A 54,993-nucleotide genomic window follows, 5' to 3' on the forward strand; every position below is an offset into this window, starting at 1 on the left:
TCCAAGCGGCTGACGTTGGCGCGGTGATCAGCATCCGTCACACCGAGACCAACAGCGCGGGCAGCGACGTCGAAACCAGCGCCGGAACGGCAGAGGTTGGGCCCTTGGCCGTCACGCCAACGATTGAGATCGGATCGGGCGGGCACAATACCGAGACGAACTCCATCGATCTCGACATCAACATGCAGGTCGGCGGAAACGGTCTGATCGTGGTTGCGCTTTGGGACGACACCAAGTCGTCAGGCACGCCCCCGACCGTCAATTCCGCAGGTGAAGTCGCTGGGAATTTCGAACAGCAACCGGAAAATATCGCATCGCCGGGCGGAAACATTCAGGTGCGCGTGCAATATGCAACGCCAACCACCGCAAACCGGATGCGGATCTGGGCGATCAACGCCAATGACGTGGTGTCCTCGGTTCCTTTGGATGTTCCATTCAGCCCGGCAGCACTTGCAACTCCGGTGACGCTTGCGGCTGTCACGTCCTGGCCCAAAGGTCAGATCAATTCCGGCGCACCGGGAACCGAGACCGGAAAGATCACCCAGGCAGGCACCTACTTGCTCTCGATCGGTCATATCGTGAACGGCAGCGATATCGTCACGGCTATCAGTGGGGCAGGTCTTACGGTCACAAACCATGTCCGCGTGGCTCACGCGCAGGGCGGAATTTTGAATGAGGTCTTTGAAATTGTCGCGACTGGTGCGGCGACCATCAACTACGAAAAGTCAGGGTCGAGTATAACCTACGCGAGCGGATGGACCTTGCAGCGCGTCACGGGCGGCGAAATCGCTTCGGTTGTCGCGGACCATGCCAGTGTCAGTTCAGCGCTTGATGCCTCGGTCACCCTACCGGATCTTCTGGCGAGCGATGCCACGCTGGCCGTGGCAACGGTGCGCGCTGGCAACGCGGGTACCGGTTTTCAGTGGGGTGTGGGCGCATCGGATTACACCAACGATGATCAGCTTGCAAACCAGCTTATCGGCACCAGTCACCGCATCGGCGTCGCTGGGAAAACGCAGACGCTTGAGGAAGACTTCACGGTGCGCGTCACCTCAGATGCAACAACATCCTCACCCAAAATGCTCGTGACAGCGCTCAGATTGGTGCCCGCGTAATGCCGACATTTCAGCTAGAAGCAGATGTAATCCCGGATACCTCCGCGTTTCACCAGGCGTTTCAGCACGATGGCGAGACCCTGCTCGACTATCCCAACGGGTTCGGCAAGGCAGAGCACTGGGCCTTTGAGCAAGATGCCGCAGAGCCGTGGAGATACATTCCGCTTGCTGGGCCGACAACAGAGGTCTGGTATGTGACCGACGCGGCCCGAGGCCACAGCACAGCCTCGATTGCCGCTGCCGAAGGGATAGCGGAGAGCGTGGTTACGACCGCTTGGATATTGGGCCAGGACAAGTACGGCAGGAGATCGACGCACCCGTTGGCCTGGGACGATGGCGCGGGTGGCGCCGGGTTAGGGCGGACTGTCTACACGAACCAGATGGTCCAGAGCCAGCGCACGACCGTGTTTCGTGCGCTTTGGTGGCTGTTTGAGGCGGGGGCGCCGGCACCATATCCGTTCTCCCTGCGGATTACTTCTGGCGAAAGTGCGATGCACCCTGTCATGCACGGCGCGTTCGGTTCCGGCGCAAGGCCAGATTTCGCAGAGGCTCCGTTCACGTCTGGTGGAGACGGCACCCCAAAGTGGAACCTGTACGCGGGCGTCAAGATGCCCGGATACGCCAACACTGGCGGGCCGGTTGGAACCATGTGGTCCGACTGCGAGTTGCATCAGAGCAAGACGTCGATCAGCGCAACGCCATCAATGTATACGACCTGGCACGGCACGACCGTCTGGGACGTCCACCTTGAACAGCCGAAGAACGCTACTTGGGCCGATGGGGACCGCACCTCTGGCCTGTTCTTTGGCTCAGGTGCGCGCCATGTCCTCATCTCAATGTCGTGGCTGGATCTTTGCGGGTGGGAACGTGGCTACAGCCTGACCGGAGATGCCGCTTTCCCGCACCCACCAAGCGACAAGAACCATAACATCTACTGCACCGAGAACGTGGAGGACGTCACGTTCGTTGAGAGCCTGAGCACTCGGGGCTCTCACAACTCCGTTCAGTTGCGGGGTGGCGGGTTCCTGGGTCCGTCTATTCATGGAGAAAGCCAGACAGGCTGTTTCCACGGGGATGCAGGGCGGTCCTACGAAACAGATACGGAGGTCAATTTTACCAAAGATGATGTGGTCAGTGGCCTGACCAGCGGCGCTGTATCGCCACCCTTGCTGGGTGGAACGACATACAAGACCGCGTTCCGTGTGCGCCCGCCCCTGCTTGAAAGCGAGACGCAGTTCATTGTGCCGAAAGACGGCCAGCCCGGCGAGCATGTGGACGCCAGTGTATCTGGCGCGAACGGTGAAATCCTAAGCGTGGCTGACAACGGCAACTACGGTCAGACCATCGATGTTCTGACGATCAGTTGCGCGAACAGGCAGGGCCACCTGACAAGGAACCGGGTCAAGGCTTTCAGCGGGATCGAGGAACATCTCGCGGTCCATGATGGCATCTACATCTTCAACGGCGTGGACCCGCACAATCCTGCCGAACTTGCCGCGAAGTCAGGCCACCTTACCGGGGGAGACCCGGGCATCAACTTCGATGAAAACGGCAAGATCCACGAAAGTTTCTACACGGGAGACGTCGTGATCTACGGCTGGGGGCCGGAGGGCAACAACCGCGGCATCGAGGGTCTTGATCCCGCTGATCTGGAAAAGATCACTTTCGGCGGGTTCGTTGACGACCTCTTGAGCCAGCCTATCGGCACCACGAGCACTGATGCCGCGCTTGACTACATGCGGACGCTGACCGGCCCGCAGGCGTTGTTCAAGCAGGTATGGAACTATGCCGCGCCCCACTTTGGCCGTCCGACCTATGGGCACGCTGCTTCAACGATCATCTTCGACCCGGCGACCTATGCCCCGTACAGTGACGGCTATCGCGGTGACAACCCGAAAAACTGGCGTGTCAATGGCAAACGCGACTGGCCCGTGGATGGCGACAACCTTGTCCTGAAGGCGCTCTGCGGCTGGTATCGCACGGTGCGCGCCGACGACATCAACTTCAATGGCGCGGCTGCGGGCGTTGAATCGTCGGGCGGCTATATGTCCTGCGTCACTGCGCAGGGCGCGGGCACCATCAGATTGTTTCTGTCCGGCCAGTTCGAGTTCAAGGGCACATGCGCAGCCGATCTGACCTGTGATGTATCCGGGGGCCGTCTGGGCGTCTCTGGGGCGATTACAGGTGGTGTGACGGTCGATCTTACAGAGGAAGGCTCGTTTGTCGTTTATCAGGGGGCTGCGGCAACCTTTGATAGCGCGGATCGCCTTTCCATCACGGGCGGCAAGGCGCGCGTCGGGTTCGACGGACAGGGTGGCGTCGGGCTCATGCGGTTCTTGAGTGGGTCGAACCTTGTGTTCGCGGCTGATGACGACGGCATGGCCACTATTCAGGAGTTCCGCACTGGCAAATATGGCCTTGAGGATCTGGGCAGTGGTGAAACAGGCCAGCCGCTAGATCCGAACCTGACATCACAGGTCGTTCTGGAAGCGGGCGCGAACGTCACGGCTGACACGACCGGCCTGCCGTCTGGAGCGTATGTGCTGATCGACGTGGACACGCTGACGGACAACGGCGCGAACCTGTCTTCGGGTTTGTCGGTCCAAGGCAATCGATTGTTGGTCGAGGTCAGCTAACGCAGATCGAAGTAGCAGGCTGCGCGCAGCGCAGCGTCTGCCTGTGCCAGAAGGGCACATTTCTGAAACCGGGTCACCTTTGGTTGATTCATCGGGAGTGTGTCTTTGGATTGGATCGAGATCCGTTGCAGTGGGTGCAACCGACTGTTATTGAAGGTCAGAGCGGGTTGTTCATCGGTCGAGCTGGCCATTAAGTGCCCTCGTTGCCGAGCCCTTTGCCATCTGAGACCCCTAGAGGTCCCTTCATCCGAACGCCCTGAGCGTGAATGAAAGGACTTCTCGTGTGGCTCTTTTCTCCACCGAAAGACATGAAGACATTCGCGGCCTCAGCTTATGCTCCGGCGTCGGAGGACTTGACCTTGGACTGCATATTGCGATGCCCGGATATCGAACTGTGTGCTTTGTCGAGCGAAACAGTTTCGCCGCGGCCACTCTCGTGGCGCGGATGGCGGACAAGGCCCTGGCTCCGGCTCCTGTGTGGGACGATCTGCGATCCTTCGACGGCCGAGCGTGGCGTGGCAAAGTTCATATCATCTCTGCCGGCTATCCATGCCAGCCCTTCACCCTTTCCGGTCTTCGAGCTGGGGACAGCGATCCTCGCCACCTTTGGCCGGATGTCAGGCGGATCGTCGAGGAGGCCCAGCCCCCAATCTGCTTCTTCGAGAACGTTCCCGGACATCTCACCCTTGGTCTTTCAGACGTCGTCGGAGACCTTCAGCGCTTGGGCTACAGAGTTGCAGCGCGCGTCGTATCTGCGGCGGAAGTCGGCGGGTCGCATACCCGCGAAAGGCTCTTCATACTGGCCTACTCCGACCTTCAAGGGGTCGGGCAACAGAGCGTGCATTCGCATGAGCCCCGCCGGCCTGCAGTTTTGCACGGATCAGAACCAGACTGGCTCACAGGTCGGGATCAAGAACGCAGCTTCTGCTTGGACGCTGATGTGGGATTTGATGGTTGCAGCGGGCTGGAAGCCGGGACGACGGACCTTTTCCCAGCGCTGCCGGGTGATCTTGTTGAATGGGGAGAAGCACTCAGAAGGAGCCCTGAGCTTAAACCCTGCGTTCAGCGACCACCTCATGGGGTGGCTACCTGGTTGGAGCGAACCGCTGCAGCCGGTAACGGGGTGGTCCCGGTGGCTGCAGCTCGCGCGTTCCTCGATTTGACCGAGGCTTTAATTGCCCGGTAAACTCCACCAAAGAGGTCAAAGCTAAATGGGCACGACAGCGTCGCTGCCGTGCCCAATCGTCACATGCCGGTGCCCGGCATAGTGTTCTTAGCCCACGCCTTGGAGATTTGCAGGAGGACGCATGCCACGACGCAGATCGTTTTCGACACTCAAGCGTTCTTGCTCACTTGCTGCCACCCGCACTCCGATATGCGTCATTCCGAGGTCCCTGGCTCGGGCATAGCCCTTGTGCGAGCTGACCCCTGTATTCAAACGCTGTTGAAGCGATTGAGCTTCACCGACGTAGAGCGCTTGCATTACGCCGGGTGACTGTTTCGAGCACAGGATGTAGACGGCTGAAACGGGGTTGAACTGCTGCCCATCGGGGTAGCACTTGAACGTATATGCACGGCCACTCTCGCCGTACCATGTGATGTCTTCGGCCATTATCGGCTCCTATAGGTAGGGTGCCGCAGACTGCCTTGACTTGCCGATTTAGATAGGAGACAAATCGGATGCAAATTTGCAATAAGTCCGCCAGCCTACGGCGGGTTTGCTTCAGAAACACCGGCGCGGGAACGCCGGTGTTTCGCATTTTACATATGTGCAGACACCGAGTCTAGCAGTGTTCGTCAAGTGTTCTCACAAGGCTTAGGCTGCCATCGATCGGGGCAGCATTCTTGTTGTGTGTCGATCGCCACTCTAGCCGGTCTCGCCCTCATTCTGGAGCTAAGGTCGGCCGATAAAGAGTAAGGCCTGACGCGAAAATTGCTTGCTGCAGAAATGTCTGTCATTCACTGCAGAAATAAGTGTCACGCTACACGGGACACGAGGTCGCGGGGCGCGTACCAGGGTCTGGTGTGCGGGTCAGAACGGCGTGTGTGACCACCGGCCTTGCAGGGTGCCGTGTTGAGTTGCGCTGGGCAAAACTGTTTGAAAGCAGCGACGTACGGACATCGGATGGTCGATGAAGTCATGGATATTTGCTGATTTGCTTTCTGCAGAAATGCAGTAGCATAAAATTTGCAAATTTTCCCAAAGGTTCTTCTCCTGCGCCCCTTGCCTGCGCTAAGTCCCGCGCAAACGAGGACGGAGAGTCGGTCATGAAAGACATTCTGGGACAATTGGGCGACCGGCGCGAGGATGCGCGTCTGGGCGGTGGACAAAAACGCATCGACAGCCAGCATGCCAAGGGCAAGCTGACCGCGCGGGAACGCGTGGAGCTTTTGCTGGATGAGGGCTCTTTCGAAGAGTTCGACATGTTCGTCAGTCACCGCTGCACCGATTTCGGGATGGAGGAGCAGAAACCGGCGGGTGACGGGGTTGTCACCGGCTGGGGCACGATCAACGGGCGCATGGTCTACGTCTTCAGCCAAGATTTCACGGTGCTGGGCGGATCGGTTTCGGCCACCCATGCGCAGAAGATCTGCAAGATCATGGACATGGCATTGCAGAACGGCGCACCGGTGATCGGGCTGAACGACAGCGGCGGCGCGCGGATTCAGGAAGGCGTGGACAGTCTTGCCGGCTACGGCGACGTGTTCCTGCGCAACATTCGCGGCTCTGGCGTGATCCCGCAGATCAGCGTGATCATGGGGCCGTGCGCCGGTGGTGCGGTCTATTCGCCTGCGATGACCGACTTCATCTTCATGGTCAAAGACAGCTCCTACATGTTCGTCACCGGCCCGGACGTGGTGAAGACCGTCACCAACGAGCATGTCACCGCCGAGGAACTGGGGGGTGCGGGCACGCATACCAAGAAATCATCTGTCGCTGATGGCGCGTTCGAGAACGACGTGGAGGCGCTGACCGAAGTGCGCCGCCTGTTCGACTTCCTGCCGCTCAACAACCGAGAGAAGGCGCCCGTGCGCCCGTTCTTCGACGATCCGGAGCGGGTCGAGGAAAGCCTCGACACGCTGATCCCGGACAACCCGAACCAGCCCTACGACATGAAGGAGCTGATCACGAAGGTCGCGGATGAGGGCGATTTCTACGAAATTCAGGCAGAGTTCGCCAAGAACATGATCACCGGTTTCATCCGGATCGAAGGGCAGACAGTGGGCGTTGTGGCCAACCAGCCGATGGTGCTGGCCGGTTGTCTGGATATCGACAGCTCGCGCAAGGCGGCCCGCTTCGTGCGCTTCTGCGACAGTTTCGAGATCCCGATCCTGACGCTGGTCGATGTGCCCGGGTTCCTGCCGGGGACGGGTCAGGAATATGCGGGCGTGATCAAGCACGGCGCCAAGCTGCTCTATGCCTATGGCGAGGCGACGGTGCCGAAGGTCACGGTGATCACGCGCAAGTCCTATGGCGGGGCGTATGTGGTGATGGCCTCCAAGCACCTGAAGGCGGATATCAACTACGCGTGGCCCACGGCGGAGATCGCGGTGATGGGCGCCAAGGGCGCGACGGAGATCATCTATCGCTCGGAACTGGACGACCCCGAGAAAATCGCGGAGCGGACCGCGTATTACGAGGACAACTTCGCAAGCCCGTTCAAGGCGGCCGAGCGCGGCTTCATCGACGAGGTGATCCAGCCACGCTCCACCCGTCGCCGTGTCGCCCGGGCCTTTGCCAGCCTGCGTAACAAGCAGGTGCAACTGCCTTGGAAGAAACACGACAACCTGCCGCTGTGACGCGGGAGGCCTGAGGATGGATCGGCACGCAACGACCAATAGACCGGGAGGAGCGCGGGGATCGCATATGCGGCCTGCGTCGGTGGGGTGGTTGTGCCGGGTCCCGGGGTTGGTGGCCTTGGCCGCCAACCCCGCAGAAATAACCGTGTCGGCACGCAGGGCCGACGCCGCTGGATCAAGAGGGTCGCAATGAAGGGCTGGCATGTGAGGCGAGACGAGCACGGCGTGACCGTGTCGCGCACCCCCGCACCGCGCTGGGATGTGTCCGTCGTGGCGCGTCTGCCGCAGGTCCGCTCGCGCACGCGCCTCGCGCAGCAGGTCCGGCAGGACATGTGGCGGCGGTTGCAGTCCCTGCGTGGCTTTGCCCCGGCGGTGCGTGTCACGTGCGACGCACAGGGGTGCGAGGTTCGGGCCGGAGGCGCGATCACCGCGCCGTTTCCACGCGCGGCGACCGAAGCGGCTCTGGCCGAACTTCTGGAATGCCCCGCCCATCGGGCACGGTGGGTGGCCCATGCCTGAGTATCACCTGGTTCAGACAGGTACCACGCCCGTTGGACCGTTTTGCCATGCGACAGAAGCCGATGGCTGGGTGTTTCTGACCGGACAGATGCCCACCGATCCAGTGGCCCCCGATGCGCCTTTGCCCCAAGGCATCGCCGCGCAGTCCGAGCGTGTGTTGGAGAACCTGCGTATCGTGCTCGAAGGCATCGGCCTCAGCCTGTCGGATGTCGTGCAGTGCCGCTGTTACCTGACGGAATTCGAACGGGATTTCGACGCGTTCAACACCGTCTACATGCGCTACTTCCCCGAGGGCGCGCGCCCGGCACGCACCACGATCGGGGTCACGGCGCTGGCCGTCGGCGCCTTGGTGGAGGTTGACATGATGGCCCGCCGGGGGGCTGGATGATGGAAAAGCACCGCGGCTTTCCCGGTCGGCTGACCGGCACGGATTACCAGTTCACGATCCGGCGGGCCTCCAAGGACGGGGCGACACCGATCAAGGCGCGCGAGCGCTATGCTGATCGCAAACCGGCGGACAGGCGCGCGGATGCCGCGTTCATGGCGGCCCTCTGGGCGCAATTCGGGGCCGCACCGTTCGTACGCGGCAATCTGGATGCCGGCCGGCTTGGCTGGCTGTTCGGCCGGGAGGTCATCGCGGCAGAAGATCCCTTTGATCCGGCGAGTTACGACGCGCTGATGCAGATCAACGAGCCTGTTGCGCGCGCCAGTTTCCCCGAGGCTTTCGACGAAAGGGATTGGGCATGACCCCGCGCGACGCTTTGGTGAACCGGCGGGAATTCGCCTGTTTGGAGCCTCATGCAAGGTTTCCGTTGGGATTGGGCGAGTCGTTGTGCATCAATACAACCCTGACAGCATCTGCGCGGTCCCCCGCGCCTGTCTTGTTTGACGACCGTTACCCTAACCCAACTCCGGGGTTCGCCTTAGCAGCAGGCGAACCCCGTTTTTCCACTCATCTGAAATTTGCGCAGAATGTCGCCCGAAGCCGCGTCGTGATCGGGTTTGCTATCGCATATCCGCGGGACATGCGTCAGGCTCCGCGTCAGGTAACCAAACGAGGCATTTCATGGGCAAGTTCCGTATACTTTTCGTCGTTTTCGCAGCCCTCTCACTTGCGGCCTGCAACATGTCCAATGACGGGCGCAACGCTGCGATCGGCGCGGGCGTCGGGGCGGCGGGGTCCCTCCTTACGGATGGCAACCCGCTTGCCGGAGCGGCTGTCGGCGCGGCGGCAGGCGCGTTGTGCGACGACGTGGGCGTCTGCAACTGAGCTGACACGCCCGGGCCGCATCGCGGCCATTGCACACCCATCACATGATCCGGCCACCGGGGCATCGCGCCCCGGTGGCCTTTGTTTTGCCGACCGTGCCCGATCCGGCGCGGTCCGGGACTGAGAAGAAGGAAAGAAGGACCGATGTTCAAAAAGATCCTGATCGCGAACCGGGGCGAAATCGCCTGCCGTGTCATCAAGACCGCGCGCAAGATGGGCATCCAGACGGTTGCGATCTATTCGGATGCAGATCGCAACGCGCTGCACGTCAAGATGGCCGATGAGGCCGTGCATATCGGCCCGCCGCCCGCGAACCAGTCCTATATCGTCATTGACAAGGTGCTGGACGCGATCCGCCAGACGGGTGCCGAGGCCGTGCACCCGGGCTACGGGTTCCTGTCGGAGAACAAGCTGTTTGCCGAGGCCCTGGCCAAGGAAGGCGTGGCCTTCATCGGCCCGCCTGCGGGAGCCATCGAGTCCATGGGGGACAAGATCACCTCCAAGAAGATCGCGCAGGAGGCCAAGGTCAGCACCGTGCCCGGCTATATGGGCCTGATCGAGGATGCCGAGGACGCGGTGAAGATCTCCAACGAGGTTGGCTACCCGGTGATGATCAAGGCCTCTGCCGGCGGCGGCGGCAAGGGCATGCGGATCGCGTGGAATGATGACGAGGCGCGCGAGGGGTTCCAGTCCTCCAAGAACGAGGCGGCGAACTCCTTTGGCGATGACCGGATCTTCATCGAGAAGTTCGTCACCCAGCCGCGCCACATCGAAATTCAGGTTCTGGCCGATAGCCATGGCAACTGCATCTATCTGGGTGAGCGCGAGTGTTCGATCCAGCGGCGCAACCAGAAGGTCGTCGAAGAGGCTCCGAGCCCGTTTCTGGACGAAGCCACCCGCAAGGCCATGGGCGAGCAATCCTGCGCGTTGGCCAAGGCGGTGGGATATGCCAGCGCGGGCACGGTCGAGTTCATCGTGGATGGCGAGCGCAACTTCTATTTCCTTGAAATGAACACGCGCCTTCAGGTGGAACACCCTGTCACGGAGCTGATCACCGGCGTCGATCTGGTCGAGCAGATGATCCGCGTCGCCTATGGCGAGAAGCTGGCGATGACCCAGGACGATGTCACGCTGACCGGCTGGGCGATCGAAAACCGACTTTATGCCGAAGACCCCTATCGCAATTTCCTGCCCTCCATCGGGCGCCTGACGCGGTATCGCCCGCCAGCGGAGGTTGCGGCGGGGCCCTTGCAGGTCAACAACAACTGGCACAGCGACGCGCCGACCGGCCCGACAGCGGTCCGCAACGATACCGGCGTCTACGAGGGCGGCGAGATCAGCATGTATTACGATCCGATGATCGCAAAGCTGTGCACGTGGGGCCCGGACCGGCCTACCGCCATCGAGGCGATGCGCAACGCGCTGGACGGGTTCGAGGTGGAAGGGATCGGGCACAACCTGCCGTTTGTCGCCGCCGTGATGGACCATCAGATTTTCATCGACGGCAACATGACCACCGCGTTCATCGAGGAACAATACCCCGACGGGTTCGAGGGGGTGACACTCGCCGAGGCGGATTTGCGGCGGCTCGCGGCCTCGGCGGCGGCGATGTACCGGGTGGCGGAAATCCGGCGCACGCGCATCTCGGGCACGATGGACAATCATGAGCGCAAGGTGGGCGATGACTGGATCGTTGCACTGGAGGGGCAGGAGTTTCCGGTCACGACCGCAGCCGACAGGGACGGATCGACTGTCACGTTCGAAGATGGCACCACGGTGCGGGTTGCGAGCGACTGGACCCCGGGCGACAGCCTGGCTGAGTTGAGCCTCAATGACGCGCCGATGGTGGTAAAGGTGGACAAGATCACCTCCGGGTTCCGGCTGCGGTTCCGAGGCGCGGACCTGAAGGTGCATGTGCGCAGCCCGCGGCAGGCGGAACTGGCCCGCCTGATGCCCGAGAAGCTGCCGCCCGATACCTCCAAGATGCTGCTGTGCCCGATGCCCGGCCTGATCGTGAAGGTGGACGTAGAGGTCGGAGACGAGGTTCAGGAAGGTCAGGCGCTATGCACAGTGGAGGCGATGAAGATGGAGAATATCCTGCGCGCCGAGAAATCCGCCAAGATCAGCAAGATCAACGCTGGCGCAGGCGACAGCCTGGCCGTTGACGACGTGATCATGGAGTTCGAGTGAGCGACACGCCGTTCATAACCGCGTTCCCGGGTGACCGGGGGCGCGCTGCCCGTCAGCTTTCGGGAAGCGGGGCTTTGCGCAGGCGGATCTCCTCCTGCCGGAGGGGCATCTTGTCGATCGACCGGGTGATCTCGCGCACGTCCCAGGGGGCGGGCTTGCGCAGCTTGTTGCCATCCTTGCCGATGATGACGAGCATGAACCCACGCGGGCGCAGTTCCCGCCGCAGTTCCGAGCGTCCGGCGGGGTCGGTGTCGGTGATGATCACCACATCCCGGGCTGCGAGCTCTTCCGGGCGGGCCGACAGGAGCTCCATCTGTTCGATGAAACGCGGGTCGGCCGGGGTGTCTGCAAACACCACCACTGGTCGTGCGACCCAAAGAAAATCATTCAAATTGATATCAACCCCGTCGACTGGGGTCAGGTTCGTGGACGTGTCGTCATTGGCAAATGCCGCGTTTCCGAGGCCCAGAAAGCCAGCAATTACAAGGGGTATCAGTCTTTTCATGGTCCCTCCGGTCGGGCAACATATATGCCGCTCGCGTCCGATTTCGAAGGGTTTCGTGCAGATTTTCTGGCCCGTTCACCTTAATGCGAACAAAACGAGCACTGGCCTAGGCTGGAGGCGCGCAGAAATGCGGGGCAGGGGGCCCGGCGCTGCGCGGAGCCGGAGGCCAACCATGGACCTGTTTCTTCATCTTGGCGCGCATCGGACGGGCAGCACGACCCTGCAGATGTACGCTGCTGCGCGGCACGCGGCGCTGCGGGCATCCGATGTCACCGTCTGGGGGCCGAAGCAGACCCGCGACGGCCGGTTCGACGGACTGATCAAGGCTGCGGACAGGGTGACCCCCGCCCTTGCGCGCGATGGGCGCGCGGCTTGTGCGGCGCTTGGTCCGATGATGGACCGTGTCGGGACGCAGGCGTTGGTCATTTCCGAGGAAAACATGCTCGGCTCGATGTTTGCCAATGTCCGCGAGCGGTCGCTTTATGCCGATGCCGCGCGGCGGCTGGCGCGGTTTCGCCCCGCGATGGCGGGCAAGTGCCGCCGGATCGGGCTGGCCATTCGCAGCTATGACCGGCACTGGACCTCCAGCCTGGCCTTCGTGCTGCGCAAGGATCAGCGCGGCACCTCGCCATGCGAACTTGCGGAGCTTGCCGCGCAACCGCGCCGCTGGCGGGACGTGATTGCCGACGTCGCCACGGTCTACCCGGAGGCCGAGGTTCTGGTCTGGCCATTCGAGGCGCTGGTGGATGCGCCCGATGCGGTCCTGCGGGCGCTGGTCGGCGGGCGGCTGGATGCGGCCACCCCTGCGCGGTTCACCCAGTGTCACCACCCCAGCCCGCGCTGCGCCGATTTACGGGCCGCGCTGCCCGAAGGGGCCGCCCGCGCGAGCGTGGCGGGCGATGGCGCCGCGTGGGAACCGTTCGACGCCGAGACCCGCGCCGCCCTGCGCGCGGCCTATGCCGCGGATATCGCGTGGCTGCGGGCCGGGGCCGATGGCCTTGCCCGCTACATTGAAACACCCAAAGACACGAGCCCCGAGATCATCGCGGGCCGCCCCGGACAGCAAAGAGGAACCGACCATGACCAAAGGCAAAGACGCGTGGGCTGAACTGGCTGCGAAAGAGCTTCGCGGCCGCCCGCTGGACGACCTGACCTGGAAGACCCTCGAAGGGATCGAGGTGCAACCGCTGTATACGGCCGAAGACCTGGAAGGGATGGAGCATCTGAACTCGATCCCTGGGCAGGCGCCGTTCACCCGTGGGGTCAAGGCAACGATGTACGCGGGACGCCCGTGGACGATCCGGCAATATGCAGGCTTTTCCACGGCCGAGGAATCCAATGCGTTTTATCGCAAGGCGCTCGATGCCGGGCAGCAGGGGGTGTCGGTGGCGTTCGACCTGGCCACGCACCGCGGTTACGACAGCGACCACCCGCGAGTCGAAGGCGATGTCGGCAAGGCGGGGGTGGCCATCGACAGCGTCGAGGACATGAAGATCCTGTTTGACGGGATTCCGCTGGACAAGGTGTCTGTGTCCATGACGATGAACGGTGCGGTGATCCCGATCCTTGCCAACTTCATCGTCACCGGGGAGGAGCAGGGCCATGACAGGTCTGTTCTGTCGGGCACGATTCAGAACGACATCCTGAAGGAGTTCATGGTGCGGAACACCTATGTGTATCCGCCCGAGCCGTCGATGCGGATCATCGCTGACATCATCGAGTACACCTCGAACGAGATGCCGAAGTTCAACTCGATCTCGATTTCCGGCTACCACATGCAGGAGGCCGGTGCGAACCTCGTGCAGGAACTGGCGTTCACGCTGGCCGACGGGCGCGAATATGTGCGCGCCGCGATCGCGCGCGGCATGGATGTGGACAAGTTCGCCGGGCGATTGTCCTTCTTCTTCGCCATCGGCATGAACTTCTTCATGGAGGCGGCCAAGCTGCGCGCGGCGCGCTTGCTGTGGCACCGGATCATGTCCGAGTTCGAGCCGAAGAACCCCCGGTCGATGATGCTGCGGACCCATTGCCAGACCTCTGGCGTGAGCCTGCAGGAACAGGACCCGTACAACAACGTGATCCGCACCGCCTACGAGGCGATGTCGGCGGTGCTGGGCGGCACGCAATCGCTGCACACCAATGCGCTGGACGAAGCCATCGCGCTGCCCACCGAATTCAGCGCGCGGATTGCGCGGAACACGCAGTTGATCCTGCAGGAAGAGACCGGTGTCACCAATGTCGTCGATCCGCTGGCCGGATCCTATTACGTGGAAAGCCTGACCAGCGAACTTGTGGACCAGGCCTGGGCTCTGATCGAAGAGGTCGAGGCGATGGGCGGCATGACGAAGGCGGTCGGTTCGGGCATGCCGAAGCTGCGGATCGAGGAGTCCGCCGCCCGGCGGCAGGCGATGATCGACAAGGGCGACGAGGTGATCGTCGGGGTCAACAAGTACCGCAAGGACAAGGAAGACCCGATCGACATCCTGGAGATCGACAACGACAAGGTGCGCGCCGGGCAGGTGGCCCGGTTGGAACGCATTCGCAGCACCCGCGACGAAGCGGCCTGTGCCAAGGCGCTGGCGGAACTTGAGCGGCGGGCCAGCGAAGGCGGAAATCTGTTGGAAGGTGCCGTAGAGGCCGCGCGGGCGCGCGCCAGCGTGGGAGAGATCAGCATGGCGATGGAAAAAGTGTTCGGACGTCACCGGGCGGAGGTCAAGACGCTCGCCGGGGTGTATGGCGCGGCATATGAGGGCGATGACGGGTTTGCAGCCATCCAGAAAGCCGTCGAAGGGTTCGCCGAGGAAGAGGGCCGCCGCCCCCGGATGCTGGTCGTGAAGATGGGGCAGGACGGGCATGATCGCGGCGCCAAGGTCATCGCCACGGCGTTCGCCGATATCGGGTTTGATGTGGATGTCGGCCCTCTGTTCCAGACCCCGGCGGAGGCCGCGCAGGACGCCATCGACAATGACGTGCATGTGGTCGGGATCTCGTCACAGGCGGCGGGCCACAAGACATTGGCACCGAAACTGGTGGCCGAGTTGAAGGCGCAAGGTGCTGGCGACATCATCGTCATCTGTGGCGGGGTGATCCCGCAGCAGGATTACCAGTTCCTCTATGACAGCGGGGTCAAGGCGATCTTCGGACCGGGGACGAATATCCCCGAGGCGGCCAAGGATATCCTGAGCCTGATCCGGTCGGCGCGGGCTGAAGCCGCCTGACCGATGCCTTGCGCCGGGCTACCGTGAACGACGCTCGGCCGACAGGTCCTCTGGACGGCGCTCGGCGCCGTGGACACTTGCGGGATTGAACAGAGGGCGGCGCACCGGTGCCGCCCTTTTTTGCAATCGGGGCCCGTCAGCTTTCGATCAGCAGTTCCGGCCAGCTTTTGCGGGCGACACTGCGGATGACCTCCGCGATTTCGCGAAACCCGCGCGCGCGGGCGCTTTGTCGGCGCCAGACGAGCCCTGCGGTGCGCGACAGCTTGCGGCCCGCGATCGTGCGGACCACGACTTCGGCCCCGCGGCCTTCGATTTCCGAGCGGACATACAGCGCAGGGAGCAGGGTCAGGCCCATCCCCATGCCCACCATCTGTCGCAGCGCGTCGAGGCTCGTGCCCTCGTAATCGCGCGCGAGCTTTGCGCCGGTGTCGCGACAAACGTCGGTAATCTGGTCGTGCAGGTGGTAGGCCGGGCTGAGGGTCAGCATGGATTCGCCGCGCAGATCGTCCGGGGTGATCCTGTCGGCCCGGGTCAGTTTGTGATCGGCAGGCAACGCCAGCATCAGGGGCTCGCGGAACAGGCGGGCGGTGGCGTAATCGTCGCCGACCACCGGCAGCTGTGTCAGGATCGCATCGTGGGTCCCGCGCGCAAGATCCGCCTCAAGCACACGCGGGGCTTCTTCGCGAATATAGAGCCGCAGATCGGGGTGGGCGGCATGCAGCGCGCCCACCACGTGGGGCAACAGGTAGGGTCCGAGCGTGGCCTTCGCCCCGAGCCGGATCGTGCCGGCAAGCCCGTCGCGGGCGGTGGCGGCAAACTCCACAAGGTCGCGGACCCCGTCGATGACGCCCCGCGCCCGTGCGCAAACCTCGCGCCCGGCCGGGGTCATGCGGACCCCGCCGCGTCCGCGTTCGACCAGCCGCAGGCCCAGCCGTTCCTCCAGCACCTGGATCTGTGCGCTCAGCGAGGGTTGCGTGACCCCGACCTGATCGGCGGCCCGGCGAAAGTGGGCGGTTTCCTCCAGCGCGATGAGGAATTTCAGTTGTTTGACTGTGGGGTCGGGCATGGGTGATTTTGATTGGAAAAAACTATGGAAACTTTTTGAATGATTGGCTTTTCATTTGCAAGGGAAATGCCAAATAGTCGAACACGAAGGCATTACGCCGTACGGCACCGAGCGCGCCCACACCTTCATGTTTCCTCATGTCGGGCCTCTCGGAGCTAGCAAACGGGCCAATACGGAAAGACGGGGTCCCTCATCTTTCTGGCCTGTGCCGCCCTTGGGCGGTAGGGTCGCGCCGCATCCGGGGCCGCGGCGCGACCCATACCTCGCCCCAGATATCTTGCCAGCAGGTCTTGGACCGCTAGAACTATGCTGTGGTGCCGCTTCTGCGCCCCTAATCGAGTAGACGCTGCCTATGCCCCGGCCTCTGACTATGCTCCCCGCCCTCTTGAGTGCGCTCGCCGCCCTTTGGTTCGCTGGGTTCATCCCCCAAATCGCCGCCGGAGAGGTGCTGACATGGTCGCGCCCCTGGATTCCTGGCGCAGGCATCGAGTTTGCGTTCCTGCTGGACGGCTTGTCGTTGCTGTTCGCGTTGATGGTGACGGGCATCGGCGCGATTATTTTCCTGTATGCAGCCGCCTATTTCAAAGGGCATCCCAAGCTGACGATGTTGCTGGTTCTGCTGAGCCTGTTTGCCATTTCCATGCTGGGGCTGGTGCTGGCGGATGACGCGATCACGCTGTTCGTGTTCTGGGAAGGCACGACGATCACCTCCTTCCTTTTGGTGGGGTTCGACCATGAAAAGGAAAAGGCCCGGGACAACGCTTTGCAGGCGCTGCTCGTCACAGGTCTTGGTGGTCTTGCACTGCTGGCGGGGTTGATCCTGCTTGGGGCGGAGGCGGGCACGTTCCGCCTGTCGGAGATGAATGCCATGGGCGATGTGATCAAGGCGTCGGCGATGTACCTGCCGATCCTGATCCTCGTGTTTCTGGGCGCGTTCACCAAATCCGCGCAGTTTCCGTTTCATTTCTGGTTGCCGGGTGCGATGGCGGCCCCCACGCCGGTCAGCGCCTATCTGCACTCTGCCACGATGGTGAAGGCGGGCATCTACCTGCTGGCGCGCCTGACCCCGGCGCTGGGCGGTACGGAGGTGTGGTTCTGGACACTGACGATCGTCGGCGCCGTGACGATGGTCTGGACGTCCATCCTGGCGCTGAAGCAGACCGACCTGAAACTGATGCTGGCCTATACGACCGTCATGGCGCTGGGCGCGCTGACGATGTTCCTGGGCGGTGGGACGCGCTATGCGGCAATGTCGGTGGCGGTTTTTCTGGTTGTGCACGCGCTCTACAAGGCCGCACTGTTCCTGACGGTCGGGCTGATCGACAAGGGCACGGGTACGCGCGAGGTGACGCAGTTGGGTGGCTTGGCGCGCGCCATGCCGATCACGCTGACCATCGCGCTGCTGGCGGGATTGTCCATGGCCGGGTTCGCGCCCTTCATAGGGTTTATCGGCAAGGAGTTGATCTACGAGGCCAGCCTTGGCGTCGTGACAGAGCCGCTGTTCGTGGCCACGGCCGCCCTGCTGGCCAATGCGAACATGGTGGCGGCGGCCGGGCTCGTGGCCATCGCGCCGTTCTTTGGCAAGCTCTGCCAGACGCCGAAATCCCCGCACGACCCGACGGTCTGGCTATGGATCGGACCTGCATTCCTGGCTGTGCTGGGGCTGCTGTTCGGGGTTGTGCCGTCGTTGATAGACGGCGCCATCATCACGCCGGTCGTGCAGTCGATCCTGCCGGGAGAGAAACCGGTTGAGTTGAAGATCTGGCATGGGGTGAACCTGCCGCTGATGCTGTCGCTGCTGACCTTCGCGCTGGGTTTTGCCCTGTTCTACGGGCGGCGGGAGATCCGCAATTCCCTGCGATCGCAGAACTTCACCGGGGGGCTTGACGCGAACGCTACCTATTTCCTGCTGCTGAAATCGTTCAAGGCGTTTGCATCCTGGTCCGCGCGCACCGTGCAGGGCGGCCAGATGACCGTATACCTGCGGACCGCGTTCGTAGTGCTCGCGCTTCTGATCTGGGCGGCGCACCTGTCGTCTCGGGACGCGTTCGCGCCGCCGGTGTCGCTGCCCGGTCTGATCCCGTTGACGATCTGTCTGTTGATCGCGGTGTCGGCGGCGGTTGTCCTGCGCACCGGGTCGCGGCTTTACGGGTTGACCGCGCTGGGGATCGTCGGGGCCGGGATCGCGATCCTGTTCGTGTTCTACTCGGCCATCGACGTCGCGATCACGCAGCTGTTGGTCGAGATGCTGGTGGTTCTGATCCTTGCGGTGGCGCTCGTGAAACTTCCCAAGATGCCGCGTGAGGTAAATTTCCGGGCGGGGGATGCTGTCATTGCCTCAGCCCTCGGGCTGGGGGTCGCGTTCGTGCTGGCGGCGGTCCTGATGACGCCGTTTGATCCGCGGATCACCGAGTTCTTCAATGCCGCAAGTTACCCCGAGGCGTTTGGCCGGAACGTCGTCAACGTGATCCTCGTGGATTTCCGCGCGCTCGACACGCTGGGCGAGGTTGCGGTGGTGCTGGTTGCGGCCGTCTCGGCCGTTGCGGCGCTGACGGCGGGCAAGCGGGCTTTGGCCAAGAAAGACGATAAGTCATGAATTCCACGATCCTGAAAACCGCAACCCGCGTGTTGCTTCCGATCTTTCTGATCGCGTCGCTTCTGATCCTGTGGCGCGGACACAATGCGCCCGGTGGGGGGTTCATCGGCGGGCTGATGGCGGTGATCGGCGTTGCGCTGTATGCGGTTGCAGCCTCCATCGCAGAAGCGCGTCGTATGTTGCGCATTGATCCGCTGACGCTGGCCGGCATCGGCTTGGCCTGCGCCGTTGCGGGTGGGCTTTGGGGCGCGGCCAATGGCGGGGCGTTCCTGCAAGGGGTCTGGCCGTTTTACAGCTATGACCCGGAGCTGGGCACGGTCGGCGTGCCTGTGGGGTCCGTCCTGCTGTTCGACACGGGCGTTTACCTGACCGTCCTGGGGGCGGTCTGCGCGATCATCTTCGCGCTGGAAGAGGCGGTCTATACCGAGAAAGAGAGCGCGCGCTGATGGAACTGGTGTTTGCAGGCCTTGTCGGCTTTCTGGTCGCGGGTGGTGCCTATCTGATGATGAGTGGGCAGTTGATCCGGTTTCTGTTCGGGCTGGTTTTGTTGTCCAACGCGGCCAACCTGGCGATTTTTGCGGCCGGGCGGCTGACCTATGCGACACCGCCTTTCGTGGTGTCGGGCGAAAAGGTGCCGGCGGCGGGCGTGGCGAATGCGCTGCCGCAAGCGCTGATCCTGACCGCCATCGTGATCGGGTTCGGCCTGCTGGCTTTTGCGTTGGCTCTGGCCTTTCGGGCCTGGCAATCGCTCGGCACAACCGAGATGGACGCGATGCGGGCCTGCGAGCCGGTCAGCCTGACCGCGGCCGCCGTGCAGCCCCCTGTCGAAGACGACCCCGCACTTGCCTATGACCGGACCCGGATGGAGGTGGCGGAATGAGCGGCGAGATGCTTCTGGTCTGGCCTATCGCCATCCCGATGATCACGTCCATCGTGACGCTGATCCTGCGCCGGAGCACGGCGGGGGACACGGCGTCGCTGCTTGGGGCGGTGGCGCTGTTGGTCTCAGGCCTCGTGCTGCTTGCGCAGGTGCTGGGCAATGGCCCCGTCGCCGCCCAAATGGGCAGTTGGGACGCGCCGTTCGGCATCACCCTGTTTGCCGATATCCTGTCGGCGGCGATGGTTGTGATCGCCGGGATCGTCGCGGTCGCGGTGGTTATCTACAGCCGGCTGGACGTGACCGAGAACGAACGCCACGTCGGGTTCCATTCGCTGAGCCATGCCTTGCTGGTAGGGGTGTGCGGCGCGTTTCTGACCGGTGATGTCTTCAACCTGTATGTCTGGTTCGAGGTGATGCTGATCGCGTCCTTCGGGCTTCTGGTCATCGGGGGGCGGCGTGACCAGGTCGATGCGGCGGTCAAATACGTCGGGTTGAACCTGATCGCGACCCTCGCCTTCTTGTCGGGCGTCGGCATCCTGTACGGGGCAGCAGGCACGCTGAACATGGCGGACCTGCACCTGGTTCTGGCGGACCGGCAATCGGAAACGGCGGTCCTCGCGGCCGCCGCGATGCTGCTGTTCGCGTTCGGGGCCAAGGCCGCGATGTTCCCGGTCTTTGCGTGGTTGCCGGCGTCCTATCACACGCCCGCCTTTGCCACCTCCGCGCTGTTTGCAGCCCTGCTGACAAAGGTCGGCGTCTACGCGCTGCTGCGGGTGTTCACGACCGTGTTTGACGGCTCCGGCCCGTTCCTGCAACCGGTGCTGTTGGTGGGGGCAGTGCTGACCATGGTGGTGGGCGTTCTGGGGGCCGCGGCCCAGAACGACGTGCGGCGCATCCTGTCGTTCCATATCATCAGCCAGATCGGCTACATGGTCTTGGGGCTGGCGCTGTTCACGCCGCTGGCGATCATCGGTGCGATTTTCTACCTGTTCCACCATATCATCGTCAAAGCCAACCTGTTCTTTGTCGCCGGTGTGATCCGCTGGAAGGCCGGGTCGGAGGAGTTGGACAAGATCGGCGGGCTGCTGAAAGCCTCCCCCCTGCTGGCGCTTTTGTTCCTGATCCCGGCGCTTAGTCTTGCAGGTATTCCGCCGCTCAGCGGGTTCTGGGCGAAGTTCATCATCGTGCAGGCCAGTCTTGAGGCCCGCGATTGGTGGGTGGCCGTGGCCGCACTGGCGGTCGGGCTGATCACGTTATTCTCGATGACCAAGATCTGGCTCGCGGCCTTCTGGAAGGATCATCCCACGGCGGCCACTGCAGACATGCCTGTAGCCCCGCGGTCGATGGTCCTGCCCATCGCGGTTCTGGCGATCATGACGGTGATTATCGGGATCGGGGCCGGGCCGCTCTATGCCGTGGCGGAAGAGGCGGCGGTTACGCTGCTTGATCCGCTGGCCTATGTGGAAGTGGTCCTGGGACCGGATGCCGTGGCCGAGGCGCGCGCGGCAGAGGCGGACCTGATCGTGGCGGAGGTGGCGCAATGAGAGTTCTGACCCAAGTCTACGGGATCATTAATCTGGCGGTCTATTTCGTGTATGAACTGTTCGTCTCCAGCCTGCGGGTCGCATGGGATGTGCTGACACCGGACATGAAGGCGCGCCCGACGTTCATCGTGATGCCGCTGGATGCCAAGACGGACATGGAGCTGATGCTGACGGCAAACATCATCTCGCTGACGCCCGGGACCCTGTCGATCGACCTGAACGCGGACCGGACCGAATTGCTGATCCATTCGATGTTCGGCGCGGAGGACCCGGAAGGGGAGATTGCCGCGCTGAAACATGGGATCGAGCGGCGCGTGTTGCGCGCGACACGGGGGGTGAACCCATGATCGGGATGCTGTCTGATCTGCTGCTGGAGACACGGCAGGAAGGGCCGCTGGCCTTTGCCGTGCTGTTTGCCTTCGTGATGGTGACAGCGGCCCTCGTGCTGACCACCTACCGGTTGCTCAAGGGGCCGACCCTGCCGGACCGCGTGGTGGCGCTGGACCTGATCTCGATCCTGCTGGTGGCGCTGCTGACATTGTTTGCGTTGTCCAGCCAGGTGGAGACATATCTTGATGCCGCGCTGGTTCTGGCGCTGGTGGCGTTTCTGGGCACCGTTGCGCTAGCGCGGTTCATCTTGCGCTCTGGCCGAGATTACACGGGCATGAGCTCCACGCGGTCGGAGGAAGACACATGAGCCCAACGGATTGGATTGCCGCGGTTCTGCTGATCGTCGGCGGTATCTTCGCCTTTGTCGCGGCGCTTGGCGTGGTGCGGATGCAGGATGTGTATATCCGGATGCATGCCTCCACCAAGGCGGGCACGCTGGGGGTTGGCATGATCGCGGCGGCCGTGGCTGTGGGGGCCTCCGGCGAGGGCATGGTCAAGGAAATCGCGGTGATCCTGTTTCTGCTGTTCACCGCCCCGATTGGCGCGCATCTGATCGCGCGGGCGGCGTTCCAGTCGCGCGTGCCGGTGTTCACGCCCGGTGTCGCGGAGAAATCGCGCGACGCGTTCATCTGCGAGAACGAGGTCGCACCGACGGACAGGTCGCCCGCCGAATGACGCCCCGGATCGCGTCCGCCTCTGCCGCCGATGCGGCGGGGATCGCGGCGTTGTGGTCCGGTGCAATCCGGGACACCGACATCACCTTCAACAGTGTCGAGAAAACCGAAGCTGACATTCTGGCCTTGATGGCGCAGCGGGCAGAGGCCGGCCACGCATTTCTGGCTGTTCGGGACGGGGCAGGGGTGATCGGGTTCGCAGGCTACGGCCCGTTCCGCCCCGGGGTCGGCTATGCCCGCACGGTAGAGCATACGATTTTTCTGTCTGACCGGGCGCGCGGGCATGGGCTCGGGCGTCGCGTCATGGCGCAGATCGAGGCCCATGCGCGCGCAGGTGGGGCGCACTCGATCTGGGGCGGAATCTCGGGCACCAACACCGACAGCATCGCGTTTCACGAAGCGCTCGGGTTCAGCCAGATGGCGCTTTTGCCGGAGGTTGGCTTCAAGTTCGGCAGGCTCATGGATCTGGTGCTGGTGCGAAAGCTGCTGTGATCTGAGGCTTTCATCCTGACAGCCCCCCGGCAATGCGGTATGACACGCCCATGTCGATCTGGACCCGCATTGCCGATGCCGTTGCGGCTTTCACCTCGGGCGAAAGCCTGTCGGATGTCTTCGAAAAGCTGCGCGCGCCGCCAGAGCGGTCCGTGGCCTTCACCATCGCGACAATTGCCCTGAGCGCCAAAATGGCCAAGGCCGACGGCCTTGTGACCCGGGACGAGGTCACGGCGTTTCGCGAAGTGTTCACGATTGCACCCCGTGACGAGCCCGCCGCCGCGAAGGTGTTCAACCTCGCCCGGCAGGATGTCACCGGGTTCGAGGATTATGCCCACAAGATCCGCAGCATGTTTGGCGAGGATGATGCAGCCCTGACCGACCTTATGGAGGGGCTGTTCCACATCGCGATGGCGGACGGCGAGTATCACCCGGCGGAGGATGAGTTCCTGCATAGTGTCGGCGCGATTTTCGGTCTGTCGGAGACCTGTTTTCGCCGCTTGCGGGCGCAATACGTCCCCGATGCGGACCCGGACCCGTATGACATTCTGGGCGTGTCGCCCGACGCCAGCCCCGAAGAGGCGCGGGCGGCGTGGCGCGCGCTGGTGCGCGAGAACCACCCCGACCGGATGATGGCACGCGGCGTTCCCGAAGAGGCGGTCAAGCTGGCTGAACGACGGCTGATCGCCATCAACCGCGCCTGGGAAGAGATCGCGGGCCGGGAAACGGTCTGAGTCGCGATGCGTATCGCCACCTACAACGTGGAATGGTTCACCGAGCTTTTCGATGACAGTGACCAGCTGATCGCCGATGGCGGCTGGTCACGGCGCCATAACGTCACCCGCGCCCAGCAGACGGAGGCTCTGGGCACGGTGTTTCAGGCGATGGACGCAGATGCCGTGATGGTGATCGAGGCTCCGGATCACAGCCCGCACCGTAGCACCGTGCGCGCGCTGGAAGGCTTTGCCGCACGGTTTGGCCTGCGCATCCGCGATGCGGTTCTGGGGTTTTCAAACGACACCCAGCAGGAGATTGCGCTGCTTTATGATCGCGATACGCTCAGCGTGCGGCATGCGCCGTCCAACCTGGGTGCGGTGCGGTTTGATCAGGCGTTCGAGCTGGACGTGGATGTCGATGCCCGCCCCGATCCGATCCGCTGGTCCAAGCCGCCGCTGGAACTGGAGGTGACGACGCGGGCAGGGCGGATGCTGCGGATGATCGGCGTGCACGCGAAATCCAAGGCCCCGCACGGAGCGCGGTCCGACGCGCAGGCAAAGCGCATCTCGATCGAGAACCGGCGCAAGCAACTGGCGCAATGCATCTGGTTGCGCCGTCGGGTGGAGGCGCATTTGCAAGCGGGCGACGATTTGATCGTGCTGGGCGACTTCAACGATGGTCCGGGGCTGGACGAGTATGAAAAGTTGTTCGGGCGCTCGGGCGTGGAGATCGTGCTGGGCGAAGGCAACGGGCCGAAGCTTTACGATCCGCATGCCAGTCAGGCGCTGCAGCGGCGTCTGGGGGCAGTGCCCACAACCGCACGGTTCTACAACCGCGAGACCAAGCGCTACCTGTCGACCCTGCTGGATTACATCATGATTTCGGACGGTCTGCGCGCAGAGGAGGGCACGTGGCGGATTTTTCACCCGTTTGACGATCCGGCTTGTTACACTGACATGCAGTTGCGTGAAGCTTTGCTGACCGCGTCGGATCATTTTCCCGTGGTCTACGAAGCGGCGCTATAGATTTTGGGCCGATGAGGGGAGGATGAGATGCTGAAAAACTCTGTCGGGGCCATTGCAGTGATCGCGGCGCTGACCCAGCCGGTTTCAGCGCAGGAGCCGGACGGGATCGAAGAAGGGCTGGACTTGTTTTCCGAAGGCGCGCGGCGCCTGATGCAGGAGTTCGCCGGGGAGCTTGCGCCACTTTTCCTGCAACTTGAAGCGTTGGTGGACGAGATCACGGCCTATCAGGCGCCGGAGGTTCTGGACAACGGCGATATCATCATCCGGCGCAGGCCGGATGCGCCTCCATGGGCACCCGCCGACCCCGAGGCGGAAGATCCCATCGAGTTGTGAGCGGATGCGCGGGGCGTTGCCCATGTGGGTCACGTCCCCGTGACTTCGGTTTATCAGCGCGGCTGGCGTTCCCACCTCAACGGCAGGGGAAAACGGACTATGTTCCCTGTAAATCGATCTGATCTGACCCATTCGAACGCCGACAGGAGAGATCCACATGACTGACGTTCTGTTCACCCGCCGTACCCTTCTGGCCGCCAGTGGCGCAGCCGTGGCCACAGGGGCCGCTGGCCTGTCCGTGCCCGCCCGCGCGCAGGGCCTCGCCCCGACCCCGTCCATGCGGGGCGGGTCCAACAACTACCGTCCCGGCGCGCCCATCGTGGACCGCATCGGCGGTGGCGGGTTCTGGATGACCGGCACCGTGCGCCGCGCCGGAGACGGCGCGCCGTTGCCCGGTCAGCGCATCCAGATCTGGGCCCATACCACCGAAGGCCATGAGCGCGACCCCCAAAGCCATGGCGCGACGCTGACGGACGCGAACGGCGAGTTCCGTCTGGAGATGCCGCAGATCGTCCCGGCCTTCGGGCAACCGCACGGACATCTGGCCTATGACGACGATGCGTTCGAGACGGTGTTCCTGCGCCCGATCATGGCGCGCCGGTCGGACAAGACGCTCAGCGCTCATTTCGTCTTGCAACCGGCCTGATTTCCGGGCTGACGCCGGATGCGGTGGGCGCGTTTCCTTCTGATCTGGGCGGCGCTTGCCGCGGCCATCGCGGTGCCTCTGGCGGTTGCCGCCAGCAGCCCGCTGCTGGCGTGGCGTGAGCCGGTCTACATTGCTGCGGGGTTTGCCGGGATCGTCGCATTGGCGTTGATGCTGGTGCAGCCCTTGCTCGCAGGCGGGTACCTGCCGGGGGTGCCGGTGCTGCCGGGGCGGCGCGTGCACCGTGTGACGGGGTCGCTTTTGATCTTGGCGGTCGTGGTGCATGTGCTGGGCCTGTGGATAACCAGCCCGCCGGATGTGATTGACGCCTTGCTCTTCGTTTCGCCCACGCCGTTTGCCGTTTGGGGTGTGATCGCGATGTGGGCGGTGTTTGCAGCCGGGCTGTTGGCAGCGTTTCGGCGCAGGTTGCGACTGCGCCCGCGGGTCTGGCGCGTGGGACACACCGTTCTGGTGTCTGTGACTATCGCAGGCAGCGTCGTCCATGCCCTGCGGGTGGAGGGCGCGATGGGCACCGTGTCCAAGACCGTTTTATGCGCGCTGATCCTCGTTGCCACCGCCAAGGTCATCGCTGACCTGAGGGTCTGGGCGACGGCCCGGCGCAAAAGCGCCCCCTGACCTTGGGTGCTGCATCAGGCGCCCAGAACCACCGGGTCTGCGTTCAGGGCACGGGCAAGGGACTTGAAGCGTGCATCGGCGACCTCCCCGAACAGGGCGCTGGTCTCGGGGAGCAGCCTGAGCTCCAGCCGTGCCGCGTCCTTGTCGTAACGCAGCGCGCCCATTTTCGCTGAATCCTGCGCAGCGAGCATCGCTCCGAAGCGCATGGCCTTGCCGAGGGTTTCGGCGCGGTTCTGTTCGTCTTCGCTCAAAAGGCCCAAATAGGGCTCGAACCGGGATCCGCTGCGGCTGTTCTTGTACCGGTGCAGCAGGGCCAGTCCCAGAAAAACGCGTTCGGAATGGTCCAGCCCCCCCAGATTGGCGCGCGTGGCCGTGTCGAAGCAGACTTCCGCGCGGTAGTCGGGATGGGCGCGCCAACTGATGTCGTGCAGAAGGCAGGCTGCCTTCACAAGGCGCAGGCGCGACCAGTCTTCGCCCTCGAACAGCGGAGAGATGAAGGAAAACAGGGAGCGGCCGAACCCGGGGATGCGGGCGGACTGGGCCTCCGCATGGCGGCACGCCTCGATCAGCGGGTCGCGCTTGCGCAGTTTCTCGGGCATCTGTTCATAGAGCAGCCCTTCACGGATGCCGTAGCTTGAGACGATGATTTCTGCGGGGGCGTAGGCGTCCACAAGATGGCGCAGAACATGGGCCGCCATGGGCACGAGGCTCATCCGGGCCTCGCCGATGCCAGAGAGCGTGCGCAGGTCTTCGACCTCGTGGGCGTTGATGAAGTCCAGCGTGTCCGAAAGGCTGTTGGGTGCGATGCGGTATTCGTGCAGGACGGTCAGCGGGTAATCACGCCGGATCATGTCCAGTCGTGCAATGGCCCGCCAGGAGCCGCCCACAAGAAACAGCCGGTCCGCGCCCGGTGGCACGGCGTCTTTCAACGCCTCCAACTGATCCGCGATATGAGACTTGAGGGCTTTCTTGCCGCCTTCGATATCCCTGAGTTTCAGCGGCCCGAGGGCAGAGGTCGCGCGGCGGCCAACCCGGCCCTTGCCGACCTCGGCCAGTTCCATCGACGCGCCGCCGATATCGCAGATCAGCCCTTCTGCCTCCGGACGGCCCAGCAAAACGCCTTGCGCGCTGAGCCGGGCTTCTTCGGTGCCGTCGATAACCCAGAGGCGGAGGCCGGTCTCCTGCGTTACCTCCTCCCGAAACGCAGGACCGTCCTCCGCCTCCCGCATTGCAGCTGTTGCGACAGCTACCAGCGGGGTGACTTCCATGGACTTGGCGATCAGCACGAAGCGCTTGATCGCCGCCATGGCCCGGACGCGTCCCTCTGGATTGAGGTGTCCGGTTTGAGACAGACCGGCGCCGAGGCCGGCCATGACCTTTTCGTTGTAGAAGTAGGCGGGCGAGCGGGCCGCGCCGTCAAATACAACCATGCGGACTGAGTTGGACCCGACATCAATGACCCCGACCCGACGCAAGGCGCGCGCGGACGGATCCTCGAATAACGGCCTGCCGAACGGTCCCCAGTCTTCGTCTTTCACGGGAACTCCGTTCGCTTCCCCCTCGGTCGCAGGGCGACGTTAATAACTCGGGGGCTGCAACGTCAACGGAAAAAATTCGCGTCTCGGGCCGGGTTACGCGGCGCGCTTAGTCCGTTGTATGGGCCAGTTCCGGCACATCAGCCGCCCCCGCCGATCCGCGCCCCGAGAGCGAGGGGTTCTCCATGAAAAACCGGTGGCAATTGAACATGGAACCGTCCGCGGGAACCGGTTCGCGGGTGTAGCTGCCATCGGGCATGAGCACCCATGTCTGCGCGGTATCGGCCATGTTGGCCGCCATGATCTGGCTGACGATCTGGGCCTTGACGGTCTTGTTGTTGATCTCGACCAGGGTTTCCACCCGGCGGTTCAGGTTGCGTCCCATCCAGTCGGCAGACGATATGAACACGCGCGCCTTGTTGGCGGGCAGACCATGCCCGTTGCCAAAGCAGACGATACGGGAGTGTTCGAGGAACCGGCCGACGATGGATTTGACGCGGATGTTCTCCGACAGTCCGATGATGCCCGGGCGCAACCCGCAGATGCCGCGCACGACAAGGCTGATCTTCACGCCGCGCCGCGAGGCGTCGTAGAGCGCGTCAAGCACGTCGGGTTCGATGACGGAGTTCATCTTTGCCCAGATCTCCGCCGGTTTGCCCGCCTCGGCATGTTTGGCTTCGGCCTCGATCATCTTGATCAGGTTGGACTTCATGTCGATGGGCGAGATCGACAGGTTCTCCAGCGTTTCCGGCTCGGCATACCCGCCCACATAGTTGAACACCTTGGTTGCGTCGCGCCCCAGCGCGGCGTCGCAGGTAAACAGGCTCAGGTCGGTATAGATGCGCGCGGTGATCGGGTGGTAGTTTCCGGTCCCGTAATGGGTGTAGGTGACAAGTTTGTCGCCTTCGCGGCGCACCACCGTGCTGATCTTGGCATGGGTCTTGTAGTTCAGAAACCCGTAGACCACGTGGGCACCCGCGCGTTCCAGCTTGCGCGACTGGCGAATATTGGCGGCCTCGTCAAAGCGGGCTTTCAGTTCGACGAGGGCCGTGACGGATTTGCCATTCTCGGCCGCTTCGCACAGCGCGTCGACAATGGGGGACTCGTTCGAGGTGCGATACAGCGTTTGCTTGATCGCCACGACGTCGGGGTCATGGGCGGCCTGGGCCAGAAACCGGATGACCATATCGAAGGTCTCGTAAGGGTGGTGCAGCAGCATGTCCTTCTGGCGGATCGCGGCGAACATGTCGCCGTCATGGTCCTGCACGCGTTCCGGCACGCGGGGGGTGAAGGTCGGCCATTGCAGGTCGGGCCGGCTGTCGAGCACCAGTTCCTTCAGATCCGACAGGCCGATTAGGCCTTCGATCTCGATGATCTCTTCTTCCGTGACGCGCAATTCCTCGACCACGACCGAGCGCAACCGAGCCGGGGCATCGGCCGACAGTTTCAAGCGCACGACCTCGCCGCGGCGACGGCGTTTCAGGGCGACTTCGAACTCGCGCACGAGGTCTTCGGCCTCGTCCTCGACCTCCAGGTCGCTATCGCGCAACACGCGGAAGGCGCAGTGGCCCGCCAGCTTGTACCCGGGAAAGAGGTCGGGGATCTTGTGCAGCAGCAGGTCCTCCAGCGGCAGGAACCGCTTGGTGCCGTTATCCTCCGGCAGGCTCAGGAAGCGGTTGATCTGCGCGGGAATCGGCAGAAGCGCCTTGAGCTCCCGCCCGTCCTTGGTGCGTTTCAGCGTGAGGGCCAGCGAGAAGCCCTCGTTCGGGATGAACGGGAACGGGTGGGCGGGGTCGACGGCCAGCGGCGACAGAACCGGGAAGACCTGCGACATGAACACAGCGTCGATGTGGTCGCGGTCCTCCTTGGTCAGCTGCTCGCGGTCCAGCACCTGTATGCCTTCGTCTTCCAGCAGCTTGAGAAGCGCCTCCAGCGTGGTTTGCTGCACTTCCATCAGCTTGCGGGCTTCGGCATTGATCAACACCAGCTGGTCGGCCGGGCTCAGGCCATCGGCGGCGGGCGTCGTGTTGCCCTCGCGGGCCAGTTCGCGCAGGCCCGCGACGCGCACGGAATAGAACTCGTCGAGGTTCGTCGCCGAGATCGACAGGAACCGCACTCGTTCCAGCAGGGGCACGCGGGTGTTCATCGCCTCTTCGAGGACGCGGAAATTGAACGCGAGCCAGCTCAGTTCCCGGTTGAAAAACCGTTTCGGGCCGGTGCGTTGGTCCTCCGGCATTTCGATTGGGGTGGGAAACGGGTCCGATAGGAAGTTCGCGTGGGTCATGGTCCAGCTAGTGCTAAAAAGCTATGAAGGTTTGATGACGGTTAGAGGTCTGCGTTTGCCATACTTTCCAGAACTTCGCCAGCCAGCGCCGTGTTGAGTGCGCGCCCCTCGCTGAGGGTGCGGTGGTCAAGTTCGGCCACCAGTTGATGCGCAGCGGCAAAGGATCGCTCCATCCGGGCCAGAAGATACGGCAGCAGTTTCTCGGGCGGACGAATTTGCCGGTCGTGGAAAAGTTTGGCGAGAAGTGCGCCGAGAAGATCGTCATCGGGCGGGCCGAGCCTGGCCAGGGGCATGGATTGCACGCGGCTGGCCAGATCGGGCAGGACGATGGGCCACTGACTGGGTGTGCCAAGTCCGGTGATCAGCAATCGGCCGCCGCGCGCGCCGAGATCGTTATACAGGTGAAACAGCGCCTCCTGCTGGGCGATCTTGCCGAACAGGCGGTCGGCATCCTCGATCGCGACGCGCAGGGGCAGGTCGGGAACCATCTCTGCCTCCAGCGCTTCGGCTGGCAGGATCGCGGCGCCGCTTTCCAGTGCGAAGATCTGGGCCAGATGGCTCTTGCCGCTGCGGGCCGGGCCGCACAATGCCAGACGCCCACCGTTCCAGCGCCCCCAGTCCGACAGGGCCAGAAGGGCGGATTTGTTGCAGGGGGCCTTGATGAAGTCGTTTCGGCCCATCGCGGGCTGCGGCGGCAGATCGAAGGTGAGTTGCTCGGTCGTCATTCCTCTGGCCGGGTGTCCTGCGCCATGAGGCCTTTGTAAAGGCGTCCGTCGGTATAGTGCGCGATGGCAAAGCGGACCAAAACGCCGATCATGGCAGACACCGGCACAGCCACCAGCATGCCGACAAAGCCGAACACGGTCCCGAATGCCGACAGTGCGAACAAAAGCCAGACCGGATGCAACCCTACGGACCCGCCGACCAGCTTGGGCGTCAGGTAGTTGCCCTCGATCATCTGGCCGAGGATGAAGATCAACGCCACGGCGACGATCCAGCCCGGATCCCCCCAGAACTGGAAGACTGCGAGGCCGATGGACAGCACGCCACCTACGAGGGAGCCGACGTAGGGTATGAAGGTCAGCAATCCGGCCACGGCGCCCACCACGAGGCCGAATTTCAGACCCACGGCCATCAGCGCGATGGAATAGAACGTGCCGAGGATCATGCAGACGGTCAGTTGCCCGCGCACGAACCCGGCCATGACCTTGTCGACCTCTGAGGCAAGGCGCCGGATCGTGATCTGGTGGTCGCGGGGCAGAAGCTCGTCGATGCGTTCGATCATGTTGTCCCAGTCGAGCAACAGGTAGAAGGCAACAACCGGCACGACGACGATGAAGACGACAACGCCGATCACGCCGAGAGCGGAGGCAAAAATCTGCTGGACCAGTTCGCCGGCGTTGTCCTGTATGCTTTGGCCGAGCGCGCTGAGCGACTGGCGTATGGTGCTGTCGGGGTCTTCGAGAACCGGGAAGCGCTGGCTCAGATAGGCGTTGAGTTCGTTGAAAATCGCGGGGATTTCCTCCCCAAGTGCGATGGTCTGGCTGATCAGCGTCGGGATGACCAGCAGCGCAAGGATCGTGAAGATCACCAGTGCCACGATGGCGATGACGGTTGTCGCCAGTGTCCGGCTGAGGCCCGAGGCTTCGAGCCGGTCGGCAACAGGGTCCAGAAAATACGCGATCGCCCCGCCAACCAAGAAGGGCAGGATGACGTCGCCTAGAAACCAGAGCGCCAGAAAGAAAACGAGCGCCGCGAGGCTCCAATAGATGATTTGCTGGCGAACGGGCAGGGCCATGCGAGGCTCCGATTTGTGGAGGGTCCCTGATACATGGCGCAGTTGCGCGGGCTTGCCAAGGCCGCGCGTGGGACGGGGGCTGCCACCGGCGGGTTGTGCGCTTGGCAAGGCACGGACGATGGCATAGACCGGGGCGAGTTTGCACCCCTAGACAAGAGGCCCCGCCGATGCGCCTGACCCGTTATTTCCTGCCTGTGCTGAGGGAAACCCCGTCGGAAGCGCAGATCGTCAGCCACCGCTACATGCTGCGCGCGGGCATGATCAAACAGGCCAGCGCGGGTATCTATTCGTGGCTGCCGTTGGGCTACAAGGTGCTGCGCCGCATTGAGCAGATCGTCCACGAGGAACAAGTGCGGGCGGGGCACATTCCGATGCTGATGCCGACGCTGCAATCGGCGGACCTGTGGCGCGAAAGCGGCCGGTATGACGACTACGGTCAAGAGATGCTGCGCGTGTCCGACAGGCACGGGCGTGACATGCTGTATGGTCCCACCAACGAAGAACTGATCACGGACATCTTCCGGTCGCATGTCTCAAGCTACAAGGATCTGCCCCTGACGCTGTACCACATTCAGTGGAAGTTCCGGGATGAGATCCGCCCCCGCTTCGGTGTGATGCGCGGGCGCGAATTCCTGATGAAGGACGGCTACAATTTCGACCTGACGAAGGACGACGCGCTGCATGCCTACAACCGCCATCTGGTCAGCTATCTGCGCACTTACGAGCGGATGGGGCTGCAGGCCATTCCGATGCGCGCCGATGGCGGACCGATTGGCGGGGATTACACGCATGAATTCCTCGTGCTGGCGGATACCGGCGAGTCAGAGGTGTTCTATGATGCGGAAATCACCGATCTGAAGTTTGGCGACCGGGCGATTGACTATGACAGTGTCGAAGCCTGTCAGGCTGTGCTGGAAGAGTTCACCTCGCGCTATGCGCGCACCGACGAGACGCATGATGAGGCTGTGTTCGCCGAGGTGCCCGAAGCGCGCCGCCGCGTGGCGCGCGGCATCGAGGTCGGTCAGATCTTCTATTTCGGAACAAAGTATTCCGAGGCGATGGGGGCCACGGTGCAAGGGCCAGATGGCGCACAGGTGCCCGTACACATGGGGTCGCACGGGATCGGCGTGAGCCGGTTACTCGGCGCGATCATCGAGGCCAATCATGACGAGAACGGGATTATCTGGCCCGAAGGCGTGACGCCGTTCCATTGCGGGATCGTCAACCTCAAGCAGGGCGACGATGACGCCGATGCCGCCTGCGAGAGCCTCTATCAGGCATTGGTCGGCAAGGGGCTGGAGCCCCTCTATGATGATCGGAACGAGCGGGCGGGGGGCAAGTTCGCGACGATGGACCTGATCGGGCTGCCGTGGCGGATCACGGTCGGCCCGCGCGGGTTGAAAAACGGCGTGGTCGAACTGACGAGCCGCCGCACGGGCGAGAGCGAGGAACTGCCACCCGAGGCAGCGGTGGCCAAGGTCGCAGCGATCTACGAAGGGCGCTAGGGTGGCGACCGAGTTCGAGATCGATTGGTCCACGCTGCCGACGCCCGTGGATGACGGGGCGGCGGACCATCTGACCGGCCAGGCTTTGCCCAAGCTGCGCTTGCCCTCCACCGACGGGCGCGATGTCGATCTTTCTGCGTTGGATGGCGCGGTTGTGCTCTACGTTTATCCGATGACGGGCACGCCCGGGAAGGACCTGCCACAAGGGTGGAACGACATTCCCGGCGCGCGCGGGTGCACGCCGCAATCCTGTGCGTTTCGGGACCGGTTTGCCGAGTTGCAGGCGGCCGGGGCGACGCATGTCTTTGGCGTATCCACCCAGACCACGGACGCCCAGACAGAGGCCGCGCAGCGGTTGCATCTGCCGTTTCCGCTGCTGTCGGATTCCGGGGGCGCGTTGAGCGCTGCGCTGCGCCTGCCGATGTTTGACACCGAGCAGGGGCGGCATCACAAGCGTCTGACATTGATTGCCCGGAACGGTATGATCGCACAGGTCTTCTATCCGGTTTTTCCTCCGGATGCGGACGCTGCAAATGTGGAGGCCTGGCTGCGCGCGCACTGCTGAGCCACGTTTGCCCCTTGTCTGTTTGCGACGCTGTGCGCGGCGGAATCTCGACAGACACGGGCGAAACCTGCTGGCACGATTTCGGTCAGGAGGACGCGCGGATGTCTGACGAGGATTGGCGCATTACACTGGTGATCCGAACCATCGGAGCGGAACGCGGGCGCGCGGCACGGGGCGCGCCGCTGGGCTAAGATCAGGCCCCGACGCCCGCTCCCTGACCCGTTCCAGACACCCGGATTGCCATGACACAGACCCGCCTTCGCCGCGCTGGCGGCCGCGCCGCCCGGCACGCACTGCGCGCCGCCCCGCTTGCCGACGCCAAGCGCCCGATCCGCGCCGGATTGCCCGGTGGCAGGTATGCCCCCCTGAGCCCGGACGAGGTGCAGCGCATTCATGAGGCGGCCTTGCGCGTGCTTGACGAGATCGGGTTGGCCGATGCGCCGCCGTCCGGCGTGGAGGCGATGACCCGGTCGGGTGCCGTCCTCGGCTCCGACGGGCGCTTGCGGTTTCCACGTCAGGTCGTCGAAGACGCACTGGCGATGGCCGCGCAGGATGTGACGATGATGGGGCGCGATCCGAGGCATGACCTGTCCCTGAGCGGCACCCGCGTTTACTTCGGTACCGCGGGCGCTGCGGTCAGCATGGTGGACGCCGATGGTCGCAGCTACCGCGAGAGCACCCTGCAAGATTTGCACGATGCTTCACGGATCGCCGATCAGCTCGACAACATCCATTTCGTGCAGCGGCCCATCGTGGCACGCGATCTGACCGACAATCTGGACCTGGACCTGAACACGATCTACGCCTGCTGCTCGGGCACCACAAAACATATCGGCACCTCGATCACCGAGCCGGGCAATGAACAGGCGTGCCTTGCATTGTTGCACGCGATTGCCGGGGGCGAGGACGCGTGGCGCGCGCGGCCCTTCGTGTCGAACACCAACTGTTTTGTCGTGCCCCCGCTGAAGTTCGCCACCGAAAGCTGTCAGGTAATGGAGGGGTGTATTCGCGGCGGCATGCCGGTCCTGTTGTTGAGTGCGGGCATGGCCGGGGCGACGGCGCCTGCCACGCTGGCAGGCGCGATTGTGCAGGCGGTGGCGGAGTGCCTTGCAGGTCTGGTCTATGTCAACGCGATCGTCCCGGGCCATCCGACGGTGTTTGGTACCTGGCCGTTCGTGGTCGATCTGCGTACGGGCGCGATGTCCATCGGGTCGGGCGAACAGGCGCTGTTGAGTGCGGCCTGTGCACAGATGCACCAGTTCTACAATCTGCCCGGTGGCGCCGCAGCCGGGGCCACGGATGCCAAGCTGCCAGACATGCAGGCGGGGTGGGAACAGATGTGTTCGAACCTTCTGGCGGGGTTGTCCGGACTGAACATGGTGTACGAGGCGGCGGGGATGCACGCTTCGCTTCTGGGGTTCTGTCACGAGTCGCTGATCCTGGGCGATGATGTCATCGGACAGGCGCTGCGTTGCGTGAAGGGTATCGAAGTCACGGATGAAACGCTCGCGATCAAGGCAATGCGCGAGGTCTGTCTGGGCGGGCCTGGCCACTATCTGGGTGTGGGCGACACGCTGGCACGGATGGAGACGGATTTCGTCTATCCCGCCTTCGGCAACCGCATGAGTCCGAAGGAGTGGGAGGAAGCAGGCCGCCCGGACCCGGTGGCGTGCGCCACGGCCCGCAAGCACGCCATTCTGGCCACAACGCCCTCGGCTGCATTTGAGCCGACCCTTGATGCGGAAATCCGCGCAAGGTTTCCAATTCACCTGTAAGCGCGCCTTACCTTACGAATAGGCGTCGCAGTTTTATCGGATTGTGACGTAGAATAGGCTTAATCACGCGGAGCGTGGCGACGTAGAACGAGGGAAAAGATGTTCAAAAGAACTTTGGCAGAATTCATTGGAACGTTTTGGCTGGTTTTTGGCGGCTGTGGCAGTGCGGTTCTGGCCGCAGGTGTGGCCGATGTCGGGATTGGGTGGCTGGGCGTCAGCCTTGCCTTCGGACTGACCGTCATGACCATGGCTTACGCCGTTGGTGGCATTTCCGGCGGCCATTTCAATCCAGCCGTCACCCTTGGGCTGAAGGTCGCGGGCAAGTTCGAGGTCAAGGACGTCGCGCCCTATTGGATTGCGCAGGTGTTGGGCGGCCTCGCTGTGGCGGCCGTGCTGTTCGTGATCGTGTCGGGACAGCCAGAGTTTGCAGGCGTGGGCGGCTTTGCGTCCAACGGGTACGGAGAGGCATCGCCGCAGGGCTACTCGATGGTTTCGGGGTTCGTGATCGAGGTGGTGCTGACAGCCGTTTTCCTGATCATCATCCTTGGCGCCACCTCGGGCAGCGTGCCGGACGGATTTGCGCCGATCGCGATTGGCCTTGGCCTGACACTGATCCACCTGATCTCCATCCCGGTGACCAACACCTCCGTCAATCCGGCCCGGTCCACTGCGGTTGCGATCTTCGCCGAAGGGCCCGCATTGCAGCAGCTGTGGCTGTTCTGGGTTGCACCGCTGATCGGCGGCGTGATTGGCGCGGTGATCTGGGCCGCATTGCGCGAGGATTGACGGAACGGCCCGGGGTCGGTTGCGATTGACCCCGGCCCCACGCGCGATATGACGAAGACGAGCATCTGAGGAGTTCGCCTTGGCCAAGTCGCCGCCGCCCTTTTCCCGCTATGAATGGATGATCGCATGGCGCTACCTGCGTGCACGCCGTGCGGAGGGCGGGGTCAGCGTGATGACGTGGATCAGCCTGATCGGGATCACGCTGGCGGTCATGGCGTTGATTGCGACCATGTCCGTTCGGTCGGGGTTTCGGGCCGAATTCGTCGACACGATCCTTGGCGCGAATGCGCATCTTGCGGTCTATGGCAGCTTCTACAACGAGGAAACCGGCGCAACCTCCCGGCTGTTGCCGGAGGCGGATGCGATTGCCGCCCGTATCTCGGACCTGCCGGGTGTGACGCGTGCCGCTCCGTTGATCCGCGGGCAGGTGATCAGCACGCATGAGGGACGCACCTCGGGCGCGGAGGTCTACGGATTGGCACCGCGCGACCTGGTCAGTCTGCCGGGCATCGCCGATGATCAGACCGGGCGCGGCGATCTGGAGCGCTTCGGCGCGGGCGTGGCCATCGGGTCCGGCATCGCCCGCGAACTGGGCCTGAATGTCGGCGAGCAGATCCGCCTGATCTCCCCCGATGGGGTCAAGACGCCATTTGGAACGAGTCCGCGCGTCAAGTCCTACGAGGTTGTCTATATCTTTTCGCTCGGGCGGTACGACATCGACCGAACGCGCATCTATATGCCTTTCGCAGAGGCGCAGGCGTATTTCAACCGCGATGGCGGGGCAGACGAGATCGAGGTCATGGTGACGGACCCCGAAGCCGTGAACGCCTGGCGCGGGCGGGTGCTGGAGGTGTCCGGTCCGGGGACCTTCCTCTGGACGTGGGAGGACAGCGCCAGCGCCTTTCTGCGCGCGCTGGAGATCGAGGACAACGTGATGTTCATCATCATGGCGATCCTCGTGCTGATCGCGGCGATGAACATCGTTTCCGGCCTGATCATGCTGGTCAAGAACAAGGGGCGCGACATCGGTATTCTGCGCACGATCGGCCTGAGCGAGGGCGCTGTGCTGCGGGTGTTCTTCCTGTGTGGGGCAGCGACAGGGATTATCGGCACGGTTCTGGGCGTGATCCTGGGGTGCCTGTTCGCGATCTACATCGACCAGATCTTCAGCTTCGTGAACTGGGTCGGTGGGGGCGGGGTCTGGGATCCGTCGATCCGGGGTATCTATGAAGTGCCCGCCAAGCTGGAGGCGGGCAACGTGCTGGCCGCCGTGGCGTTGTCCTTGGGGCTGTCCTTCGTGGTCACGTATTTCCCGGCCCGCCGCGCGGCGCGCATGAACCCGGTGGAGGCGCTGCGCTATGAGTGAGCCAGTGCTTGAGATCGCCAAGCTGACGAAGGCCTATAACCGGGGTCAGCCGTCCGAGATTGCCGTGTTGAAGGGCGTTGACCTGACAGTCGAGCAGGGTGAGGTCGTGGCCCTCGTCGCCCCGTCAGGCGCGGGAAAATCGACCCTGCTGCACATTGCGGGTCTACTGGATGTGGCCGATGCTGGTACCCTGCGGCTCAATGGGCAAGACGTGGCGGGGTTGACGGATGCCGCGCGCACAGCGCTGCGACGCGAGACCGTCGGGTTCATCTATCAGTTCCATCATCTCTTGCCGGAGTTCAGCGCGCTGGAAAACATCGTTCTGCCGCAGCTTGCCAATGGCGTGGCGAATGGCGCTGCGCACCAAAAGGCCGAAAACCTGTTGGCCAGCGTCGGATTGGCGGATCGCGCCGCACACCGACCTGCGGCCTTGTCGGGGGGCGAGCAGCAGCGTGTTGCCTTCTGTCGGGCGCTGGCAAACGCGCCGCGGCTCTTGCTGGCGGATGAGCCGACCGGAAATCTCGATCCGGACACATCGGACACGGTGTTCGGCGCGATGATGGATCAGGTGCGCGGTACGGGGCTGTCGGCGTTGATCGCCACGCACAACCTCGATCTGGCCGCGCGGATGGATCGCGCCGTCCGGCTGGAGGGTGGGGCCCTCGTGCCGGTCTGACCCCGTCCTCACGCGAAGTTTGGTGTGTTGTGATCCGCGGTGCAGCTAGGTTCAAGCAAGCAGCCGGAGGCCCTTTCTATGCGTGCGATGATCCTTGCCAGTGCGCTGGCGTTGAGCTCTTTTTCCGCCCTTGCGGAGCCCGTGCCGTTTGACGGCGCATGGAAAACGCAGCGGTTTTCGTTGTTTTCGTCCAACACCTACAGGTTTCAGGGTGCAACGATGGATGTTCTGTCGGATGGGTCCGTCTCGATGGCCTATCGTCAGCTTGATCCGGGGCAGTGGGACACGCGCGGCGCAAGCTGGGACTGGAGCGTGGTAGAGGGCGTCGACCCGACCGACCTGACGCGCAAGGGCGGCGACGACCGCAACCTCGCGATGTATTTCGTGTTCCTGCCGCGGGCGGAGGCCGAGGCTCTGCGCGGCAGCAACATCCGAAAGCTGTTGCAGAACGAACAGGCCCGCGTGCTGGTCTATGTCTGGGGGGGCGATCATGCGCGCAATCAGCAACTCGACAGCCCCTATCTGGGCGCGCGTGGCAAGACAGTGGTCCTGCGCGCGGCCGGGACCGGGTCCCACCGCGAAAGCGTTGATCTTGCACGGGATTACGCGCGCGCCTTCGGCGGGCAGGTCAGTGCTCTGGTCGGCCTGGCCGTGAGCGCCGACAGCGACGATACGGATGGGGCGATCCGCGCGCGCATCGGGGCATTGCGTTTGGAATAGGCTCTGCTTGTGACTGCCGGGGCAAGCTGCGAAGGTCGCCCTGACGACCCGCAGCCACGAGAGTGCATATGGCAAACGCCCAAGGCCCAAAGCTTGAAATCCGTCATGCCACGCAGCGAGACGTCGAAGGCGTCATGGCGCTGTCGCGCCGCGTTTATCCAGAGGAAGCGCCCTATACCCGGGGCCAGGTGACCGGGCAGATCAATGCATTTCAGAACGGAACCTTCGTTGCGATCTACGATGGCGAGGTCGTGGGCTATGCCGCAACAACCATGATGCGCGAGCGCAGGGTCATGGCGCGCCACACCTGGGCAGAGATCACAGGCGGTGGCTACAATTCACAGCACAACAGCGCGGGCGACTGGCTCTATGGTGTCGAGGTCATGGTCCACCCCGAGCGTCGCCGCCTGCGGATCGGCAACCGACTTTACCGCGCGCGCGAGCGGCTGTGTGTGGATCTTGGCCTCAAGGGCATCGCCTTTGGCGGGCGTATGCCCGGGTTCCGCCGCCAAAAGGCAAGATACAGCGATCCGGATGCTTATCTGCGGGCGGTCATCGCTGGGGAGATCAAGGATACTGTCCTGAACTTTCAAATGCGCAACGGGTTCGAGCCCGTGCGCGCCTTGCCACGCTATGCGCCAGACGATCTGCCCTCTGGCGGGCACGCCGCGTTGATGGTGTGGCGCAACCCCTACCACGATCCGGAATACGACAAGCAGCCTGTGACCCGCGCCGATCCGGATGTCGTGCGCGTTGCCTCCATCCAACTGGCGGCACGCACCCTCAAGGACACCGAGGAGTTCTACAAAACCGTCGACTACTTCACCAACATCGCCTCGGAATACGGCGCGGATTTCGTCGTATTCCCGGAGCATTTCACGCTGCAGCTTCTGTCCTGCGAGGACGAGGAGCTTCCGCCCGAACAGGCGATCGAGCGGACGACCGAACACACTTCGGAGTTTGTGGAGCGGCTACAACAGATGGCCCTGTCCCGCGCGATCAACATCATCGGCGGCAGCCATGCCACCCGCGTGGAGGACGGCGACATTCACAATGTCTGCTACGTCTTTCTGCGCGACGGCACCGTGCACCGGCAGGAAAAACTGCATCCGACCCCGGACGAGCAGAACAGCTGGAACATCAAGGGCGGCGACGCGATCGAGACGATCGATACCGACTGTGGTCCGGTGGGCGTGCTGATCTGCTATGACGCTGAGTTTCCCGAAGCCGCGCGCCGCCTTGCGGATGAAGGCGCGCGCATCCTGTTTGTGCCCTTCAACACCGACACCCGGCAAGGCTATCTGCGCGTGCGCTATTGCTGTCAGGCCCGCGCGGTGGAGAACCAGTGCTATGTCGTTACCTCGGGCATGGTCGGCAATCTGGACAATGTCACGAACCTCGACATCCAGTACGCGCAATCGGCGATCATGACGCCCTGCGATTTCCCGTTCGCGCGCGACGGCATAGCGGCGGAGGCATCGGAGAATGTGGAGATGCTGATCGTGGCGGACCTGAACCTCGCCGATATCCAGTGGGCGCGGGCGCAGGGCTCGGTTCGCAACCTGCGGGACCGTCGGTTCGACCTCTACCGGACGCGCTGGATCGACGGGGGCTGAGCGTCGGCGACGTCACGCGCAGGCATCTCACCGCCGATCTCAAGGATCAGTTTGCGCCGGATCGCGTCGGCGAGGCTGTCCATATCGTCCGCCGTGATCACGAATGCGCCGGGCCCGCCGATGATCCGTTCGGCATAAAGGCTTTCAAGATCGGACAATCCGGGGCGCGCGCAGGCGCGGCACAGGATCGGCAGGCCGTTGATCGTGATCCCGGCGGCCAGAACCTCCGCCCGCGCCTCGGCGATGGAAGGGCCGTTCCAGTTGTTGGCACTATCGCCCGAGAAATCGATGACTTTTCGCCAGCCTTCATACTCGTTCGTTTCGATCAGGCGCTTGCCGGTCAGCAGGGCGGACCCGATCGCGTTGCGCCCGAAGGCGCGGCGGGGTCGTCCGTCGAACGCCGCAGCGAAGGCCGCGGCACTGTCCGGCCCGTCGATGATCCGCCATGGAACCACCACGTCTTCAGTCCCCACTGACGCCCATTCCACATACGTCACCGCGATCCGCCCATAGGCCGAATTTGCGATGGCCGACAGAACGGCTGGGTCCTGCATCGCCGTCGCGTAGCCCTGGCGTTGAAACTCGATCTCGGCGGCATCAATAGAGCCGGAGGCGTCGGCCATCAGCACCAGTTCCAGCTCCACATCCTGTGCGGCGGCGAGAACCGGGGTGAGCGCCAAGAGAACTGCGAGTGCCTTGAGCATGGAAACCTCCGCTACCTTCCGTCGAGAGGTAGCGCGCGCGGGCGCAAGGTCAGGCGCGCTGGGTCAGGAAAACCCCCGCCGCCATCAGCGCGATCCCCATGCCACGGGTTGGCTGCAACGGTGTGGGCTGGGCGCCGAACAATCCGAAATGGTCTATCGCCGCCGCCGATATCAACTGCCCCAGCAGCACGAAAAACACCGCGTTGCCGACCCCGAAACTGGGCGCGATATACGTGATCGAGATCACATAGAAGGCGATCAGCACGCCGGCGAGGAACAGATGCTTGGGCTGGGCCGCGACCGCCGCGACCCCTTTGGCGCCCGTCACCAGCGTCACCACGCTTGCCGCGGCAAGCGCCACCAGAAACAGCACAACCGCCGCCGTGGCCGGTGCGCCGATATTCGCCCCGAGCCGGGCGTTCAGGGCGGCCAGCAACGGAATACCGATCCCGGCGGCAAGCATCACGAGCGCGTGGACATACATGGCAAGGGCCTCCTGACAGGGCGCGGATTTTCTTGATGTATATCAATGCGGCACCCCTGACTCTAACCAAAACTGTTCAGTGCATTTTCTGGTGGTTCTTTTGGGAGGGAGACACATGAAACCCATTGCACTGACAGCCATGATCCTTGCGCTCGCCTCGCCGGTACTGGCGCAGGAGCCCGATCCGGGTCGGGAGACCTACACGACCTATTGCGCGGCCTGCCACGGTCTGGAGGCACAGGGGGATGGCGCGATGTCCGAGATCATCTCGATGCCGATCCCGGACTTGACGCAGTTGAGCGCAAACAATGACGGCATGTTCCCGATGCTGGAGGTGATCCACATCATCGATGGGCGCACAGGTCTGCGCGGCCATGGCGGGCCGATGCCGGTCTACGGGGCGCTGTTCGACCAGGAGGCGGCGAACCCCGGCCCCTATGGTGCGCCGCTCTATACCCGTGGGAAGATCCTGTCGCTTGTCTACTACCTTGAGGCGATGCAGAATTGACATTGCCATCTTAAAGGAGATCGGAATGACCAAGCTATCCTTTGCATCCCGTGTTATCGCGGCGGCGATCCTGACCGTGACCCCGGTTGTCGTACAGGCGTCCGAGGTCGGGCGGCAGGTGTTTCGCGACTATTGCGTGACCTGCCACGGGATGGAAGGGCGCGGGGATGGGCCGATGACGCAGGTCCTGACGATCCAGCCGCCCGACATCACGCGGCTGAGCGCGGACAATGACGGGGTCTTTCCGATCAGTCGGGTCGTGGCGCAGATCGACGGGCGGGTGCCGGTGCTGGGCCATGGCGGGCCGATGCCGATTTTCGGACCGGTGTTCGAGGGACAGGCCGGAGCACTCGACAGCGAGACGGGCACACCGATCCTGACCAGTGAAACGATGGTGGAGGTGGTGGAGTACCTCAAGAGCCTGCAGCGCTGACGCTGCAGGCCTTGTGAGGTCTTACGCCGCGGCGAGCGGTCCGTTCTGGTCGCCGTCCCGCTTGCGGAGCATCATGGCGGCGGTGCTGAGGGCCATGGCCGACAGCGCTGTGCCAAGATAGATGAAGCCCGCAAGGCTGAACGTCGCCCCGAAAAAGAGGCTCGCCACTGCGATAAGGGTGCCGAAGAAAGCACCAAGGATCGTCGAAGAAAGTACTATTTGCATACTCAATACCTCCGTTAATCACTTTGGTCGGAGGCAGTGTCCAAATTGGTCACGGGGACGGGTCATTTCGCGGCAAATGCGGCGGGTGCGAGGCCCGAGGGCAGGGAATCCGCCGAACTTCCGTCATGTTCCGAAACCGCGGGAAACAATGGTGTTTTCGTAGCGGATTGGGTGGGTTCTGCGAAACAACCGGGCGGTGTCTGAGGCCGGTTTGAGGTGCGGGTTTGGCGGGGTGATGGGGTGAGTCGTTCCCGCGCCGGTCGTCGACACGTTCGGTCGACTAAATGAACCACACCGGCCAACTGTACCGCCCGGCGGCGGCGCAGCGCAGCGCTCAAACCGCCCTACGGACGTGTGGATGCACTCTTGTGGAGGGAATAATTAGAACCGCCTTTGAAACTGTCCGCGGACAGCTCCGGGTTCGAACGACCGAAGTCTTGGAGGTGGCGAAGCTTCTGCGTGCTACACAACGCGAAGAGCAGCACTCTCCTACGGTCGAACGCTGACTGAGGCGGGCGCGGGTCGATGTGCGATCTTTTGCTGGCTCACGGTAAGAAATCGCTAGCTAACAATCGCAGCCCGAACTTAGCATTAAATCATTCGAATCAATCTATAGGTGAGTTTTGCTAGAAAAAATCATTATCGGTGTCTCCACGTCTTTGCTTGGAGCTTTAATCATGTTTCTTGCTTTGAGTTCAATGAATTTAATTGGCGGCGTGGTTAAAGACGAGCAAGTACAGCAAGTAGCTACTCTAATCGTAAACGACGAAAACCGCAGAAGAGTACTGGTTTCGCGAATGGCTGAAAACGAAGCCTTTCGTGGAGAAAGGGGTGAACAAGGACAGCAAGGCAAAAAAGGTGATCCCGGCGACGTAGGCCCATCTTGGGAGCCGAAAGCAGAAATATTTGATTTGGTGTCTAGTAAGAGTAATCCAGAAAGCAAAGAACGTGATCTTGGAGAACAATTATTTTGCGCATTGGCTACGGCAGGAGAGTCTCATCAACAACAGGCTTGCGTATGTTCCATTGAACATAAGCAACCGAAATGGTTGCTGAAACTAACGACAGCTAAAAGCGTCGAGGGCGCGTGCAGCTGTTCGGCAATTTGCGTGGAATGAAAACTCAAACATCTAACTCCTCAACAAACCGCGCGTTCTGCTGGATGTACTCGAACCGCTTCTCGGGCTTTTTGCCCATCAGCCGTTCCACCAGATCGCCGGTCTCGCCCGGCTCGTCCTCGTCGATGCTGACGCGGATCAGTTTGCGGGAGGCCGGGTCCATCGTCGTTTCCTTGAGGTCCTTGGCGTCCATCTCCCCCAGACCCTTGAACCGGCTGACGTCGATCTTGCCCTTCCCGCCGAGGCCTTTTTCGAGCCAGTCGTCACGCTCGACCTCATCGAGGCAATAGACCCGCTTGGCCCCTTGCGTCAGGCGGAAGAGCGGCGGGCAGGCGAGGTAGAGGTGCCCCTGGTCGATCATCGGGCGCATCTGGGTGAAGAAGAACGTCATCAGCAGGGAGGCGATATGCGCGCCGTCCACATCCGCGTCAGTCATGATGATGATCTTGTCGTAGCGCAGATCCTCGACATTGAACTTGGCCCCGAGGCCGACGCCGAGGGCCTGGGTGAGGTCGCTGATCTCCTGATTTGAGCCGAGCTTTGACGACGCGGCCCCCAGCACGTTCAGGATCTTGCCCCGCAGGGGCAGCAGGGCCTGGGTCTTGCGGTCCCGTGCCATTTTGGCCGAGCCGCCCGCGCTGTCGCCCTCCACAATGAACAGCTCCGTGCCGTCGCGGTTGGTGGCGGAGCAATCGACCAGCTTGCCGGGCAGGCGCAGGCGTTTGGTTGCGGATTTCCGGGCGGTTTCCTTTTCCTGACGGCGGCGCAAGCGTTCTTCGGCCTTCAGCACCATGTAATCGAGGATAGCGCCTGCGGCCTTGGTGTCGGCGGCGAGCCAATTGTCGAAATGGTCGCGCACGGCCCCTTCGACCATGCGTTGTGCCTCGGTCGTGGCCAGCCGGTCCTTGGTCTGGCCGACGAATTCGGGCTCGCGGATGAAGCAGCTGACAAGGGCGGTGCCGCCGGTGGTGACGTCCTCACGCGTGATCTGGGCGGCTTTGCGGTTGTTGACCAACTCGCCGTACGCCTTGAGCGATTTCAGGACCGCGGCCCAGAACCCGGCCTCATGCGTGCCGCCCTCGGGCGTGGGGACGGTGTTGCAGTAGGACTGGATCGCGCCGTCGCGCGCAGGGGTCCAGTTGATTGCCCATTCGACGGAGCCGGGGGCGTTGTATTTTTCTTCGAACGACACTTTCCCGGCGAACGGGGCGTCGGCATAAGTCGCAGCACCCTTGAGTTGTTCGCTAAGGTAATCGGCGAGGCCGCCTGGGAAGTGGAAGGTCGCCTGTGTCGGTGTTTCGCCGTCGTCGAGCTCGGATTTCCAGCGGATTTCCACCCCTGAGAAGAGGTACGCCTTGGAGCGGACCATCTTGAAGAGGCGCGCGGGTTTGAACTTCAGCTTGCCGAATATCTGCTCATCCGGGTGGAAGGTGACGGTGGTGCCCCGGCGGTTGGGCGCCTGTCCGACCTCCTCCACCCCGCCTTGGGGAATGCCGCGTGAGAATTCCTGCGCGTAAAGCGTGCGGTTGCGGGCGACTTCGACGCGCAGGTGATCGGAAAGCGCGTTAACGACCGAGACGCCGACGCCGTGCAGGCCGCCCGAGGTCTGGTAGGCCTTGCCCGAAAACTTGCCGCCCGCGTGCAGGGTGCAGAGGATCACCTCCAGCGCGGATTTGTCGTGGAACTTGGGGTGCGGGTCGACGGGGATGCCGCGGCCATTGTCGCGGATGGTGATCGAGTTGTCGTCGTGCAGTTCGACCTCGATCCGGTTGGCGTGGCCCGCGACAGCCTCGTCCATGGAGTTGTCCAGCACTTCGGCCACCAGATGGTGCAGCGCGCGTTCGTCCGTGCCGCCGATATACATGCCGGGGCGTTTGCGGACGGGTTCCAACCCTTCGAGCACTTCGATGGAGGAGGCGTCGTAGCTGCCCACGTCCGGGGCGGCGGAGAGGAGGTCGTCGGCCATGGCTGCTGCTCATTATTTTTGTGTTTCACGCAGTATGGCAGGCAAGGGAGGGCGAGGGAAGTGGGCAACTCAGGGCGGGCTTGCGTGCGCCCCGCAGACGGGCGTCTCGCGGCGATCCCGGTGGCGGGATTTCTGCGCTGCGGCGGTGCGTGTCGCGCGCGCCCCGGTGATTCTAAGTGCGATCGGCAGTGAAAAGCGAAACCCTTCTTGAGGGGGAGCTGGCCATGCCGCACTCTCCCTCAGGGAGAAAAATCCGGCATCTTTCGTTCTCAAAACGGTCAGAAATAAGGCAGAAATCGAGGGCAAATGATTAATCTGTGGTAATATTGAAGATGTGAAGAGTGATTTTTGCGTAAAGGAAGGCCCCAATGAAAACCAAGATTTTTGCAGTCGCGGCGTTAGCGGTATCCCTGTCTGCCGGCGCGGTATCTGCGGCGACATACGATTTCAAGGCAGCCGCCGAACCCGGTGGTGGGACCGGAGAGTCCATCTATTCGGAATTCAACACCTCCAGCCTGTTTGCTGGACCGAACCTGAAGATCACGGCAAGTGCGAGTGACGACAACGATGCCGAGCAGTTCGTGTATTTCGACGCCGGCAATGCCGGGATGGGGGTTTGCAAGGACCCGAAATCAGCATCGGCTGTCAACCAGACCCAGTCTGGCGGGACCAATCAATGTAATCCCGGCAGCGATGACGGCCTGACGACCACCTTCGAGACGCTGACCTTCAAGGCAACCGTTTCCGACATGATCATCGAGTCGATCTGGATCAACTCTAACCATGACGGCAAGATGCCCCTGACGACCGAGTGGATGATCAACGGGACGACCTATGGCGCAGCGCAGATGGTGTCCGACTCCGTGTCCGGCACCGGGGACGTCAAGATTGACCTCGGGTTCAAGCTGAGCCTCGGCGACAGCTTCACGCTACACGGCGTGACCGGTCCGAACTCCTACGTCTCGGCGATGGCGGTCTCGTCCGTACCGGTTCCGGCAAGCCTGCTGCTGCTGCTCGGTGGTCTGGGCGCGTTTGGAACGATGCGCGCGCGTCGGAAGAGCTGACCTGACACCAGACCTGCAACATCCGGGCGCGCAGCACCTTGCTGTGCGCCCGTCACTTTCCTGGCGCTGCAGACCTGCTTCGTGACCACACTGGCGCGCGATTGACGACAATCCCCCCGGACAACGCAGTATTTTGTTCCGTCGCGTCACTTAAACCTTCTTGTTTTTGACACATTTTCCCGGATGCCGTAGCGATCCCATCGTGAGTTAATGAGGATCAGCCAATGTTCGGCAAAGCAGCAGCCCTAGTTCTAGCGACATCCGTTCTGGCCACAGCGGCCGGTGCATCCACGGTGATCGACGTAACCGTGTATGGGAAAAATCAGGTCAGTGATTTTCAGACGGATTTTGGAGCCGCGATCGGTGCAGGCACCTTCGTCGGTGAAGATTTCGAAAACCTCGGGCCCGGTGGCTCCGGCTCGATCGAAGGGGAAGTAGCTTCGCCTTTCGAGACAAATGTCGGGAGCTTCTCTGTTCTGCAGGGCGGTGTTGGCAGCGGAGGCACGGTCAAGAACCTGCCCGGCAACACCGGAACCAACCTCGCGCTGCGCGACGGCTCGGTCTATGGGCGCACAAATGTGTGGCCTGAGGACGGGAACTGGTTTCTCGACTCCAACGACACGTTCGGATTCACCTGGGAGGTCGACAAGACCGATGTGGGTGGCAGCTTCGACAAGCTGATGTTTGCCCTGATCGACGGGTCCGACACCGGTGCGTTCCTGCGGATTGAAACCGGCGACGGCGCGGTGTTCGAGCAGCGCAACACCGGGGCCGCCAAGCTGGGCAACGGAAATGTTGCCTATGTCGTGGTCGACTTCGGCCAGGTGGTCTCCAGCGCGTCCATCACCGTCGGTAACTTCACCTCCAACGCCGATGATGCGAGCCTGCGCATCAACGACGGCGTGGGCATCGACGGGGCAATGGTCAACGTGGTGCCGCTGCCCGCAAGCCTTGCATTCCTGTTGGCCGGCATGGGCGCACTGGGCGTGGCCCGAAGCCGCAAATCCTGATCTGAGCACCAGCCATGCTGGCCTTGGGGCCGGGTGCAATATGCACCCGGCCTTTTTATGTATGTTTTGTGACAGGTATTGATACGCCTCAAAGCGCGGCGGGCGCAGGTCTGGTATTTGGGCGCAGAATGACAACCCCCGGGAGCCCATCATGAACGACCAAAGCGCCATTTCGCCAGACGCCGCTGTACCGGCCAAACCCGAATCCCCCGCAGAGACGCCCGCGGAGACGATCGTATCGACATCTCCGACGCCCGAGGCGATCCGGCGGGCGTTCGAGACCGGCCGTTACCCGTATCGCCGCAAGCTGGCCCGCCGCGTTTATGAGGCCGAAAAGGCGCAATTGCAGGCAGAGTTGCTTAAGGTCCAGCTTTGGGCCCAGGAAACCGGGCAAAAGTTCGTCATGCTGTTCGAAGGCCGTGATGCAGCGGGCAAAGGCGGCACGATCAAACGCTTCACCGAGCATCTGAACCCGCGTGCCGCGCGGGTCGTGGCGCTGAACAAACCCTCCGACGAAGAGCGCGGGCAATGGTATTACCAACGCTATGTGGAACATCTGCCGACCTCCGGTGAGATGGTTTTCTACGACCGGTCCTGGTACAACCGAGCGGGTGTGGAGCGGGTCATGGGGTTCTGCAGCCCCAACGAGTACCTGGAGTTCATGCGCCAGACGCCCGATTTCGAGCGGATGCTCGTCCGGTCCGGCATCCGACTTTACAAATACTGGTTCTCCGTCACACGCGCGGAGCAGTTGCGCCGGTTCAAGAGCCGGGAGACGGATCCTCTCAAGCAGTGGAAGCTCAGCCCGATTGACAAGGCAAGCCTCGACAAGTGGGACGATTACACCGAGGCGAAAGAGGCGATGTTCTTCTATACCAACACTGCGGACGCGCCCTGGACCATCGTGAAGTCCAACTGCAAGAAGCGCGCGCGCCTGAATTGCATGAAGCATTTCCTGTCCACTCTGGACTACCCGGACAAGGACCTGTCAATTGCAACGCCGCCCGATCCGTTGCTCGTGGGGGGCGCAAGCCACGTGGTTCACAGCGCCGAGCACATTCTGGGTACCTCGTTGCACCCCGACTCCCGCAAGGTGAAATAACGCCGAACGCGGACCGAAAGGATTGAGCGCGCGCACCGGCTCCCTTAGATGTCAGGCATGGGACATCTTGCGCGCGCTTTTCTTGGCCTGACCCTGCTGGCTGCAACGCTTGTCGGGCGGGCAGAGGCGCATCCGCATATTTTCATCGATGCCGGTGTCACGCTGGTCTTTGATGAAGACGGCCGGTTGGGTGCCGTGCGTATCGTCTGGGCGTATGACGAATTGTATTCGCTGCTGATTGTCGAAGAACGCGGGCTTGATCCGGATTTCGATGGCAAGTTGACCGAGGCGGAGCAGGCCGACCTGTCCGGATTCGATATGAACTGGATTGAGGGGTACGAGGGCGATGCGTACCTGATGCTCGACGGGGTGCAGATCGCGCTGTCCGAGCCTTTGGAGTGGGACGCGGCGTATGAGGATGGGCGGATCGTGACGACCCATTTGCGCGCGTTGCCCGATCGGATCGAGGTTGCGGCAGAGCCCGCCATCCTGCAAGTCTACGATCCGACGTATTACACGGCGTACCAATTGACATTGCCCACGCGGATGGAGAATGCGCCGGAGTCCTGCCAGTCACAGGTTTTCGTCCCGGACTTCGAAGCGGCGGGCGACCGGCTGCGGGACGCGCTGCGCGAGTTCATGGGCAGCGAGGACGCGTTTCTCGAAGATGACTTCCCGCCCGTGGGCGAGTTCTTCGCCGAAGAGGTCCGGGTCACATGCGCGCCCTGAGCGTCGTGTTTGTCCTAGCCTTTGTGGCGGTCGGGGCATGGCTCTGGACTGGCGGCTGGGACGGGTTGCTCTACTGGGCGCAATCTGTGCAGCGCGAGGTGCAGGGCGCTCTGGCCCGTGGCTTGCGCGCGTTGCGGGCGGGGGAGCCCGGTGCGCTGACAACCTTGCTTGTTGCGTGTTTCACCTATGGATTTGCCCATGCGGTCGGGCCGGGGCACGGCAAGCTTGTGATCGGGGGCTATGGTCTGGCACGGCGGGTCAGTCCACTGCGCCTGTCCGTGGTGGCCTTCCTCTCCAGTCTGGCACAGGCGGCGACGGCGGTTCTGCTCGTGTATGTGGGGGTCTGGGTGTTGCAGGCCTCTGCCCGGACGATGAGCGCCGCGGCCGATGACTGGCTCGCCCCCGCGAGCTATGCGGCGGTGTGTCTGCTGGGGCTCTGGCTGGTCTGGCGCGGGGCGCGCGCGATGTGGACAGGCCGCGCGGCGGCGGTCCACCACGAAACGCCCCATACTGATCACCACGCGCGCCACGGCCATGATCATGCCCATGACCATGCCACTCACGCTGACGATGCGGCGTGCCCGACGTGCGGCCACGCCCATGCACCGGCGCCCGAGGATGTCGCGAAAGCCCGGTCGCTGCGGGAATTGGCGACCTTGATCGCCGTCGTGGCGATCCGTCCGTGCACCGGGGCGATTTTCGTCCTGATCCTCGGCTGGCGGTTGGACTTGCAAGCTGCGGCTCTTGCCGGCGTGGTGGCGATGGCTCTGGGCACCGGGTCCGTGACCGCGGTGGTGGCGTTCGCGTCGACCGGATTGCGTGACAGTGCAGTCTCCGCAGCGGGCGGCTGGACCCGTGTGGCGCGGGCGGTGCCGGTGATCGAGCTGACTGTCGGGATGCTGATCGCGACGCTTGCCTTCGGGTTGATGCAAAGTGCGCTCTGAGCGATCTTGCCCGACGCGGTCCGGTGATCTAAGGCGGCAGGATGGTCGGACCTCTTTCATATCCGCAGCATGTCCGTGCGATCCTGGTGCTGGGTCTGCCGCTGATCGGCAGTCACATGGCGCAGATTGCCATCAGTGCGACGGACACGGTCATGCTGGGGTGGTATTCCGCCGAGGCGCTCGCAGCGGTGACGCTGGCATCCTCCTCGGTTTTCTTTGCGCTGCTGATCGTCGGGTCCGGGTTTGCATGGGCGGTGATGCCCATGGTGTCCAAGGCCGCGGCCGAAGGGGACGAGGTGCGCATTCGCCGCGTCACCCGCATGGGGTTCTGGCTGGTGCTTTTGTTTGCTGCCGCTGTTCTGCCAATGATGATCTGGTCCGAAGGCTGGCTCGTTGCCATCGGGCAGGCGCCGAAGACCGCGGCAGACGCGCAGGGCTATTTGCGGATCGCCGGTTGGGCGATTGTTCCGGGGTTGCTGGTGATGGTGCTGAAGGGCTACCTGTCGGCGCTAGAGCACACGCCGGTCATTTTATGGGTGACGGTGGGTGCAGCCGTTTTGAACGGGCTGCTGAACTATGCACTGATTTTCGGAAATTTCGGCGCGCCCGAGATGGGCCTTGCCGGCGCGGCCATTGCAACTCTGACCTTGCACACAGCTTCGCTCGTCGCGCTCGTGCTGTATGCGCGGAGGCACTTTCCCCAGCATGATCTGTTTACGCGAGTATGGCGTCCGGACTGGCCGATTTTCGCCGAGGTCTGGCGTCTTGGGGCCCCGATCAGCGTGACGAATTTTGCCGAGAGCGGGCTGTTCGCGGTATCTGCGATGATGATGGGGGCAATCGGGACGCTGGAATTGGCAACCCATGGCGTGGCGCTCAACCTTGCAGCGCTGACATTCATGGTGCATGTCGGTTTGAGCCAGGCTGCGACCGTTCGGGCCGGCCGCGCGCTGGGGCAGGGGGATATCGAGGCTTTGAAACGCGGCGGCCGTGCCGCGATTTTCATGTCGGTGGTGTTTGCCGGTCTGACGATCGCTCTGTTCCTGAGCGTGCCGGAATTTCTGATCGGGCTCTTTATCTCGCCCACCGATCCGCTCAAGCCCGAGATCGTAGCGCTTGGCGTCGGGCTTCTGGCGATGGCGGCGCTGTTTCAATTTGCCGATGGCGCGCAGGTTATGGCGCTTGGCCTGTTGCGTGGGGTCCAGGATACGCGGGTGCCTATGGTTTATGCAGCGTTCAGCTACTGGGCTGTGGGATTTCCGGTGGCCTATCTGCTCGGGTTCCACACCGGACTGGGCCCATATGGCATCTGGCTGGGGTTGGTGACAGGTCTTGCGCTGGCGGGTATCACGCTGATGTGGCGGTTCTGGGCGGCGGCAGGCTGGCAGGCCCAGACCGCCTGATCTGCCAACCTATCCGTCGTCACGCTCTTTCATCAGGCGGTCCGCTTTCTTGCGCACGATGACTGTCCGCAAGTCATGCATCGCCAGAAGCAGGCGGTCGCTGACCGCTTCTAGGTCGTCTTCGGTGGCTTTGGACTGCGCCCACTGGGTCGACAGGTTGAGAAAGTCGATCGTACGGTCGATGTCCTGAAGATGGCGCGCCGCAAGGTCCGCGCGCCGGGTTTCGATCCAGGCGCGGATTTCAGCCTCTTCTTCGGCGGTCGGCGTCTCTCCGCCCTGCGGCCGGATCTCGCCGTTACGGACGTTGGCATTGGCGATCTGCACCAGGTCCATGCGGTTCTGGCGGGTGTCAGTCACCACGCGGAACACCGATGCGCCGTTTTCCTTTATGCGGAAGTACAGGTCGGGCAGCGACAGGGACACCGGATCAGCTCAGCGATGCGCAGAAATCCTGGATCCGGGTGCAGGCTTCCTTGAGGGCTTCGTCCGATGTGGCGTAGCTGACGCGGAAGTTGGGGCTGAGTCCGAAGGCCGCACCGAACACCACGGCGACGCCTTTTTCTTCGAGCAGCGCTGTGGCGAAGGCTTCGTCATCGCTGATCTTGGCACCCCCGGCCGAAGTCTTGCCGATGCATCCGGCGATGGACGGATAGACGTAGAACGCGCCTTCGGGCATCGGGCAGCTGATCCCCTCGGCTGCGTTCAGCATATCGACCACCATGTCGCGGCGGCGCTGGAAGGTCGCGTTGTTGGTGGGGATGTAGTCCTGTGTGCCGTTCAGCGCCTCGACCGCGGCCCACTGGCTGATCGAACAGGGGTTCGACGTGCTTTGCGACTGGATCTTGCGCATCGCGGCGATCAAGTCCTTCGGACCGGCAGCGTAGCCGATGCGCCATCCGGTCATGGCATAGGCCTTGGACACGCCGTTGCAGGTCAGCGTGCGGTCATACAGTTTCGGCTCTACTTGCGCAGGCGTGCAAAACTCGAAGTCGCCGTAAACGAGGTGCTCGTACATGTCATCCGTCATCACCCAGACATGCGGATGACGCAGCAGGACATCGGTCAGTTCCTTGAGTTCGGCATGGGTATAGCCTGCGCCGGTCGGGTTGGACGGCGAATTGAAGATGAACCATTTGGTCTTGGGCGTGATTGCTGCCTCAAGCTGGTCCGCGGTCAGTTTGAACCCGGTCTGCATGGAGGCTTCGGCAATCACAGGTTCGCCACCTGCCAACAGCACCATGTCCGGATAGCTCACCCAGTAGGGCGCAGGGATGATCACTTCGTCGCCCGGGTTCAGGGTGGCCATCAAAGCGTTAATCAGGATCTGCTTGCCACCCGTTCCGACGCTGACCTGCTCGGGCGTGTAATCCAAGCCGTTGTCACGCTTGAACTTGGCGCAGATCGCCTCCTTGAGTTCGGGGATGCCATCGACAGCGGTATACTTCGTTTTGCCCGCATCAATCGCCGCTTTTGCGGCAGCCTTGACGTTTTCCGGCGTGTCAAAGTCAGGCTCGCCCGCACCCAGGCCGATCACGTCCTTGCCGGCTGCCTTGAGTTCGCGCGCCTTGTTGGTCACGGCAATCGTGGGCGACGGTTTGACCCGGGCGAGCGATGTGGACAGGAAGGACATTTCAAGGCACTCCGGTTGGCAGTTGCGGCGCACAACTTCTAGGCGCGGCTCCGGCTGCGATCAAGCCAGAATAGGAAAAGGAGCGACCCGATGGGCGCGGACGTGAATTGGTATTCTGATGATGTTGCCACCTTCGGAGATCGGCTTGCCACCGCGCGTGAGGCCGCGGGGCTGAGCCAGTCGCAACTGTCGCGGCGGCTTGGGGTCAAGATCGCGACACTGCGCGGGTGGGAGAATGACGTTGCCGAACCGCGCGCGAACCGTGTGCAGATGCTGGCGGGGATGTTGAATGTCTCTCTCGGGTGGTTGCTGTCGGGAGACGCCTCGGAAGACGGTGCACCCGAAGCGGGCCCGGTCGGGGCTGGAACGGGAGGAACTGATCCGTTATTTGACGTGCTCACGGATCTGAGAATGCTGCGCGCGGAGCTGTCGCGGATCAATGGCGAAATGGCCCTGCTGGAAAAACGCCTGCGAAGCGCGATGGAGAAACCGGAATGACCGACTACAGATTGTCAGAAGCTGATCTGGACCGCGTGCCGGAAGACGAGCCGCGCGAGACCCGCATCAAACGACTGAAGATCCGCTCTTGGCGGCGCGGCATCAAGGAGATGGACCTGATCCTTGGCGGTTACGCGGATGCGCATCTGGCCGAAATGAGCGATGAGGATCTGGATGCGTTCGATCGGCTTCTGAAAGAGAACGATCAGGACCTTTATCAATGGGTGTCCGGGCAAGCTCCGGTACCCGAGGCGCACGCGCTCCTGATTGCAAAGCTCGCCGGGCGCTGACGTTTTTTG

57 protein-coding genes (1 of these 57 cut by a window edge) are annotated in these 54,993 nt (G+C 62.9%); 44 read left to right on the forward strand and 13 right to left on the reverse strand.

Annotated elements, in window-relative coordinates; translation table 11 throughout:
* The 4 genes from ACP15N_RS09595 to ACP15N_RS09610 all read left to right on the forward strand — a co-directional run.
* Window positions 1-1,115, forward strand: partial view of a hypothetical protein gene (locus ACP15N_RS09595; RefSeq protein WP_425092018.1) — the 3' portion only. The gene continues 346 nt to the left of window position 1, outside the view; the window shows 1,115 of its 1,461 coding nt (coding positions 347-1,461); its start codon lies off the left edge, out of view; the stop codon is at window positions 1,113-1,115.
* The gene (locus tag ACP15N_RS09600; RefSeq protein ID WP_425092019.1) at window positions 1,115-3,751 is read left to right on the forward strand and encodes a hypothetical protein; all 2,637 of its coding nucleotides are present in this window, start codon (window positions 1,115-1,117) and stop codon (window positions 3,749-3,751) included. The genes ACP15N_RS09595 and ACP15N_RS09600 overlap by 1 nt, the downstream gene beginning before the upstream one ends.
* Window positions 3,752-3,850: 99 nt before the next feature.
* The gene (locus ACP15N_RS09605) at window positions 3,851-4,021 is read left to right on the forward strand and encodes a Com family DNA-binding transcriptional regulator (protein ID WP_425092020.1); all 171 of its coding nucleotides are present in this window, start codon (window positions 3,851-3,853) and stop codon (window positions 4,019-4,021) included.
* Window positions 4,022-4,034: 13 nt separating this feature from the next.
* Entirely contained in the window at window positions 4,035-4,937 is a 903-nt protein-coding gene (locus ACP15N_RS09610; RefSeq protein ID WP_425092021.1) for a DNA cytosine methyltransferase, read from the forward strand.
* A gap of 87 nt (window positions 4,938-5,024) precedes the next feature.
* On the opposite strand, the gene ACP15N_RS09615 is transcribed toward ACP15N_RS09610, so the two are convergent.
* Window positions 5,025-5,363 carry a hypothetical protein gene (locus ACP15N_RS09615; RefSeq protein ID WP_425092022.1) on the reverse strand — a complete coding sequence of 113 codons (339 nt, stop codon included), beginning with the start codon at window positions 5,361-5,363 and terminating at the stop codon, window positions 5,025-5,027.
* Window positions 5,364-6,019: 656 nt separating this feature from the next.
* On the opposite strand from ACP15N_RS09615, the gene ACP15N_RS09620 reads away from it, so the two are divergent.
* The 6 genes from ACP15N_RS09620 (at window position 6,020) to ACP15N_RS09645 (ending at window position 11,531) form a co-directional block, all read left to right on the forward strand.
* Window positions 6,020-7,552 (forward strand): acyl-CoA carboxylase subunit beta, encoded by a 1,533-nt coding sequence (locus ACP15N_RS09620; protein WP_425092023.1) that lies wholly within the window; start codon window positions 6,020-6,022, stop codon window positions 7,550-7,552.
* A gap of 189 nt (window positions 7,553-7,741) precedes the next feature.
* Window positions 7,742-8,071: a hypothetical protein gene (locus ACP15N_RS09625; RefSeq protein WP_425092024.1), complete on the forward strand. Its 330-nt coding sequence runs from the start codon at window positions 7,742-7,744 to the stop codon at window positions 8,069-8,071.
* Entirely contained in the window at window positions 8,064-8,459 is a 396-nt protein-coding gene (locus tag ACP15N_RS09630; protein WP_425092025.1) for a RidA family protein, read from the forward strand. Before ACP15N_RS09625 ends, ACP15N_RS09630 begins: the two co-directional genes overlap by 8 nt.
* Complete coding sequence (locus ACP15N_RS09635; RefSeq protein ID WP_425092026.1) at window positions 8,459-8,818, forward strand: hypothetical protein; 360 nt, start codon at window positions 8,459-8,461, stop codon at window positions 8,816-8,818. Before ACP15N_RS09630 ends, ACP15N_RS09635 begins: the two co-directional genes overlap by 1 nt.
* 319 nt (window positions 8,819-9,137) lie before the next feature.
* The gene (locus ACP15N_RS09640; protein ID WP_425092027.1) at window positions 9,138-9,341 is read left to right on the forward strand and encodes a hypothetical protein; all 204 of its coding nucleotides are present in this window, start codon (window positions 9,138-9,140) and stop codon (window positions 9,339-9,341) included.
* Window positions 9,342-9,485: 144 nt separating this feature from the next.
* The gene (locus tag ACP15N_RS09645) at window positions 9,486-11,531 is read left to right on the forward strand and encodes an acetyl-CoA carboxylase biotin carboxylase subunit (protein WP_425092028.1); all 2,046 of its coding nucleotides are present in this window, start codon (window positions 9,486-9,488) and stop codon (window positions 11,529-11,531) included.
* A gap of 52 nt (window positions 11,532-11,583) precedes the next feature.
* Here the strand turns inward: ACP15N_RS09645 and ACP15N_RS09650 are convergent, their stop codons facing one another.
* Window positions 11,584-12,036: a DUF4174 domain-containing protein gene (locus ACP15N_RS09650; protein ID WP_425092029.1), complete on the reverse strand. Its 453-nt coding sequence runs from the start codon at window positions 12,034-12,036 to the stop codon at window positions 11,584-11,586.
* A 172-nt stretch (window positions 12,037-12,208) separates the two neighbouring features.
* On the opposite strand from ACP15N_RS09650, the gene ACP15N_RS09655 reads away from it, so the two are divergent.
* Window positions 12,209-13,144: a hypothetical protein gene (locus tag ACP15N_RS09655; RefSeq protein ID WP_425092030.1), complete on the forward strand. Its 936-nt coding sequence runs from the start codon at window positions 12,209-12,211 to the stop codon at window positions 13,142-13,144.
* A complete protein-coding gene (gene scpA, locus ACP15N_RS09660) occupies window positions 13,116-15,254 on the forward strand; it encodes a methylmalonyl-CoA mutase (RefSeq protein ID WP_425092031.1) in 2,139 nt (712 codons plus the stop codon). Before ACP15N_RS09655 ends, scpA begins: the two co-directional genes overlap by 29 nt.
* 136 nt (window positions 15,255-15,390) lie before the next feature.
* On the opposite strand, the gene ACP15N_RS09665 is transcribed toward scpA, so the two are convergent.
* Window positions 15,391-16,320 carry a hydrogen peroxide-inducible genes activator gene (locus ACP15N_RS09665; RefSeq protein WP_425092032.1) on the reverse strand — a complete coding sequence of 310 codons (930 nt, stop codon included), beginning with the start codon at window positions 16,318-16,320 and terminating at the stop codon, window positions 15,391-15,393.
* A gap of 370 nt (window positions 16,321-16,690) precedes the next feature.
* Between ACP15N_RS09665 and mbhE the strand changes: the two genes are divergently transcribed.
* The 13 genes from mbhE to ACP15N_RS09730 all read left to right on the forward strand — a co-directional run bounded on the left by mbhE (window position 16,691) and on the right by ACP15N_RS09730 (window position 26,250).
* Entirely contained in the window at window positions 16,691-18,916 is a 2,226-nt protein-coding gene (gene mbhE / locus ACP15N_RS09670; protein ID WP_425092033.1) for a hydrogen gas-evolving membrane-bound hydrogenase subunit E, read from the forward strand.
* A complete protein-coding gene (locus ACP15N_RS09675) occupies window positions 18,913-19,362 on the forward strand; it encodes an MnhB domain-containing protein (protein WP_425092034.1) in 450 nt (149 codons plus the stop codon). The genes mbhE and ACP15N_RS09675 overlap by 4 nt, the downstream gene beginning before the upstream one ends.
* Entirely contained in the window at window positions 19,362-19,796 is a 435-nt protein-coding gene (locus tag ACP15N_RS09680; RefSeq protein WP_425092035.1) for a Na+/H+ antiporter subunit C, read from the forward strand. Before ACP15N_RS09675 ends, ACP15N_RS09680 begins: the two co-directional genes overlap by 1 nt.
* The gene (locus ACP15N_RS09685; RefSeq protein WP_425092036.1) at window positions 19,793-21,340 is read left to right on the forward strand and encodes a Na+/H+ antiporter subunit D; all 1,548 of its coding nucleotides are present in this window, start codon (window positions 19,793-19,795) and stop codon (window positions 21,338-21,340) included. The genes ACP15N_RS09680 and ACP15N_RS09685 overlap by 4 nt, the downstream gene beginning before the upstream one ends.
* On the forward strand, window positions 21,337-21,687 hold the full coding sequence (locus tag ACP15N_RS09690) for a Na+/H+ antiporter subunit E (protein ID WP_425092037.1): 351 nt from the start codon (window positions 21,337-21,339) through the stop codon (window positions 21,685-21,687). The genes ACP15N_RS09685 and ACP15N_RS09690 overlap by 4 nt, the downstream gene beginning before the upstream one ends.
* Window positions 21,684-22,037, forward strand: a complete 354-nt coding sequence (locus tag ACP15N_RS09695) for a monovalent cation/H+ antiporter complex subunit F (protein ID WP_425092038.1) — start codon at window positions 21,684-21,686, stop codon at window positions 22,035-22,037. The genes ACP15N_RS09690 and ACP15N_RS09695 overlap by 4 nt, the downstream gene beginning before the upstream one ends.
* Window positions 22,034-22,405, forward strand: coding sequence for a monovalent cation/H(+) antiporter subunit G (gene mnhG / locus ACP15N_RS09700; RefSeq protein ID WP_425092039.1), 372 nt, complete (start codon window positions 22,034-22,036; stop codon window positions 22,403-22,405). The genes ACP15N_RS09695 and mnhG overlap by 4 nt, the downstream gene beginning before the upstream one ends.
* Window positions 22,402-22,896 carry an N-acetyltransferase family protein gene (locus ACP15N_RS09705; protein ID WP_425092040.1) on the forward strand — a complete coding sequence of 165 codons (495 nt, stop codon included), beginning with the start codon at window positions 22,402-22,404 and terminating at the stop codon, window positions 22,894-22,896. The genes mnhG and ACP15N_RS09705 overlap by 4 nt, the downstream gene beginning before the upstream one ends.
* Before the next feature lie 50 nt (window positions 22,897-22,946).
* A complete protein-coding gene (locus ACP15N_RS09710; RefSeq protein WP_425092041.1) occupies window positions 22,947-23,630 on the forward strand; it encodes a TerB family tellurite resistance protein in 684 nt (227 codons plus the stop codon).
* 6 nt (window positions 23,631-23,636) lie between these two features.
* Entirely contained in the window at window positions 23,637-24,638 is a 1,002-nt protein-coding gene (locus tag ACP15N_RS09715) for an endonuclease/exonuclease/phosphatase family protein (RefSeq protein ID WP_425092042.1), read from the forward strand.
* Between the two features lie 27 nt (window positions 24,639-24,665).
* Window positions 24,666-24,971, forward strand: a complete 306-nt coding sequence (locus tag ACP15N_RS09720) for an AAA+ family ATPase (protein WP_425092043.1) — start codon at window positions 24,666-24,668, stop codon at window positions 24,969-24,971.
* A 157-nt stretch (window positions 24,972-25,128) separates the two neighbouring features.
* Window positions 25,129-25,617: a twin-arginine translocation pathway signal gene (locus tag ACP15N_RS09725; protein ID WP_425092044.1), complete on the forward strand. Its 489-nt coding sequence runs from the start codon at window positions 25,129-25,131 to the stop codon at window positions 25,615-25,617.
* Window positions 25,618-25,635: 18 nt separating this feature from the next.
* Window positions 25,636-26,250: a ferric reductase-like transmembrane domain-containing protein gene (locus ACP15N_RS09730; RefSeq protein ID WP_425092045.1), complete on the forward strand. Its 615-nt coding sequence runs from the start codon at window positions 25,636-25,638 to the stop codon at window positions 26,248-26,250.
* Window positions 26,251-26,264: 14 nt separating this feature from the next.
* On the opposite strand, the gene ACP15N_RS09735 is transcribed toward ACP15N_RS09730, so the two are convergent.
* From ACP15N_RS09735 to ACP15N_RS09750, 4 genes are all read right to left on the reverse strand, one after another.
* Window positions 26,265-27,788 carry a Ppx/GppA family phosphatase gene (locus tag ACP15N_RS09735; protein WP_425092046.1) on the reverse strand — a complete coding sequence of 508 codons (1,524 nt, stop codon included), beginning with the start codon at window positions 27,786-27,788 and terminating at the stop codon, window positions 26,265-26,267.
* A gap of 106 nt (window positions 27,789-27,894) precedes the next feature.
* The gene (locus tag ACP15N_RS09740) at window positions 27,895-30,069 is read right to left on the reverse strand and encodes an RNA degradosome polyphosphate kinase (RefSeq protein WP_425092047.1); all 2,175 of its coding nucleotides are present in this window, start codon (window positions 30,067-30,069) and stop codon (window positions 27,895-27,897) included.
* Window positions 30,070-30,110: 41 nt separating this feature from the next.
* Window positions 30,111-30,794 (reverse strand): chromosomal replication initiator DnaA, encoded by a 684-nt coding sequence (locus ACP15N_RS09745; protein WP_425092048.1) that lies wholly within the window; start codon window positions 30,792-30,794, stop codon window positions 30,111-30,113.
* A complete protein-coding gene (locus ACP15N_RS09750) occupies window positions 30,791-31,867 on the reverse strand; it encodes an AI-2E family transporter (protein WP_425092049.1) in 1,077 nt (358 codons plus the stop codon). The genes ACP15N_RS09745 and ACP15N_RS09750 overlap by 4 nt, the downstream gene beginning before the upstream one ends.
* A gap of 167 nt (window positions 31,868-32,034) precedes the next feature.
* Between ACP15N_RS09750 and proS the strand changes: the two genes are divergently transcribed.
* The 8 genes from proS to ACP15N_RS09790 all read left to right on the forward strand — a co-directional run bounded on the left by proS (window position 32,035) and on the right by ACP15N_RS09790 (window position 40,876).
* Window positions 32,035-33,372, forward strand: coding sequence for a proline--tRNA ligase (gene proS, locus ACP15N_RS09755; protein WP_425092050.1), 1,338 nt, complete (start codon window positions 32,035-32,037; stop codon window positions 33,370-33,372).
* Window position 33,373: 1 nt separating this feature from the next.
* Complete coding sequence (locus ACP15N_RS09760) at window positions 33,374-33,937, forward strand: peroxiredoxin (protein ID WP_425092051.1); 564 nt, start codon at window positions 33,374-33,376, stop codon at window positions 33,935-33,937.
* A gap of 242 nt (window positions 33,938-34,179) precedes the next feature.
* The gene (locus tag ACP15N_RS09765) at window positions 34,180-35,712 is read left to right on the forward strand and encodes a trimethylamine methyltransferase family protein (RefSeq protein ID WP_425092052.1); all 1,533 of its coding nucleotides are present in this window, start codon (window positions 34,180-34,182) and stop codon (window positions 35,710-35,712) included.
* 99 nt (window positions 35,713-35,811) lie between these two features.
* A complete protein-coding gene (gene aqpZ, locus ACP15N_RS09770; RefSeq protein ID WP_425092054.1) occupies window positions 35,812-36,498 on the forward strand; it encodes an aquaporin Z in 687 nt (228 codons plus the stop codon).
* A gap of 79 nt (window positions 36,499-36,577) precedes the next feature.
* Window positions 36,578-37,864 (forward strand): lipoprotein-releasing ABC transporter permease subunit, encoded by a 1,287-nt coding sequence (locus ACP15N_RS09775; RefSeq protein ID WP_425092055.1) that lies wholly within the window; start codon window positions 36,578-36,580, stop codon window positions 37,862-37,864.
* Entirely contained in the window at window positions 37,857-38,540 is a 684-nt protein-coding gene (locus tag ACP15N_RS09780; RefSeq protein ID WP_425092056.1) for an ABC transporter ATP-binding protein, read from the forward strand. The genes ACP15N_RS09775 and ACP15N_RS09780 overlap by 8 nt, the downstream gene beginning before the upstream one ends.
* Before the next feature lie 78 nt (window positions 38,541-38,618).
* Window positions 38,619-39,260 (forward strand): DUF3047 domain-containing protein, encoded by a 642-nt coding sequence (locus tag ACP15N_RS09785; protein ID WP_425092057.1) that lies wholly within the window; start codon window positions 38,619-38,621, stop codon window positions 39,258-39,260.
* 68 nt (window positions 39,261-39,328) lie between these two features.
* Window positions 39,329-40,876: a GNAT family N-acetyltransferase gene (locus ACP15N_RS09790; RefSeq protein ID WP_425092058.1), complete on the forward strand. Its 1,548-nt coding sequence runs from the start codon at window positions 39,329-39,331 to the stop codon at window positions 40,874-40,876.
* Here ACP15N_RS09790 and ACP15N_RS09795 read toward each other — a convergent pair.
* Both ACP15N_RS09795 and ACP15N_RS09800 read right to left on the reverse strand, forming a co-directional pair.
* Window positions 40,846-41,580: a DUF1194 domain-containing protein gene (locus ACP15N_RS09795; RefSeq protein ID WP_425092059.1), complete on the reverse strand. Its 735-nt coding sequence runs from the start codon at window positions 41,578-41,580 to the stop codon at window positions 40,846-40,848. The two genes, ACP15N_RS09790 and ACP15N_RS09795, sit on opposite strands and share 31 nt — an antisense overlap.
* 49 nt (window positions 41,581-41,629) lie before the next feature.
* Window positions 41,630-42,064, reverse strand: coding sequence for a DMT family transporter (locus ACP15N_RS09800; protein ID WP_425092060.1), 435 nt, complete (start codon window positions 42,062-42,064; stop codon window positions 41,630-41,632).
* A gap of 115 nt (window positions 42,065-42,179) precedes the next feature.
* On the opposite strand from ACP15N_RS09800, the gene ACP15N_RS09805 reads away from it, so the two are divergent.
* Both ACP15N_RS09805 and ACP15N_RS09810 read left to right on the forward strand, forming a co-directional pair.
* Window positions 42,180-42,572, forward strand: coding sequence for a c-type cytochrome (locus tag ACP15N_RS09805; RefSeq protein ID WP_425092061.1), 393 nt, complete (start codon window positions 42,180-42,182; stop codon window positions 42,570-42,572).
* A gap of 25 nt (window positions 42,573-42,597) precedes the next feature.
* Entirely contained in the window at window positions 42,598-43,005 is a 408-nt protein-coding gene (locus tag ACP15N_RS09810) for a c-type cytochrome (protein WP_425092062.1), read from the forward strand.
* A 21-nt stretch (window positions 43,006-43,026) separates the two neighbouring features.
* Here the strand turns inward: ACP15N_RS09810 and ACP15N_RS09815 are convergent, their stop codons facing one another.
* Window positions 43,027-43,230: a hypothetical protein gene (locus ACP15N_RS09815; RefSeq protein WP_425092063.1), complete on the reverse strand. Its 204-nt coding sequence runs from the start codon at window positions 43,228-43,230 to the stop codon at window positions 43,027-43,029.
* A 677-nt stretch (window positions 43,231-43,907) separates the two neighbouring features.
* Between ACP15N_RS09815 and ACP15N_RS09820 the strand changes: the two genes are divergently transcribed.
* The gene (locus tag ACP15N_RS09820) at window positions 43,908-44,348 is read left to right on the forward strand and encodes a collagen-like triple helix repeat-containing protein (RefSeq protein WP_425092064.1); all 441 of its coding nucleotides are present in this window, start codon (window positions 43,908-43,910) and stop codon (window positions 44,346-44,348) included.
* Between the two features lie 4 nt (window positions 44,349-44,352).
* Here ACP15N_RS09820 and parE read toward each other — a convergent pair whose 3' ends face one another.
* Entirely contained in the window at window positions 44,353-46,314 is a 1,962-nt protein-coding gene (parE, locus tag ACP15N_RS09825) for a DNA topoisomerase IV subunit B (RefSeq protein ID WP_425092065.1), read from the reverse strand.
* Between the two features lie 368 nt (window positions 46,315-46,682).
* Here parE and ACP15N_RS09830 point away from each other — a divergent pair, with 368 nt between their 5' ends.
* The 6 genes from ACP15N_RS09830 to ACP15N_RS09855 all read left to right on the forward strand — a co-directional run bounded on the left by ACP15N_RS09830 (window position 46,683) and on the right by ACP15N_RS09855 (window position 52,566).
* Complete coding sequence (locus ACP15N_RS09830; RefSeq protein WP_425092066.1) at window positions 46,683-47,378, forward strand: VPLPA-CTERM sorting domain-containing protein; 696 nt, start codon at window positions 46,683-46,685, stop codon at window positions 47,376-47,378.
* A 224-nt stretch (window positions 47,379-47,602) separates the two neighbouring features.
* Window positions 47,603-48,388, forward strand: coding sequence for a VPLPA-CTERM sorting domain-containing protein (locus ACP15N_RS09835; RefSeq protein WP_425092067.1), 786 nt, complete (start codon window positions 47,603-47,605; stop codon window positions 48,386-48,388).
* A gap of 151 nt (window positions 48,389-48,539) precedes the next feature.
* Complete coding sequence (gene ppk2, locus ACP15N_RS09840) at window positions 48,540-49,490, forward strand: polyphosphate kinase 2 (RefSeq protein WP_425092068.1); 951 nt, start codon at window positions 48,540-48,542, stop codon at window positions 49,488-49,490.
* A 57-nt stretch (window positions 49,491-49,547) separates the two neighbouring features.
* Window positions 49,548-50,219 carry a DUF1007 family protein gene (locus tag ACP15N_RS09845; RefSeq protein ID WP_425092069.1) on the forward strand — a complete coding sequence of 224 codons (672 nt, stop codon included), beginning with the start codon at window positions 49,548-49,550 and terminating at the stop codon, window positions 50,217-50,219.
* Entirely contained in the window at window positions 50,207-51,163 is a 957-nt protein-coding gene (locus ACP15N_RS09850) for a nickel/cobalt transporter (RefSeq protein WP_425092070.1), read from the forward strand. Before ACP15N_RS09845 ends, ACP15N_RS09850 begins: the two co-directional genes overlap by 13 nt.
* Before the next feature lie 41 nt (window positions 51,164-51,204).
* Window positions 51,205-52,566 carry an MATE family efflux transporter gene (locus ACP15N_RS09855; protein WP_425092071.1) on the forward strand — a complete coding sequence of 454 codons (1,362 nt, stop codon included), beginning with the start codon at window positions 51,205-51,207 and terminating at the stop codon, window positions 52,564-52,566.
* 9 nt (window positions 52,567-52,575) lie between these two features.
* Here ACP15N_RS09855 and ACP15N_RS09860 read toward each other — a convergent pair whose 3' ends face one another.
* Both ACP15N_RS09860 and ACP15N_RS09865 read right to left on the reverse strand, forming a co-directional pair.
* Complete coding sequence (locus ACP15N_RS09860) at window positions 52,576-52,989, reverse strand: hypothetical protein (RefSeq protein WP_425092072.1); 414 nt, start codon at window positions 52,987-52,989, stop codon at window positions 52,576-52,578.
* Window positions 52,990-52,993: 4 nt separating this feature from the next.
* Window positions 52,994-54,196 (reverse strand): pyridoxal phosphate-dependent aminotransferase, encoded by a 1,203-nt coding sequence (locus ACP15N_RS09865; protein ID WP_425092073.1) that lies wholly within the window; start codon window positions 54,194-54,196, stop codon window positions 52,994-52,996.
* 90 nt (window positions 54,197-54,286) lie between these two features.
* Here ACP15N_RS09865 and ACP15N_RS09870 point away from each other — a divergent pair, with 90 nt between their 5' ends.
* Together ACP15N_RS09870 and ACP15N_RS09875 are read left to right on the forward strand one after the other, a co-directional pair.
* The gene (locus tag ACP15N_RS09870) at window positions 54,287-54,694 is read left to right on the forward strand and encodes a helix-turn-helix domain-containing protein (RefSeq protein WP_425092074.1); all 408 of its coding nucleotides are present in this window, start codon (window positions 54,287-54,289) and stop codon (window positions 54,692-54,694) included.
* Entirely contained in the window at window positions 54,691-54,984 is a 294-nt protein-coding gene (locus ACP15N_RS09875) for a succinate dehydrogenase assembly factor 2 (RefSeq protein WP_425092075.1), read from the forward strand. Before ACP15N_RS09870 ends, ACP15N_RS09875 begins: the two co-directional genes overlap by 4 nt.
* Window positions 54,985-54,993 lie beyond the last annotated feature (9 nt).

It is taken from the genome of Tropicimonas sp. S265A, from assembly GCF_049800835.1.
Taxonomy (GTDB): domain Bacteria; phylum Pseudomonadota; class Alphaproteobacteria; order Rhodobacterales; family Rhodobacteraceae; genus Dinoroseobacter.

Excerpts from the sequence above, each read along its gene's own strand:
- ACP15N_RS09600 (WP_425092019.1), top strand. The coding sequence starts at position 1,115 with ATGCCGACATTTCAGCTAGAAGCAGATGTAATCCCGGATACCTCCGCG.
- ACP15N_RS09615 (WP_425092022.1), bottom strand. The coding sequence starts at position 5,363 with ATGGCCGAAGACATCACATGGTACGGCGAGAGTGGCCGTGCATATACG.
- ACP15N_RS09620 (WP_425092023.1), top strand. The coding sequence starts at position 6,020 with ATGAAAGACATTCTGGGACAATTGGGCGACCGGCGCGAGGATGCGCGT.
- ACP15N_RS09625 (WP_425092024.1), top strand. The coding sequence starts at position 7,742 with ATGAAGGGCTGGCATGTGAGGCGAGACGAGCACGGCGTGACCGTGTCG.
- ACP15N_RS09630 (WP_425092025.1), top strand. The coding sequence starts at position 8,064 with ATGCCTGAGTATCACCTGGTTCAGACAGGTACCACGCCCGTTGGACCG.
- ACP15N_RS09635 (WP_425092026.1), top strand. The coding sequence starts at position 8,459 with ATGGAAAAGCACCGCGGCTTTCCCGGTCGGCTGACCGGCACGGATTAC.
- ACP15N_RS09640 (WP_425092027.1), top strand. The coding sequence starts at position 9,138 with ATGGGCAAGTTCCGTATACTTTTCGTCGTTTTCGCAGCCCTCTCACTT.
- ACP15N_RS09645 (WP_425092028.1), top strand. The coding sequence starts at position 9,486 with ATGTTCAAAAAGATCCTGATCGCGAACCGGGGCGAAATCGCCTGCCGT.
- ACP15N_RS09650 (WP_425092029.1), bottom strand. The coding sequence starts at position 12,036 with ATGAAAAGACTGATACCCCTTGTAATTGCTGGCTTTCTGGGCCTCGGA.
- ACP15N_RS09655 (WP_425092030.1), top strand. The coding sequence starts at position 12,209 with ATGGACCTGTTTCTTCATCTTGGCGCGCATCGGACGGGCAGCACGACC.
- scpA (WP_425092031.1), top strand. The coding sequence starts at position 13,116 with ATGACCAAAGGCAAAGACGCGTGGGCTGAACTGGCTGCGAAAGAGCTT.
- ACP15N_RS09665 (WP_425092032.1), bottom strand. The coding sequence starts at position 16,320 with ATGCCCGACCCCACAGTCAAACAACTGAAATTCCTCATCGCGCTGGAG.
- mbhE (WP_425092033.1), top strand. The coding sequence starts at position 16,691 with ATGCTCCCCGCCCTCTTGAGTGCGCTCGCCGCCCTTTGGTTCGCTGGG.
- ACP15N_RS09675 (WP_425092034.1), top strand. The coding sequence starts at position 18,913 with ATGAATTCCACGATCCTGAAAACCGCAACCCGCGTGTTGCTTCCGATC.
- ACP15N_RS09680 (WP_425092035.1), top strand. The coding sequence starts at position 19,362 with ATGGAACTGGTGTTTGCAGGCCTTGTCGGCTTTCTGGTCGCGGGTGGT.
- ACP15N_RS09685 (WP_425092036.1), top strand. The coding sequence starts at position 19,793 with ATGAGCGGCGAGATGCTTCTGGTCTGGCCTATCGCCATCCCGATGATC.
- ACP15N_RS09690 (WP_425092037.1), top strand. The coding sequence starts at position 21,337 with ATGAGAGTTCTGACCCAAGTCTACGGGATCATTAATCTGGCGGTCTAT.
- ACP15N_RS09695 (WP_425092038.1), top strand. The coding sequence starts at position 21,684 with ATGATCGGGATGCTGTCTGATCTGCTGCTGGAGACACGGCAGGAAGGG.
- mnhG (WP_425092039.1), top strand. The coding sequence starts at position 22,034 with ATGAGCCCAACGGATTGGATTGCCGCGGTTCTGCTGATCGTCGGCGGT.
- ACP15N_RS09705 (WP_425092040.1), top strand. The coding sequence starts at position 22,402 with ATGACGCCCCGGATCGCGTCCGCCTCTGCCGCCGATGCGGCGGGGATC.
- ACP15N_RS09710 (WP_425092041.1), top strand. The coding sequence starts at position 22,947 with ATGTCGATCTGGACCCGCATTGCCGATGCCGTTGCGGCTTTCACCTCG.
- ACP15N_RS09715 (WP_425092042.1), top strand. The coding sequence starts at position 23,637 with ATGCGTATCGCCACCTACAACGTGGAATGGTTCACCGAGCTTTTCGAT.
- ACP15N_RS09720 (WP_425092043.1), top strand. The coding sequence starts at position 24,666 with ATGCTGAAAAACTCTGTCGGGGCCATTGCAGTGATCGCGGCGCTGACC.
- ACP15N_RS09725 (WP_425092044.1), top strand. The coding sequence starts at position 25,129 with ATGACTGACGTTCTGTTCACCCGCCGTACCCTTCTGGCCGCCAGTGGC.
- ACP15N_RS09730 (WP_425092045.1), top strand. The coding sequence starts at position 25,636 with ATGCGGTGGGCGCGTTTCCTTCTGATCTGGGCGGCGCTTGCCGCGGCC.
- ACP15N_RS09740 (WP_425092047.1), bottom strand. The coding sequence starts at position 30,069 with ATGACCCACGCGAACTTCCTATCGGACCCGTTTCCCACCCCAATCGAA.
- ACP15N_RS09745 (WP_425092048.1), bottom strand. The coding sequence starts at position 30,794 with ATGACGACCGAGCAACTCACCTTCGATCTGCCGCCGCAGCCCGCGATG.
- ACP15N_RS09750 (WP_425092049.1), bottom strand. The coding sequence starts at position 31,867 with ATGGCCCTGCCCGTTCGCCAGCAAATCATCTATTGGAGCCTCGCGGCG.
- proS (WP_425092050.1), top strand. The coding sequence starts at position 32,035 with ATGCGCCTGACCCGTTATTTCCTGCCTGTGCTGAGGGAAACCCCGTCG.
- ACP15N_RS09765 (WP_425092052.1), top strand. The coding sequence starts at position 34,180 with ATGACACAGACCCGCCTTCGCCGCGCTGGCGGCCGCGCCGCCCGGCAC.
- aqpZ (WP_425092054.1), top strand. The coding sequence starts at position 35,812 with ATGTTCAAAAGAACTTTGGCAGAATTCATTGGAACGTTTTGGCTGGTT.
- ACP15N_RS09780 (WP_425092056.1), top strand. The coding sequence starts at position 37,857 with ATGAGTGAGCCAGTGCTTGAGATCGCCAAGCTGACGAAGGCCTATAAC.
- ACP15N_RS09785 (WP_425092057.1), top strand. The coding sequence starts at position 38,619 with ATGCGTGCGATGATCCTTGCCAGTGCGCTGGCGTTGAGCTCTTTTTCC.
- ACP15N_RS09790 (WP_425092058.1), top strand. The coding sequence starts at position 39,329 with ATGGCAAACGCCCAAGGCCCAAAGCTTGAAATCCGTCATGCCACGCAG.
- ACP15N_RS09795 (WP_425092059.1), bottom strand. The coding sequence starts at position 41,580 with ATGCTCAAGGCACTCGCAGTTCTCTTGGCGCTCACCCCGGTTCTCGCC.
- ACP15N_RS09800 (WP_425092060.1), bottom strand. The coding sequence starts at position 42,064 with ATGTATGTCCACGCGCTCGTGATGCTTGCCGCCGGGATCGGTATTCCG.
- ACP15N_RS09805 (WP_425092061.1), top strand. The coding sequence starts at position 42,180 with ATGAAACCCATTGCACTGACAGCCATGATCCTTGCGCTCGCCTCGCCG.
- ACP15N_RS09810 (WP_425092062.1), top strand. The coding sequence starts at position 42,598 with ATGACCAAGCTATCCTTTGCATCCCGTGTTATCGCGGCGGCGATCCTG.
- ACP15N_RS09815 (WP_425092063.1), bottom strand. The coding sequence starts at position 43,230 with ATGCAAATAGTACTTTCTTCGACGATCCTTGGTGCTTTCTTCGGCACC.
- ACP15N_RS09820 (WP_425092064.1), top strand. The coding sequence starts at position 43,908 with ATGTTTCTTGCTTTGAGTTCAATGAATTTAATTGGCGGCGTGGTTAAA.
- parE (WP_425092065.1), bottom strand. The coding sequence starts at position 46,314 with ATGGCCGACGACCTCCTCTCCGCCGCCCCGGACGTGGGCAGCTACGAC.
- ACP15N_RS09830 (WP_425092066.1), top strand. The coding sequence starts at position 46,683 with ATGAAAACCAAGATTTTTGCAGTCGCGGCGTTAGCGGTATCCCTGTCT.
- ACP15N_RS09835 (WP_425092067.1), top strand. The coding sequence starts at position 47,603 with ATGTTCGGCAAAGCAGCAGCCCTAGTTCTAGCGACATCCGTTCTGGCC.
- ppk2 (WP_425092068.1), top strand. The coding sequence starts at position 48,540 with ATGAACGACCAAAGCGCCATTTCGCCAGACGCCGCTGTACCGGCCAAA.
- ACP15N_RS09845 (WP_425092069.1), top strand. The coding sequence starts at position 49,548 with ATGGGACATCTTGCGCGCGCTTTTCTTGGCCTGACCCTGCTGGCTGCA.
- ACP15N_RS09850 (WP_425092070.1), top strand. The coding sequence starts at position 50,207 with ATGCGCGCCCTGAGCGTCGTGTTTGTCCTAGCCTTTGTGGCGGTCGGG.
- ACP15N_RS09855 (WP_425092071.1), top strand. The coding sequence starts at position 51,205 with ATGGTCGGACCTCTTTCATATCCGCAGCATGTCCGTGCGATCCTGGTG.
- ACP15N_RS09865 (WP_425092073.1), bottom strand. The coding sequence starts at position 54,196 with ATGTCCTTCCTGTCCACATCGCTCGCCCGGGTCAAACCGTCGCCCACG.
- ACP15N_RS09870 (WP_425092074.1), top strand. The coding sequence starts at position 54,287 with ATGGGCGCGGACGTGAATTGGTATTCTGATGATGTTGCCACCTTCGGA.
- ACP15N_RS09875 (WP_425092075.1), top strand. The coding sequence starts at position 54,691 with ATGACCGACTACAGATTGTCAGAAGCTGATCTGGACCGCGTGCCGGAA.